Here is a 50605-nt window from a genome sequence, read left to right on the forward strand (position 1 = left end):
CATTCTCGGGGATGATGATTTCGCCCAACCCTGAGCGCGGCCCCGACGCAAGCCAGCGCACATCGTTGGCGAGCTTCATGAACGCCGCCCCAAGCTGTTTTAGCGCGCCGGAGGAGCCGACGAAGGCATCGTGCCCCGCCATCACCGCGTATTTGTTGGGCGCCGTGATGAACTGCCGGCCGGAAAGTTTGGTGATTTCCTCCGCCACCGTCACCGCATAGTCGGGGTGCGCGTTGAGGCCGGTGCCGACGGCGGTGCCGCCGAGCGCCAGTTCGCGCAGTTGCGGCAGCGTCGCCTTGATGGCGTCGATGGCGTGGTCGATCTGCGAAACCCAGCCGCTCATTTCCTGGCCGAGCGTGATCGGCGTCGCATCCTGGAGATGCGTGCGGCCGATCTTGACCACATCCATGAACTCTTCGCTCTTCTGGTGCAGCGTGTCGCGCAGCGTCTGGACGCGCGGAAAAAGGTAGCCCTCGATCGCCTCGAGCGCCGCGATGTGCATCGCCGTCGGAAACGTGTCGTTGGACGACTGGCTCATATTGACGTGGTCGTTGGGATGCACCGGCTTCTTGGAACCCATAGTGCCGCCGGCGATTTCGATGGCGCGGTTGGAGATGACTTCGTTGACGTTCATGTTGGACTGGGTGCCCGAACCGGTCTGCCATACCACCAGCGGGAAATGCTCTTCCAGCTTGCCCGAGATCACTTCATCGGCGGCCGCCACGATCAGATCGCGCGTGGCCTCGTCCATGAGGCCGAGCTTGTGATTGGCCAAAGCCGCAGCCTTCTTGAGGATGCCGAACGCCCGGATGATTTCCTTGGGCATCTTTTCGCCGCCGATATCGAAATTGGCCAGGCTCCGTGCTGTCTGCGCGCCGTAATACTTGGCGGACGGCACATTGATGGTGCCCATCGAATCCGATTCAACGCGCATGGTCATGGAAATCTCCGAATCTGAACCGGGCCGGGCTTAGGCCGACAACAGCGATATGGCAAGTCTCAGCCGCCCCCGCGGCACAGCAAAACGGCCGATCCCGAGGGGACCGGCCGTGTGCAAATCTTCAAACCGGGCGCAAACGCGCCGGCTTATTTCTTGACGTCGAGGATCTGCCGGCCGCGATACATGCCGGTCTTGAGATCGACGTGATGCGGACGACGCAGCTCGCCGCTATCCTTGTCTTCGACATAGGATGCTGGGGAAAGCGCATCGTGCGAGCGGCGGAAGCCGCGCTTCATCGGCGAGGTCTTTCGTTTTGGCACTGCCATGGTCGGTACTCCGAATTCAATATCGTTGCGCCGCCGAAAGCGGCCCAGAGACGTTAAGCTCTGTAGGGATTGGCGGTGTCTATAGATGAGAAAGGCGGGCTTGGCTAGAGCCTTTTGCAGGCTGCGTCACAGCGCCAGCCTGCCGTTTTCGCCGACGCAATCGGCCCGCTCGCCATACTGGCCGACGCGGTCCTCGATCACCGCCGCAATGCGTCGCTGATTGGCCGATGGCCGACCCGGCAGCCGCAGCATCGGATTGGGCAATGCCGTGGTCAACAGCGCCGCAGCCGACCGGCTCAGCGCATCGGGTTCGACGCCGAATGCCGCCTGTGCGCCGGCCTCGACGCCGAACTGTCCACTGGGGCCCCACTCGGCGATATTGAGGTAGATTTCCATGATCCGCCGCTTGGGCAGCACCAGGTCGACATAGAGCGCCAGCGGGATTTCGAGAGCCTTGCGGATATAGCTCTCGCCATTCCACAGGAACAGGTTGCGCGCCACCTGCATGGTGATGGTGGACGCCCCGCGCACCGGCCGTCCGGCAAACAGGTCATTGACCTCGTCGCGCAGCGCCGAAAAATCCACGCCCCAGTGTCGGCAGAACTGCCCGTCTTCCGAGAGAATGACCGAGGCCTTGAGCCGGTCGGAAACCTGCCCGATGTCGCGCCACTCACGGATGACCGGTTGGCCGGTGACATAGCGCTGCAGCATCGGCACCGAGATGGGATCGACGAACAGATAGACCGGCGTCAACACCACCGGAATGGCGACGAGCACGACGACCAGCCGCGCCAACCAGCGCACCGCTCCCCACATGCCCCCCGATTTCCGTCTCCGCGCCATGGCTTTGCAATAGCTGGCGGGTCCCACGAAATCCAGTGCTGCCACCATCTTGCCGCCGCGCATCCAACCCGCTAGCAACATGACATGTACGATTTTGCCGCCGACATTGCCGACTGCGCCCTTGCCGTCGAAACGGCGCTGGACAAATTCCTGACCGCCGAACGCCTGTCCGGCCCCGGCCCCGCCGCCGAGCGGCTGGTATCGGCCATGCGCCATGGCAGCCTCAACGGCGGCAAGCGCCTGCGCCCGCTGCTGGTGCGCCAGGCCGGCGCCATCTTCGGCATGCCCGCCAGCCAGTCGCTGCTTGCCGGGCTCGCCGTCGAGGCGGTGCATTGCTATTCGCTGATCCACGATGACCTGCCGGCGATGGACGATGACGACCTGCGCCGCGGCCAGCCGACCGTGCACAAGGCCTATGACGACGCCACCGCGATCCTGGCCGGCGACGCGCTGCTCACCCACGCCTTTGGCCTGCTCGCCAGTCCCGATTGCCACCCCGATCCGGCGATCCGCATCGCCCTGGTCACCGAACTGGTCAAGGGCAGCGGCGCCGGCGGCATGGCGGGCGGGCAGATGCGCGATATCGAAGGCGAACGCGGCGGTTTTTCCGGCGATGACATCGCCATCATGCAGGCGATGAAAACCGGCGCACTGATCCGCGCCAGCGTCCGCATGGGCGCTATTCTCGGCGGCGCCGATGCCCGCGCCCTCTCGGCGCTCACCGCCTATGCGGAAGCCGCCGGCCGCGCTTTCCAGCTCGCCGACGACCTGCTCGACGTGACCGCGACGCAAGAGGCCATGGGCAAGGCCACCGGCAAGGATGCCGCCAAGGGCAAGCAGACGCTGGTGGCGCGCATCGGCGTCGACGAAGCGCGCCAGCACTTGGCCGCCATCATCAACGACGCCGTCTCGGCGCTGCGCACTTTTGGCCCCAAGGCCGATGGCCTGCGCGCCACCGCCCGCTACTTCGCCAGCCGGGAGAACTGAGCGTGGCCAGCCTGCTCAGCGTCAATATCGGCAAGCCACAGCCCATTCCCGGTCACAAGGCGCCGACGGGCATTTTCAAGCAGCCGGTGACCGGCCCTGTCGCCATCACGGCGCTGGAGGTGGCCGGCGATGCCATCATCGACCGCCGCCACCACGGCGGCCGCGACCAGGCGGTCTATCTCTATTTTGCCGATGACTATGACTGGTGGAGCGTCCAGCTTGGCAAAATCATCGCACCCGGCACCTTCGGCGAAAACCTCACCATCGGGGGCATAACCGGCCAAGCCGTCGCCATCGGCGACCGCTTCACGCTTGGCGATGTCGTCCTTGAAGTCACCTATCACCGCACGCCCTGCATGACCCTGGCTGCGCGCATGGGCGACAACGGCTTCGTCAAACGCTTCGCCCGCGCCCTCCGCCCCGGCGCCTATTGCCGCGTCATTGCACCCGGCATGGTCGAAGCCGGAACGGCCGTCACCTACACGCCGTTTGTCGGCGAACGCGTGACCGTCACCGAGCTGATGGCGCTCGATGGCGTGCGCGAGCTGGACCCCGCCTTCATGCGCCGCGCGCTCGCCACGCCGATCCGCGAAAAAACCCGCGTCAAATACGAAGAGCGCCTCAACCAGCTGTTCTGAGAGACAATATGAGCCTTGCCAGCGTCAAAGCCGACCTCGCCGCCCGCGCCCCCGACCTGTCGGTGCTCGAAACCGACAGGTCGACCGCCACGGTGGACACGGCCGCGGCCGTGCATGGCGTCGAGCCCGGCCAGATCGCCAAAACCCTCTGCATCCGCGTGGGTGGTGAAGTGCTGCTGCTGGTGACCCGTGGCGATGCGCGGCTCGACAACCAGAAATCCAAAGCCGCCTTTGGGGGCCGTCCACGCATGCTGGGCGCCGAGGAGGTCGAGCAATTGACCAGCCACAAGGTCGGCGGCGTCTGCCCCTTCGGCCTGCCGGCGCCGCTGCCGATCTATCTCGACGTGTCGCTCAAGGTCTATGACGTGGTTATCCCGGCCGGCGGCTCCACCCACGCCTCGGTGCGGCTGACGGTCGACCGGCTGGCCGAGCTGTGCGGCGGCAAATGGGTGGATGCGTGCGTGCCGCCGACATGACCCGCCTGCCCTTCACGGAAAACCGGCTCTCGATCGAGACCTGCGAGATCATCCTTCTCGATCGTAAATTTCCGCCCAATATGAAGCACCTCGCTATCACCGTGCTGGTGGTCGCTGGTTTCGCAGCTATTGCTCGTCTGCAGCAAACCGGCGACGTAGTCGCAACGGCTTGGGTGGGCGTGGCGGTTTTGCTCTTTGGGCTCCTCGTCTCCCACCCCATCTATTACTGGTTCTCCCGTCAACTGTGGGTACCAACGACGCTGCTGGCCAATATCGACTGGTTGAAGGGATACGCACAGACCCCCTCACCATTGCTCAATTTCTTGACCGAGACACCGCTGCAATTGAATTGGAGCCAAGTTCGCCAGGTGACGATCTGCCACCGGCCATGGGTCTATGCCACTGACACGGCCGAACTTGATTTAATCCTTCGTGACGCAACCCACATCACGCTGCGCTTGCCCCGCATGGTTGGCGAGGAGAAACAGCAGCTCGCGGAGTTGTTTAGGACTATCGGCAGCCGACGCGGGTTTGACGTGGTCGTCGAACCGGCAACACAAGAGCCCAAAATCTGGTTGCGTAGCTCAGGCGGAGCTTGACGTAAGGAACGATCAGCCGGGTATGATTGGTTGGGCCGCTCGGAAACCGCAATGCTCGCTCTGCTGATCGTCGTCACACTCATCAACGTGCTGGTCGCAACGGGCTTCTCGCTGGCCGGAGTGTTCTTCCCGGTTTTCATCGTCAGGGGCGGCGAGGGCTCACATACCGCCAAAGTATTCGCGCTTTACGGCGTCGCGCGCTCGACCCCGCTGCTGCTGGTGGTGCTGTGGGCGGCATTCCGCGCCGATGGCACGGCGCTGATCTGGCTGGGCCTGCTGGCTGGCGTGATCCAGCTTGCCGATGCCGCCGTGGGCCTGCAGACCGGCGACAAGGTGAAGGTCTGGGGGCCGCTGGGACTGGGCGCAGTTCAGTTGGTTGTTGTTCTGCTGGCATTCTGGTTCGGCGCATAGCCGCATTCCAAAAAGGCCGACGGCGCGGTCCGCGTCTTCCAGGCCGAAATCACCCGCTCGACATTGTCGTTGGCGTCTAATTCGGCGGAAATCTCCAGATCGTAGCGCAGGCCACGATGGATCGTATTGAAGTCCTGCTCGGCGCTGCCGATGGGACGATCACCGCGCGCTTGCTCGCGCCGGACAAGTTCGGCCAGCGAGCACTGCACGCCCACGAAAAACACATCGAACGGCGCCAAGAGCGCGATCAAGTCCTCATGCCAGCCGGGCGTATCGAGGATGTGCTCGACGATCAGGCTGTTGCCGGCATGCGCATAGGCGGCCAGCGACTGGTGAAAACCATCGAAAAACGGGCGGCGCATGTCGCGCCATTTGAACTCGCCGCTCGTGATGCGGGCCGATGGCAACACGCCCGCATCGCGCAGGTGATCGATGGAAATATGCCAGAATGGTTGGTCAATTTTCGCCTGCACGCCGCGCGCCAGCGACGATTTCCCGCTGCTCGACGCGCCATGGATGAAAATGATGCTGGCAGGACGATCCATGCGGCTAGGCCGCCGGAACTGGGGCCGGCACGACCGGCATGCACATGGCAACGGCCTCGTCGAGATCCTCGGGGGAAGCGGTACACCGTGGCAGACTGGCGCTGATCACGAAGACAGCAACGAACGACGCCACCGCCACCAGGCCACCGGCCGTGAGCAGGGTTCTGGCGATGCGGAACCGGGGATCCTCAAAGGCGCCCTGAACGCGCGACAAAAGGTTCTTTGGCCGCCCTGCATCGGTTATTGGCTCACGCCCTGCGGAGCGAGTCGCCAGTATCGCCAGCAGCACCGCGCCGACGGCGAAGCAGACGAGGCTGGCCAGCATGACACCGTTCAGAAGATTGACAATGAGCATGCTATTCCGCCGCGACCTTGGCGCCGGCGCCAAACTTCTTCTCGATATAATCGGCGACCATCACCTTGAACTGGTCGGCCACATCGGCCCCGCGCAGGGTCGCGACCTTCTGGCCATCGACAAACACCGGGGCGGCCGGGGTCTCGCCGGTGCCGGGCAGGGAAATGCCGATATTGGCGTGCTTGCTCTCACCCGGACCGTTGACAATGCAGCCCATGACCGCCACCGACAGCGTCTCGACGCCCGGATAGCGTTCCTTCCATTCGGGCATCGAGGATGACAGGTGATCCTGGATATCCTTGGCCAGATGCTGGAACGTATCGGACGTGGTGCGCCCGCAACCGGGGCAGGCTGCGACCACAGGCAGGAACTGGCGGAAGCCCATGGTCTGCAGCAGTTCCTGCGCCACCTTGACCTCGGTAGTGCGATCGCCACCCGGCTCGGGCGTCAGCGAAATGCGGATGGTGTCGCCGATGCCCTGTTGCAGCAGAATGCCCATGGCGGCGGACGAAGCGACGACGCCCTTGGTCCCCATGCCGGCCTCGGTCAGCCCCAGATGCAGCGCGTAATCGCAACGCGCCGACAGGTCCTGATAGACCGCGATCAGGTGCTGGACGTCCGAGACTTTGGTCGAGAGGATGATCTTGTCGCGACCCATGCCGAGTTCTTCTGCCCGCTGCGCCGACAGCAGCGCCGACTGGATGATCGCCTCGCGTTGGACGGCGGCCGCCGAAATCGGCGTAGCCGAGTTGGCGTTCTCGTCCATCAGCTTTGTCAGAAGTTCCTCATCGAGCGAACCCCAGTTCACCCCGATGCGGACCGGCTTGTTGTATTTGTTGGCGATCTCGATCAGCGTCGAAAACTGCGTGTCGCGCTTGGCCTTGAAGCCGACATTGCCCGGATTGATGCGGTATTTCGCCAGTGCCTCGGCGCAGGCCGGATGATCCGTCAGCAACTTGTGGCCGATATAGTGGAAGTCCCCGACCAGCGGCACGTCATAGCCCATGAACGCCAGGCGATCGCGGATGATCGGCACGGCGGCGGCTGACTCGTCGCGATCGACCGTGATGCGCACAATTTCCGAGCCGGCCCGCGCCAGTTGCATGACCTGCTTCACCGTCGCGTCGATATCGGCCGTATCGGTATTGGTCATCGATTGCACGACAACCGGCGCTCCGCCGCCGACCATGACGCCGCCGACATCCACACCAACCGATTGCCTGCGCTCCAACGGCCCAGCCATGCGACACCTCTGCCTTCTCTGAGGGGAGAAATAGGCCTAGGACGCTATCAACGCAATGTTTCTGAATGATGTCGAACCGACGCACCGTCCCGCGTCGTGTGGTATGCAAGCTGACCACGGAGCGTTTCCATGTCCTTCCAGGCCTATCTCGACAATATCGAAAAGCAGACCGGCGTTTCCCCGGACCAGTTCATCGCCCTGGCCAAGGCCAAGGGCTTCACCAAGCCCGGCACCAAGGCGACCCCGATCACCGATTGGCTGAAGACCGATTACAGCCTGGGGCATGGCCACGCCATGGCCATCGTCAAGCTGCTGCGGGAGCGGGGCGGGCTGACCTGAATGCGTTATCTTGCCCTGATCGCCCTGCTGCTCCTCGCCCCCTTGCCGGCCTCGGCGAGCACCATCGTGGCGCAAAGCTACGCCCTGCCCGCGATGGCCGCTCCGATGGCGGTCAATGTCTATCGCCCCGACGGCAATCCGCCGCCGCAGGGCTGGCCGGTGGTCTATCTGCTGCATGGGCTGGGGGGCAATCAAGGCGATTGGCTGGTCGCCGGCAACCTGCAACCGACACTAGACGGGTTGATCGCCGACGGCACCGTGCAGCCCATGGTCGTGGTCATGCCGGCCGCGGGTAATAACTGGTACGTGGATACGCGGCCGGCGGGCGGGCAGGACGATGTCGAAACCGCCATCACCAGCCAGTTGAGCGAGAAGATCGAGGCCGAATTTCCGGTTCGCAAGGATGCCGGCGGTCGCGCCATTGCGGGCCTTTCCATGGGCGGCGCCGGCGCCTTGCGCCTGGGGATCGGCCATCCCGATCTTTATGCAGCCATCGCGGCCCTCTCCCCCGCGATCTGGGAGAATGTGCCCATCGAAGACCTCGACAAAGCGCCCGCCGACATCGACCTCATCATCGACAGCGCCTATTTTCACTGGGCCGATCCCGATACCCTGACCAGCGGCGTCGATCTACCTCCGGCCGGGCCGCATTTTTCCGGTGCGTTCGGCGATCCCTTCGATGCCCGCCGCTACAATAGCGAAAACGTGTTCACGCTGCTGGCCGGCGCCGTGCGCAACAATACGCCGCTCCCCGCCATCTTCATGCTGGTGGGGGATCACGACAGTCACAAGCTCTGGCGCGGCGCCATCGCGCTTTATGAGACGCTGCTGGCCGATAACCGGAACGTCGCCTTCCGCATCTATGACGGCGATCATTCGTGGGAACTTTGGCGCGCCCATATCGGGGAAGCCCTGACTTTCATCAATGCAAATTTCAAGCCGGCGCCGGCGGCTAGCCCATAGGGTATTCCAACTTTTGTGGCCATCGGTCTTGAACCAATCGGGCTGCGGACCATTTAAGGTGCATGATGAAAATGCTCCTTCCCCGCATCGTCCTCTTCCGCAAAGAAGTCGTCCAGCTCTGGAAGGCATTCTTCGCGCCCGAGACCCCGCTTTACCTCAAGTTCGCCACGGCATTCGTCGCGTTCTACCTGGTCAATCCGTTCGACATCATCCCCGATGTCATCCCGGTGCTTGGCTGGGTCGACGATATCGTGCTGGTGCCCCTGATGGTAAGCTGGATCGTCAGCCGCCTGCCCATCAAGGTGCGCGCCGATCACCGCGATCGCAATGATCGCAATGATCGCACCATAGATGGCCGCGCCCGCCGGCTCTAATTGATAAGGCCCGGATCGCTCCGGGCCTTTTGCTTATTCGAACCGCACCAACAAATCCTTGGCGTCGATCTGGTCACCCGGCTTGACCAGAACTTCGGCGATGACGCCGCTGGCTTCGGCGTGGATGGCGGTTTCCATTTTCATGGCTTCGATCGAGCACAACACGTCGCCGGCGGTGACGGTCTGGCCAGCCTTGACGGCAAGGCCCGAAATGACGCCCGGCATCGGCGCGCCGACCTGCTTGGGATCGCCGATCGCCGCCTTGTCACGCAGCTTGACCTCGCCGACCTTGAGCCGATCGGGCACGAGGATGGTGCGCGGCTGACCGTTGAGGTCGAAGAACACCCGCACTTCGCCCTTTTCATTGGTGGGCGCACGGCCGAGATATTGCAGGACCAGCGTCTTGCCCTTCTCGATATCGACGAACAATTCCTGGCCCTCATGCAGGCCATAGAAATAGACCGGCGTCGGCAACACTGCGGTGGGGCCGTATTTGTCCTGGGTCTTTTCGAAATCCGAAAACACTTTGGGATACATCAGGTACGAGGCGAGGCGATAATCATCGACCTCGTGGCCGACTTCCTCGGCGACCTTGGCGCGTTCGGCTTCGAGGTCCACGTCCTTGAGATAGGAACCCGGCCGTTCGGTGATTGGCTCGCGGCCCTTGAGCACCTTCTTTTGCAGCGCCTTGGGGAAGCCGCCCGGCGGCTGGCCCAGATCGCCGGCGAAGAAGCCCACGACGGAATCCGGGAAGGCGATATCGCGCGCGGGGTCTTCGACATCGGCGCGCGTCAGGCCTGCCGAAACCATGGCCAAAGCCATGTCGCCGACGACCTTGGAGCTTGGCGTTACCTTGACGATATCGCCGAACATCTGGTTGACGTCCGCATAGGTCTGGGCGACTTCGTGCCAGCGGGTTTCCAGACCCAGCGAGCGCGCCTGTTCCTTGAGATTGGTGAACTGCCCGCCCGGCATTTCATGCAGGTAGACTTCCGAAGCGCCGGAACGAAGGTCACTTTCGAAGGCGCGGTATTGCGTGCGCACCGCTTCCCAATAGAACGAAATCTGGCGGATCGCCTTGGCATCGAGGTCGGGATCGCGATCGCCATCGGTCAGCGCCGCGACGAGCGAGCCGAGCGTCGGCTGGCTCGTCGTGCCCGATAGCGCATCCATCGCCGCATCGACCGCATCGACGCCGGCATCCACGGCGGCCAAAACGGTGGCGGCAGCGGCACCCGAAGTGTCGTGCGTGTGCAGATGGATCGGCAGGCCGATTTCCTGCTTGAGCGTCTCGATCAGCTTCTTGGCGGCGGCGGGGCGAAGCAGGCCGGCCATGTCCTTGAGCCCCAGCACATGGGCGCCGGCAGCTTCCAGTTCTTTGGCCAAGGCCACATAGTATTTGAGGTCATACTTGGCCCGGTTGGGGTCGAGCACGTCGCCCGTATAGCAAATGACGCCCTCGGCGACCTTGTCGGCGTCCAGCACCGCGTCGATCGAGACGCGCATGTTCTCGACCCAGTTGAGGCAATCGAAAACACGAAAAATATCGACGCCGCCCTTGGCCGCCTGGGCGACGAAGAACTTGACCACATTATCGGGATAATTGGTGTAGCCGACGCCATTGCTGCCGCGCAGCAGCATCTGGGTCAGGATGTTGGGCGCGCCGTCGCGCACCTGCGCCAGCCGTTCCCACGGGTCCTCATTGAGGAAGCGCATCGCCACGTCGAAGGTCGCCCCGCCCCAGCATTCGAGGCTGAACAGGTTGGGCAGCCCGCGCGAATACGCCTGCGCAATGCGAGTAATGTCGTAGCTGCGCATCCGCGTCGCCAACAGGCTCTGATGCGCGTCGCGCATCGTCGTGTCGGTGAACAGCACGCGCTTTTGCGCCTTCATCCAGCTTGCGAGGCCTTTAGGCCCCTGCCGTTCCAGAATCTGCCGGCTGCCCTCGTTGACGATTAGCGGCTCGAACACCGGCACCACCGGCGCCGCGGCTTCAGCCGGCGGCATCGGCCGGTCACGCACTTCGGGGTGGCCGTTGACGGTCACGTCGGCGATATAGCTGAGCAGCTTGGTCGCGCGATCCTTGCGCGGCTTGAAGTTGAACAGCTCGGGCGTCGTATCGATGAACCGCGTCGTATAGCGATTCTGCACGAAGTCCGGATGCGTGATGATGTTTTCGAGGAACGCCAGATTGGTCGAGACGCCGCGAATACGGAACTCGCGCAGGGCGCGGTGCATGCGGGCGATCGCCTCCTCGGCGGTCGGGGCCCAGCAGGTAACCTTTTCCAGCAGCGGATCGTAGAAGCGCGTGATCACCGCGCCCGCATAGGCGGTGCCGCCATCGAGACGAACGCCAAAGCCGGTGGCGCCGCGATAGGCGGTGATGCGGCCGTAATCGGGGATGAAGTTCTGCTCGGGATCTTCGGTGGTCACCCGGCACTGGATGGCATTGCCGTTGAGGTGAATATCCTGTTGCAGCGGCACGCCCGACTCCGGCGTGCCGATCACCGCGCCATCGAGCAGATGGATCTGCGCCTTGACGATATCGATGCCGGTCACCTCTTCGGTGACGGTATGCTCAACCTGGATGCGCGGATTGACCTCGATGAAGTAGAATTTGTCGGTGTCGGCATCCATCAGGAATTCGACGGTACCGGCGCCGCGATAGCTGGCGGCACTGCCGAGGCGCACGGCTGCGTCGGTCAGTTCCTTGCGCACGGCTTCGCTGAGATACGGCGCGGGCGCCCGCTCGACGACCTTCTGGTTGCGGCGCTGCACCGAGCAGTCGCGCTCATAAAGATGCACGAGGTTGCCGTGATCGTCGCCGATGAGCTGCACTTCGACATGGCGCGCCCGCTCGACCAGCTTTTCGAGATACATCTCGTCCTTGCCGAACGCCGCCTTGGCCTCGCGCTTGCCTTCGCTGACCTCGGACAACAAGGAAGACTCGTCCATGATGCGGCGCATGCCACGGCCACCGCCGCCCCAGCTCGCCTTGAGCATCAGCGGATAGCCGACTTCGGCGGCGAGGCGCTTGATCTCGTTCGGATCGTCAGGCAGCGCTTCGGTGGCCGGCACCACCGGCACATTGCTGGCGATCGCCATGTTGCGCGCCGCGACCTTGTTGCCGAGGTCGCGCATGGTCTGGGCGCGCGGGCCGATGAAGATAATGCCCGCATCTTCGCAGGCGTCTACGAACTCCGGCGACTCCGAGAGCAGCCCATAGCCAGGATGGATCGCATCGGCGCCGGAAATCCGCGCGATGCGGATATATTCGTCGATCTGCAGATAGGCCTCGACCGGGCCCTTGCCCTTGCCGATCAGATAGGCCTCGTCGGCCTTGAAGCGGTGCAGCGCCAGCTTGTCTTCTTCGGCAAAGGCCGCGACGGTCTTGAGCCCAAGTTCATTGGCGGCCCGGAACACGCGAATGGCGATTTCGGAGCGGTTGGCGACGAGGATTTTCTTGATTGGCATCGATATAGGTCCGAGCAAGAGGGGTGCTGGGCTGGTTAAGACCCGGCTCAAATCATCTGCATCGGCGGGAACGGTTGCCCGTCCAACCGTTGCGTCATGTCTATTTCTGGTTGAGATGCCCGGCGAGATGGCTCATGTCGTAGCCGGCCGCGGCCGCTTCCGAAATGATCTCGCCCGCATCCATTTCGCCGGCCTGGGACAGAGCCCACAGCGTTGTCGAGCGGGTGCCCGAGCGGCAAAATGCGAAAACCGGGCCTTGGCTCCCCTCGAGCGCGGCCTTGGTTTTCTCGACCATATCGGGGGAAACCCCATCGCGACCCAGCGGGATCGCATAGTAGCCCAGGCCCGCAGCCTTGGCCGCAGCCTCGATTTCGGCGCCCGCCGGCTGGTCCGGCGATTCATCGTCGGGGCGATTATTGATGATGGTGGTGAAGCCGGCGGCTTTGAGCGACGCGATATCCTCGGGCAGGATCTGCCCCGATACGGTGATACGATCGTTGATCCGCTTCAAATCCAAAGTCACTGCTCCCGCTATCGCCCGCTCCTCAGCAGGCTGCCCGCCCCTTTATATCCATCGTGCGGGCGCGGAAGCAACTGTGACGATAGGATAACGCCTATGCGGCGTCCGCGACCCTGGCGAGAGCACGCCCTGCATTGAGCTTGGACAGTGGCTGCGGACGGCCCAAGAGGAACCCCTGCAGGCCCGTGCAGCCGGCGCGCTGCAACACCGCCAATTGCTCTTGCGTCTCGACGCCCTCGGCAATCACCTCGACCGGCAGCGAACGCGCGATATCGCAAATCGCCGACACGATCATCGAATCGATGCGGTTGCCCGCGATATTGCTCACATAGCTGCGGTCGATCTTGATGATGTCGAAGGCAAACCCGCGCAGATATTGCAGGCTCGCATGCCCGGCGCCGAAATCGTCGATGGCGATGCGCACACCCATCTTGCGCAAAACCTCGAGATTTTCCTGCTCCTGGCCCTTGCCGGTCATCGGCACGGTCTCGGTGACTTCCACAATCAACTGGCGCGGATCGGTGCCGGTCTCGGCCACGATGGCGACGAAGCGTTTGGCGAATTCGGCCCGCCGCAACTGTGCCGGCGAGACATTGACCGCCACCGACACGCCAAGCGCCGGCAAGTCGATACAGGCGCGCCGCAACACCCATTCGCCCAGCTTGTCGATCAGCTCGCTCTGCTCGGCAATATGGATGAACTCACCGGGCGCGATCATGCCGCGCACCTTATGCTGCCAGCGCACCAGCGCCTCATAGGATTTGATCGTAATGCCATCGGCGCTGAACACCGGCTGGTAATGCAGTTCCAGCTCGTCCATTAGCAGCGCCGCCCGCAACTCGCGTTCGACGAACCGCCGATGGCGCTCGTCGCCCAGCATGTCGGCATCGAACTCGACCACGGCGTGGCGGCCGCCGCGCTTGCCCTTGTAGAGCGCCAGGTCGGCCTTGGAGATCAGGTCGCCCGCATCGCTGGCATCGGCCGGCGCCAGCGCAATCCCGACCGTCGCCGACAGCCGCACCGGCCGTCCGCCAATCATCACCGGCTTATCCAGTTCGCGCAGCAATTGTTCGCCCAGCCGGCGCAGCGCCGGCTTGTTATCGTGGGCCGGGATGGCGATGCCGAATTCGTCGCCACCCAACCGTCCCACAATGGCGGTCGGCACCAGCGCATTGATGGTCTTGACCAGGTGGCTCAGCGCCGCGTCGCCGGCATTGTGGCCGTGGCTGTCGTTGAGCACCTTGAGCTTGTCCATGTCGAGCTGCATGTAGCCCATGGCCTCGTCGGAGCCGTGGTAGACATGTAGCCCCATCTGCTCGATGAAATAGGAGCGCGTGAAGGCGCCCGTCAGTGCATCGCGATTGACCGAGGCCAGCACCGCGCGATTGGCCTTGTCGGCGCTATCGATGCCCTGCGCCAGCGCGCGGTAACCAAGCCGCAGGCCCAGCAGCATCAGCGCCATGATGCCGATAATGCCCGCATAAACGAGGGAAACTTCGCCCGTTCGGAGCAATTTGGGGACTAGACCCACCACGCACAGCGCGATGACGGCGATGATGGCGACCGCCGCCACTATCGAGAATTGCCGGTAGCCATCGAGAATCTTGAACAGCGTGGGTATTTTGCGCATCGGGCCTACCGGAACATACAGGGCGCGCTGCCCCATGCCGCACTATGCACACCAACCCGTGAACGGGACCTAAACATCACAAAAATAATGTTATACATCAATAGTTTATGCAAACACGTCCAGGATAGCCAAAAACCCTATCGGCGCTCTGTGACGGTTTGATATCAATGCCCGATCCGCCTGAAATCAGGCTTAACGGACAGTGAATCCAAGCTTAGGGCGCGCCTGATCCAACCCAGCCTTTCCAGATATCGCTGCGTTCGATCACGAACCGATCCGCCACGCTTTCTATCGTTGCGCCGGGCTCGTTGAGCTGGGCCAGCAAGGTGTTCATTTCCTTGAGCGGCATGGTGGTGCGCCCGAAATAGGCGGCGATACTGGGAATGTCGGTATAGACCCACTCGGCCAGCGCGATCACCACGCTCTCGGGCGCAAACGAGGAGGCGACCGGCGTAGCGCAGGTCTGTTGCGCCAGGCATTGCAGCGCCTTTTCGTCATAGGCCCCCAGGTCGAGATTGACGAAGTTGAACTGCGCCAGCACCGCATTGGGCTGCCAGTAATAGAACACCACCGGCTCGTGCCGCCCCACGGCCTCGGCAATCAGCGTATCCATTTCGAAGCGATTGGCCGGCTCGACCACATCGAGCACATCGCCCAACCCCAGCGCCCGGATCAGGTTGCGGTTGATCACCGAACAGCCCCAATCGGCCGGGCAGGACACGAAACGGATTTTTGCGCCATTATTCAGCGTCGCCGCCACGTCCCTGAGTTTGGCCGCACCAGTCAGCTCGGGATGCGCCGCCGCCAGATAGTCCGGCACGAACCAGCCCTCGAACGTGGTCTCCGCGTAGGTGGGCGCCGCGGGACGGACCATCTGCGCCTTGACCGCTGGGTTCCACACCTCGGCAATGCGCGCCACCCACATTTCGGGTGCCACTGCCGGCTGCCCCGTCGTGCCCATCGAGGAGCCGGTAGCGGCCAGATCCCCTGGCGCCACCCGCGTCTGGCAACCGAACTGGGTGGTCAGCAGGCGCGCCTGGATTTCCGCCAGGATCGCCGCCGATGGCCAACTCATCCGCGCAATGCCGATCGGCTGCGTACCGCAGATCGGCGGCGGCGCAACAGGATCGGCCGGCACAGCACCATCCTGCGCCTGGTCGAGCACGGTGACTTGCCCCAGCGCCGGCTGCAGCAGGGCCAAAACGGCCAGCATGGCGATGCCCCAAATCCTGATAGTCATCGGGGCCTCCTCGCCGCACATCGCCCTTATTCTATGCGCAAACCACCCCCGTTAAGCAACTGCAAGAAGGCCTTGCAAGCCCCTTCAATTGCCCGTGACTCCGGCTTAACAAATGTGCAACAGTCTGCCCCAGCGAGGCGCATTTAGCGCCTCCTAGATCGCGTTGTTCCGCTCAGAAGACAGGACCGTTAAGGCCGCTCGGCGGAGCAACCCATAACGAGGGACATCAATGCTCAATCTGAAAACTCTTCTGACCATGGCCGTGGCGGCCACGACCCTGTCGATCGCCGCCCCTGCGCTGGCCGAGGACGTCAAGCTCGGCATTCTCGCCGACCTGACCGGCCCGATCGAAAGCCTGGCTCCCCCCATCGTCGCCGGCGCTCAGCTCGCCTTCGACGAAGTCAATGCCCAGGGCGGCATTCTGGGTGGCGGCAAGATCATTCCCGTCGTCGGCGATAGCGCCTGCGACGCGACTGCCGCTTCCGCCGCGGCCGACAAGCTGGTCAACACCGACCAGGTCACCGGCATCATGGGCGCCTTCTGCACCGGCGCCACCATCGGCGGCGCCAATTCGGCTGCCATCCCCGGCGGCGTCGTGATGATCTCCCCCGCTGCCAGCGCTCCCGCGCTGACGACCCTGGCCGATAACGATCTCGTCTATCGCACCACCCCGGCTGACTCGCTGCAGGGCGTGAAGATGGCCGACCTGCTGCTGGCGCGCGGCGTCAAGGACGTTGCCGTCACCTATGTCAACAATGACTACGGCAAAGGCCTGGCCGACGTGTTCGCCGCCACCTTCACCGCCGGCGGCGGCACCATCGCTGCCAATATCGCGCACGAAGACGGCAAGGCCGACTATCGCGCCGAGCTGGGGAACCTGGTTGGTTCGCAGAACCTGGTGATCCTGGCCTACGCTTCGGGCTCGGGCCAGACCATGCTGCGCCAGGCTGTCGAATCGGGCAACTTCACCACCTATGTTGGTGGCGATGGCATGGTCGGCGACGACCTGCTGACCGGTATCGACGCTGCGGCTGTCGAAGGCCTGACCGCAACCCGCGCCGGTGCTTATGCCGGCGAGTCCGCCACCGTCTACGCCAAGCTGGCGACCGATGCCGGCCAGGACCCGACCGCGACCTATGCCCCCCAGGCTTATGACGCCGCGTTCCTGCTTGCTCTCGCCGTCGAAAAGAATGGTTCGGCCAAGCGCGAAGGCCTTTCGGCTGCTCTGCGTGACGTCGCTTCCGCTCCCGGCGAAAAGATCCTGCCCGGCGAATGGACCAAGGCTGTCGAGCTGATCAAGGCCGGCACCGACATCGACTACGAAGGCGCCGGCGGCCCGCTGGACTTCGACGCTGCCGGTGACGTCCCCGGCACCATCGTCTATCTCGAAGTCGAAGGCGGCAAGTTCGTCGAAAAGGGCGCGATCGAATAGATCGACCGACCTTAAAAGAACACAGAGGCCCGGGAGAAATCCCGGGCCTTTTGTTTTGGAGCGATCATGCCGGACGACGAGACGCTGCGCTTTTATGCCGAGAACGCCGAAGTCTATGCCGGCCGCCAGCGGCGCTTGGACGACGAACAGTTGAGCACCTTCCTTGCCGCCCTGCCGGCTGGCGGCGACATTCTCGAACTGGGCACCGGCGGCGGCCAGGACGCGGCCTATATGCTGTCGGCTGGCTTCGCGGTGACGCCAAGCGATGCCTCAGCCGAACTGGCGGCAGCGGCCGAAATCCTACTTGGCCGTCCAGTAAAAATCATGGCCTTCAACCAGCTCGACGACGTGGCTACCTATGACGGGGTCTGGGCAAGCGCCGCCTTGCTGCATGCACCAGCCGCTGAACTGACCGAGGACATCGCCCGCATCCACACCGCCCTGCGCCCCGGCAGCCCGCTGACCGCCAGCTTCAAGGCCGGCACCGGCGAAGGCCGCGACGGCTTGGGTCGGTATTACAACTATCCCAGCGCCCAAACCCTACTCGCCCATTTCCGCGCCGCCGCCGATTGGGCCGCGCTCGAACTCACCGAAACTGACGGCGGCGGCTACGATGGCAAGCCCACCCGCTGGCTCTGGGTCCACGCAACCAAAGCCCTCGCTTGAGCGTAGCTCTTGACAAGCAGCGCGGCACGCCCATTTAGAGACCATCGGTCACTTATATGACGTCTCCCAGCGGCCGAACCCCTGCACCAAGGACGCTCCGCCATGACCGAGTTCACCACCGCCGACATCCCCAACCAGACCGGCAAGACCGCCATAGTCACCGGCGCCACCGGCGGGCTGGGCTATGAAACCGCGCGCATGCTGGCGGGCGCCGGCGCCAAAGTGATCCTTGCCGGTCGCAACGCCGAAAAAGGCGGCGATGCCCTGCGCCGTATCCGCGCGCTGCATCCCAAGGCCGATATCGCCTTCGAAAGCGTCGACCTTGGCAATCTCGCCTCTATCGCCGCGTTCGGCGTGCGCATGAACGGGCAACTCACCCAACTCGACCTGCTGGTCAACAATGCCGGCGTCATGACCCCGCCGACCCGCAAGACCACCTCCGACGGGTTCGAGCTGCAATTCGGCACCAACCATCTCGGCCATTTCGCCCTGACCGGCCAGTTGTTGCCCCTGCTCATTGCCGCGCACGGCGCCCGCGTCGTTACTATTTCCTCGGGCGCCGCCCATCTCGGCCGCATCGATTTCGACAATCTGCAGTCGGAGCAGGCCTATCGCCCAATGCGCTCCTACGGCGCATCCAAGCTGGCTAACCTGCTGTTTTCCCGCGAATTCCAGCGCCGCAGCGACGTCAACGGCTGGGGCATCGTCAACGCCAATGCCCATCCAGGCTATGCCCGCACCGACCTGATCGCCAATGGTCCCGGCACCATGACGGGCATTGCGGCGATCGGCACCAGTCTGATGGAGCGGTTTCTCTCCCAGAATGCCGCCGATGGCGCCCTGCCGACCGTCAAGGCGGCAACCGCCCCCGACGTGCGTCCACTCGACTATTTCGGCCCAGACGGGTTCATGCAGATGAAGGGCGCTCCGGCGATCGTCCAGCCACCTCGCCGCGCCAAGGACGATGCCGTGGCCAAGCGGCTGTGGGAGGCGTCCGAGCAGTTGACCGGGGTCCGCTACGGCGCCCAAGCCGTCCCCGCTTGACAGGTCGGGCGAACGGCCACACCTCTGCTGCACTCAGCGGAGACCTTGTGTGACCGGCTTCCAGCGTGCCCGCCAGCCTGAACAGAAAACACTCCGCCGCGAGGCTCTCATCGCGGCGGCCACGGCCCTGTTCGACGAAGAGGGCCCCACCGGTACCGGCCTCAACGCCATCGCGGCCCGCGCCGGCTTTACCAAATCCAATATCTACCGCTATTTCGAGAGCCGCGAAGAAGTGCTGCTAACTCTGTTGCTGCAGGAACAGGAAGCGTTCGTCGCGGCGCTCGTCACCCGGCTCGATAGCCTGACGCCTGGCTTTGTCGGCGCGGCCGCCGCCGCAATCTCCTCGGAATTCCTGGCGCGCCAGCGCTATTGCAAGCTGATCAGCATGTTTTCCAGCGTCCTGGAGCAGAACGTCTCCGAGGAGAGCATCGCCACCTACAAACGCGCCATCAACACCCAGATTGAGCCGGTCGCCCCCGCGCTGATGCGCGCACTACCCAGCCTGTCGCTATCCGATGCGCAATGGCTGTTCCGCGTCATCGCCACCCTGATCGCCGGCATGTGGCCCGCCGCCTACCCCTCCGCCGCCGCTCAACGCGTCCTCGACCGCGACGAATTCCGCGGCTTCAAACCGGTACCGGAGCAGGACTTGCCAAGGGCGATATTGGCGTTGCTAAGGGGGATTGGGGCTTAGAGCCGACAATAGATGGGGGCCAACCGTCACCCCCTCCCAGCCTCCCCCACCGAGGGGGAGGTGCCGTGCGGTAATTGATACTCGATTCAGCTCCAAGAGTGGAGAGACACCTCCCCCTTTGATGGGGGAGGCTGGGAGGGGGTGTCCGCGAGCACAATACATGCTCGCACCCACCCTAACCCTCGCGCCGCACCACTTCGGGGATCAGCCCTCGTGGCGCAAACCGCAGCGCAATCGTAATTACCGCCCCCAGCACAAAAATGCGCATCTGCGATGCCCGAGACTGGATGTCCGGAATTTCGCCCCAGCCGATCTGGCCGGACCAGTGGCTGATGGTGCCGAACAGCAATTGCGCCAGCGGGTCCGAAATGATCCAGACCAGCCAGATCAGCACCGCGCCAAACACCGCGCCCCAATTGTTGCCGGCGCCGCCGACGATCACCATCACCCAGATCAGGAAGGTGTGGTTGATCGGCTGATAGCTCGACGGATCGTTGATCTGCACGAAACTGACCAGGATCGCCCCGCCAATGCCCATCAGCACCGAGCCGAAGACGAAAATCTCGAGCTGCCGTGCGGTAACGTTCTTGCCCATCGAGGCAGCGGAAATGTGGTTGTCGCGAATGGCCCGCATCATGCGGCCCCACGGCCCCGCATAGGCCCGTGAAATCAGGAACATGGCGACGGCGAAAATCACCAGCACCAGCAGCAGGAACCCGCCACGCGCCGACAGCAATGCGGTCTGCGCGTCCATGCCGCCGGCCTGATAGTCCTGCGGCAACGGCGTCGGCCACGGGATCGGCGACACGGTCAGCGTGCCCCGCGTCAGCCAGTCCATGTTCTTGACCAGCGCCCGGATGATTTCCGAAATGCCGATGGTGGCGATGGCCAGATAATCGGTACGCAGGCCCAGGCAAATCTTGCCCACGATATAGGCCACGCCCGCCGCCAAAACGCCACCGAACAGCCAGCCCAGCACGGGATGCGCGCCCAGGCCGCCCACAAAGCCCGCATTGGCCTCGATATAGGCGGCCGCCGGATCGATCTGGCTGCGATAAACGCAATAGCCGATGAACCACGCCAAAACCGTCAGCGCCATTTTCCAGCCGCCGCGAATGCCGATGCGATGGCTCTGCCGCGCTGCGATCACCAGCAAGGCGCCGGCGCCGAAGGCGATCAGTGCCCGGCCTAGCATCCATGGGCCATCGGAACCCCAGAATTGCGGATTGACCGGGTAGGAGATGAAGGTGACGGCCACCCCGCCCAGCATCATGAAGCCCATGATGCCGAAATTGAACAGCCCGCCATAGCCCCACTGGATATTGAGACCCATGGCGATCAGCGAATAGGCCGCGGCCTCGACCAAGCGGCTGGAGGTAAACGGCACGCCCATGAACCAGCCGATCACGAGGATCAGCACGAACAGCCCGGCAAACAGGGTCAGAGAACGCCGGATCATGACGAGGCTCCCTTAAAGATACCCGTGGGCCGGACCAGCAACGTGACCACGAGGATCACAAAGGCCACGGTCAGCTTATATTCGGTGGGCACCAGCGCCAGCGTCTGTGGCAATTGCAGCCATTCGGGCAGCACGGTGTTGAGGGGTTTCAGCACCATCGACCAGTTGAACACCGCCAGCGTTTCGGCAAAACCGATCAGCAGACCGCCGGCAATTGCGCCATAAGCCTGGCCCAGGCCACCGACGATTGCCGCAGCGAAAATCGGCAGGATGATGTTGAACGCCAGGTCCGGCTTCAGCGTCACGTCCAGTGCCAGCATGGTGCCGGCCATGCAGGCGAGCGCGCCGGCGATGATCCAGGTCACGCGGACGACGAGCGCGGTATTGATGCCCGAAACCTGCGCCAGATCGGCATTGTCCGCCATGGCGCGCATCGCCTTGCCCAGCCGCGAGCGCGTCAGGAAGAAATGCAGTGCGATCACGGCAATGGCCGTCACCACGATCATCAGGATCTGCGGCTCGGTGATCACCAGCGGGCGGGTCGAGCCCAGCGCGCTCATGTCGAAACGGAACACGTCCTTGGGCTCGTTCTCGAAGAACGAATAGCTGCCCGAGCCGAAGAACAGGCGGATCAGCCCCTGGATCATCAGCGTCACGCCGATCGAGGCGATCAGCAAGGTGACCGGCTTGGCGCCGCGCTTGCGCAGCGGGGCGTAAAAGCCCTTGTCGATGCCGAGCGCAAAGATGGCGCCCAGCACCATGGCCAGCGGCAGCACCACGAACCCCATCGGGATCGGCGCATGAACGCCCCAGGCGGCGAACAGGCTGGCCAACAGAAACGCCATGAACGCCCCGCCGGTCATCAACTCGGAATGGGCGAAATGGGCAAACCGCAAAATGCCGAAAATCAGCGTGATGCCGATGGCCCCCAGGGCGTAGATCGAGCCCAGCACGGCGCCGGCGATCACCACCTGGTTGATGAAGAAAATCAGTTCGGTCACAGCCTCAACCCCCGAGGAAACTTTTGGCGACTTCGGGATCGGCGATCAGTTCGGCGCCGGTGCCGGTGAAACGGTTCTGCCCGCCTGCAAGCACAAACCCCTTGGAGGCGAAGGCCAGCGCCTGGCGGGCATTCTGCTCCACCATCAGGATGCCGACGCCTTCCTTGTTGACGCGCACGATGGTCTCGAAAATCTCGATCACATAGCGCGGCGACAGTCCCGCCGATGGCTCGTCCAGCATCAGCAGCTTGGGCTTGCTCATCAGCGCGCGACCCATCGCCACCATCTGGCGCTGCCCGCCCGACAGTTCACCGGCCGGCTGGCGCCGCTTTTCGGCCAGCACCGGGAACATTTCGTAGACCCAGGTCATGGTGTCGGAAAAATCGTCCTTGCGGGTGAACGCCCCCATTTCGAGGTTTTCCTCGACGGTCATGGAGGTAAAGACGTTCTTTTCCTGCGGCACGAAGCTGAGACCCTTGGGCACCAGCTTGTCCGGCAGGGAATTGGCGACGCTTTCGCCGTTGAACTCGATGGTCCCGCCGGTGACCTTGAGCAGCCCGAAAATGGCCTTGAGCGTGGTCGACTTGCCGGCCCCGTTCGGCCCGACGATGACGCCGATATCCGACTGCTCGATGGCGATATCGACGCCATTGAGGATCGGTGCGCCGCCATAGCCGCCCACCACGTGCTTGAGTTCGATCAAAGCCATTACGCCACCGCCACGGGTGAGCCGAAATAGGCTTCGACGATGGCCGCATTGGCGCGGATTTCGCTCATCGGGCCCTCGGCGATCTTTTCGCCCTGCGCCATCACGATCACCGGATCGCAGAGGCGCCCGATCAGATCCATGTCGTGCTCGATGACGAAGAACGTATAGCCCAATTCCTTGTTCATGCGCTCGATATTGGAGGCGAGATCCTGCAGCAGCGTTTTGTTGACGCCGGCGGCGACCTCGTCGAGCAGCACCACCTTGGCATCCACCATCATGGTGCGGCCAAGCTCGAGCAGCTTCTTCTGGCCACCCGAGAGGTTCCCCGCCAGCTCGTTGCGCACATGGCCCAGCTTGAGGAAATCGATGACGTCGAGCGCCTTTTTGCGCACGTCGCGCTCGCGCGATTTGACCAGACCCGGCCGGAACCACGCATTGGCCAGATATTCGCCCGGCTGGTCGCCCGGCACCATCATGAGATTTTCCAGCGCCGTCATGTTGGAGAATTCATGCGCGATCTGGAAGGTGCGCAACATGCCGGTGCGGAACAATTGATGGGGCTTGAGCCCCGTCACGTCCTCGCCGTCGAAAATCACCTGGCCCGAATCCGGCGCGATATTGCCGGCGACCATGTTGAACAGCGTGGATTTGCCGGCCCCGTTCGGGCCGATCAGCCCGGTGATCGAGCCGCGCCGCACCTGCAGCGAACAATCGTTGACGGCGAGAAGGCCGCCAAAGCGTTTGGAGACGTTGCGAACGTCGATAACTGCGTCGAAGGACACCAAATTCCGTCCCGATCCCTGAATGCCAAATTGGCCCTGCTTTGCTGCGGGCCATTACAGGCATCTGCACACAAGAGCGGCAAAGGGTCAATCTTTACTGATTGGTCAAACCACAGCCAGAACCGCATCGGCTGTGGGTTTATTGAAGGCGCAGAGCACATCGTAGAGGGTCGCCAGCCGGGTCAGCGCCTTCACATCCACATCGTGCGGCTGCGCCGAGAGCGGATCGATGAAGAACACCAGCATGTCCAGCCGCCCCTCGGCGATCAGCGCGCCTAGCTGCTGGTCGCCGCCCAAGGGGCCGCTTTTGAGCAAGGTAACCGGCAAGCCCGTCGCCGCCATCACCCGCCCGCCCGTCGTGCCGGTGCCCCACAATTCGTGCAGGCTCAGCTTGTCGATATTGGCAAGCGCCCAGGCGACCATTTCGTCTTTCTTGTCGTCATGTGCGACCAGGCCAATGCGCGCCATATCGGGTTCTCCGCGGGTTGTGAGAGCGTTGAACCATGGGGCGCAGGTGGGTGCAAGGGTGGCTCCGTTTCATCGACGCCCCCATGGCGCAAGAGCCTTTGGCCAGCCCCGCCATACCCACCCCCACCGCCCTTCCCGCGGTCTTGACCCGCGGGCCTCTCGCCGCTCACGCCCTGTTGAGAGGCGCCCGCGGGAAGGCAAGAGGAGAGGTGCACAGTCTCGGTGGAAGGCCTAAAACTCGCCCCACTCCTTGGCCACCGCGGAAGTCCCGACGGTGCGCAGCTGCGCGACGGGCTTACGCGATGTCCGCACCGCCGCCACGCTCCCCCGCTTATCCAGCTTGAACACATCCACAATGCCGTCCAACTCGCTGGCCTGCGCCTCGGTCTGCTCGATAGAGGCGTTGATTTCCTCGACCAGCGCCGCGTTGTGCTGGGTCATCTCGTCCATCTGCCGCACCGCAATGCTGACCTCGGACAGGGCCGAAGCCTGGGCGCTATTGGCCTGGGCGATGGAGTCGATCAGCGTCGAACTCTCCTGCGCCTCCGCCAGAATATCGCGCAGCTTGTCGGAAGCCTGCCCCACGAGCCGCGCGCCCGATCGGACTTCGTGGGCACTCGCATCGATCAGCAGTTTCACGTCCGCCGAGGCACTGGCCGCCGATTGCGCCAGGCGCCGCACTTCCACCGCAACCACCGCAAAGCCCTTGCCGGCTTCACCTGCCCGCGCGGCTTCCACGGACGCGTTGAGTGCCAACAGGTTGGTCTGGAAGGCGATATCGTCGATCAGTCCGATGATGTTGGAAATCTTGGACGACGACGAGGTAATCCGCTCCATGGCCGCATTGGCCTGATTCATCACCGCGCCACTCTGGGTGGCGCTTTGCGACATCAACTGCACCTTCTGGTTGGCATCCTCGGCCATGCGGGCATTCTCGCTGACCGTCGAGGCCAGTTGCTCCATCGCCGCCGAGGTTTCCTCGATGGTCGCCGCCTGCTTGGTGGTGCGCTCGCTCAGATCGTTGGCGCCGGACAGGATTTCGCTGGTCGCGGTCTTGAGCGCGCGCGAGGTGGCGCGCAATTGGGTCACCACATGGGTCAGCTTATCGCCCACCGCATTGGTATCCGCCTTGAGCTTGGCGAACGAGCCCGAATACTGGCCATGCATGCGCTTGGTCAGGTCGGTATCGGCCAAAGCCGCCAGCACGTCCCCGGTTTCGGCCAGCCCGCCATCGACGGTCTCAACCAGCTGGTTGATGCTACCTGCCAGCGAATTGAGCTCGGCATCGGGGAACTGGGCATGCACGCGCTTGGTGAAATCGCCCGCGATTGCCGCGTCCACCACTTCGCCGAACGCCGCCTGCAGTGCCACCATCATGTCGCCGCGCTCCTGGCGGCGGCGGATTTCGGCAACACGCTCTTCCTCGGTCATCTGACCAACCTTGATGCCGTTCTCGCGGAACACCTCGACCGCCCGCGCCATGGCGCCGACTTCATCTTTGCGGCCAGCGCCCTCGATGGTGACGTCGAGGTCACCGCCGGCGAGCAGATCCATGGTCTTGGTCAGCCGCGTGATCGGCTTGACCACCGACGAGCCGACGAACCAGAAGGCCGCGAGCCCGAGCAGCAGCAGCACGCCGCCACCGATGATCAAGATATTACGCTGCTGCACCGAGGCCGCCAGCAGCGTCGCCTCCGGCACGGCGACCATCACCGTCCACTGCTTGCCAACCTCGGTCAGGTTGAGCGGGATAGCGGTGATCCGCCAGTCGCCACCCTCGGCCGGAGCCGCTGCATAGTATTCGCCCTTGGCCGCGCCGTCGCGCGCGGCGACCGAGGAGGCATCGGTGGCCGGCGTGCCCAGCAGCGCGGGATCGGAATGGACCACCCAGTCGCCTTCCTGGTTGATGACACCGATCCAGCCTGTGCCCATCGGCTTTTCCTTGCCGATCAGGTCGGCGAAGACGCCGCCGTTGAAATCGACGCCAACCAGGCCCACGCCCTTGCCCGACGCGTCGCGAACGATGGCAGTGGAGGAGGTGTAGAGCTTCTTTTCATAGAGATAGGGGCCGATCAGGCCCGGCTTGTCGGTGGCCAGCGGATTGGTGAACCAGCCGGAAAAGCCTTCCGCCTCCGAGGTGCTCAACGAGCCAAAGGTCGATGTGCCGGTCTGCAGATCGCGGGTGATCGAGACGCCGAAATAGCCATCTGGCATGGCATATTTCGAACCCGCCAGAGCCGGATTGGCGGCAATGGGCGAGTCTTTGGTCAGCAAGGCCCAAACGCCGATGGCATTGGGCGTCACCCCGATCTGGCTTTGAAACAGATTGGTTATGGTGGCTTCGCTCGTCGCCGGATCGACCATCAGCATGCTCAGGGTCTGCGCCACCGATGCGGCTTCCGTGGCATGCTCCTTGAGCACCACGCGGATGTTCTGCGCCTGGGTTTGGGCGATGCTGACCAGCAATTGATTGGCGCTATCGATATCGCCCTTCTGGGTCGAGCTGACCACATAGCTGAGGCTGGCGACGATCGCGATGATAAAGACCAGCGCCGCAGCACCGACGATCTTTCCGCGCAGCTTGAGAGCAGGCATTTGGGCAGGTCCTTGCAGGAGTGAATACACTTGTTCGTATTCATGCCTAAGGGCCGTTAAGCATCTCTCAACGTTAACGGCGCCCGCAAAATAAAAATGGGGCCCCGCAAGCACCCCATTTTAAGAAGCGAAGTAATTCCGAAATTAGAACTCGGCCCAATCCTTGTCGACCGCCGCATTGCCATGGGTCACGTAGGTCCTGGCCGCTACCTTCAGGCGATCCTGCAGGCCACGAGCGCCGCTGACGGCGGCGGCGGGTGCCGGTGCAGCGGCCCGACGCACGGGCGCCTCATGCTCGTTGATGATGAAGATATCCACGATCCGGTCGAGTTCGCTGGCCTGGGCCTCGGTCTGCTCGATGGCCGCATTGGTCTCTTCCACCAAAGCCGCGTTGTGCTGGGTCATTTCGTCCATGGTGCGTACGGCGGTATTGACCTCGTCGATCGAGGACGCCTGCTCGCGGCTTTCGCGCGCGATCGATTCCAAGAGGCCATTATTGCCCCGCGCCGCTTCCAGCATCGCCTTGAGCTTGCCGGCCGCATCGCCAACCAGCTTGCTGCCGGATTTGACCTCATTGGCCGATTGCTCGATCAACACTTTCACATCCGCCGAAGCACTGGCCGCCGACTGCGCCAGACGACGAACCTCGACCGCCACCACCGCAAAGCCCTTGCCCGCATCGCCGGCACGGGCGGCTTCCACCGAGGCGTTCAGTGCCAGAAGGTTGGTCTGGAAGGCGATATCGTCGATCAGCCCGATAATGTTGGAGATCTTGCCCGAGCTCTGGGTAATGCGCTCCATCGCGGCGGTCGCCGCATCCATCACCTGCCCGCCCTCTTCGGCGGTCTTGGTGACGGCGCCCGCATTGACGCTGGCGTCGCGAGCGCGATCGGCATTCTGCATCACCGTGGAGGCCAGTTGCTCCATCGCGGCCGAAGTCTGCTCGATCGTCGCCGCCTGTTTGGTGGTGCGCTCGCTCAGATCATTGGCGCCCGACAGGATTTCCCCCGTCGCAGTCTTGAGCGCGCGCGAGGTGCCGCGCAGCTGGCTCACCACTTCGCTCAGCTTGTCGGCCACCGCATTGGTATCGTGCTTGAGCTTGGCGAAGGCGCCTTCGTACTCCCCCTGCATGCGTAGGGTCAGGTCGGTATCCGCCATGGCGCCCAGCACCACGCCGATTTCGCTGACGCCGCGATTGAAGGTCGCCACCAGGTTATTGACGCTGGCCGCCAGCGCATTGAGTTCGGGATCGGGGAATTCGACATCGACCTGGCGGGTGAAATCGCCGGCCACTGCGGCATCGACAACCACGCCGAAAGCGCTCTGCAATTCGCTCATCATCGCTTGGCGATTGGCCTGATCGGCGATGATGCGCGCTGCCTCGGCCTCGGTCATCTGGCTGACGCGCAAGCCGTTTTCGCGGAACACTTCGACGGTGCGGGCCATGCCGCCCACTTCATTGCCCTTTTGCGTATAGGGCACCACGGTGGCGAAATCGCCGGCCGAAATCTGCTCCATGGCCTTGGCCAGCTTGGGGATCGGCTTGGTGATGGTGCGCGACATCAGGAACCCCAGCGCACCCAGCGCCACGAACACGATGGCCCCCACCAGCACCAGCAGTCCGACCACGGCATTGGCGGCCGCATTCACGCTGGCCATCGGCACGCCCACATAGATGGCGCCCATGACCTCGCCGCTCATTTTCACCATCGGCTGGTAGGCGCCGAAATAGCTGCCCCCCAGCAATATGCTCTCGCCGATGACCTGCTGGTTGGCAACCAGCCCCTCATAGGCCGGGTCGCCCGCCGCGATCGTCATGTTCTCGGCACGCGCGCCGTCGGCGCCGACCAGGCTCGTGGTCCGGCTGGTGAACACGGCGGTGGCCGGATCATATTGGTAAATCGTCGCATCCTGCTTGGTGACACGGGTCACCGAGTCGATGACCGAGGTATCGTAGAAGGGCGGGATGGCCCAGCTCTGGAACGACGCGATGCTGCCATCCTCGGCCCAGTTGAGCACCGAGCCCGACAGGCGCCGTTCCAGGATAGTGGCGGCGACACCGATATTGGCGTTCTGCTGCACCTTGCTTGACTGTATCGATTGATCGTGAAGGTTCAGATAGATCACGGTGGAGACGACGGCGATCGATCCCAGGATCGCACATTGCACCAAGGCCGCAATGGCGACCGTCATCTTCACGTTCCCGAAGAACCGCGCCAGCACACCCATAATTTCCCCCAAGCAGTCGGGCGCACGTATCGACGCGCGCATCCGGATTTGTGCTGAGAAATTAGCGCACAGGCATTAAGCAAGTGTTGTCTATGTTTGGCCGGCGAGCCAGCCCAGAAGGGCGACCGCCGACGCCCAATCAGGGCCGCCCTAGAACTCGCTCCAGTCCTTGTCCACCGCCGCATTCCCGTGGCTCAAATACGAGCGCGTTACGCTTTTGAGCTTGTCCTGCAGGCCGCGCGCACCCTGTGCCACCGCCTTGAGCGGGCTGGCCAATGCCGGCTTGACCCGGCCGGTTTCCGACAAGGCGAAGATATCCACGATCCGGTCGAGTTCGGTGGCCTGCGCCTCGGTCTGCTCGATGGCGGCGTTGATTTCCTCGACCAGCGCCGCATTGTGCTGGGTCATTTCATCCATGGTGCGCACGGCGGTGTTGACCTCGTCGATCGAGGACGCCTGCTCGCGGCTTTCCCTGGCGATGCTGCTCATCAGCTCGTTGGACGACCGCGCCGCGCTCAGCATGGACTCAAGCTTCGTGGCCGCGTCGCTGACGAGCTTGCTGCCGCCCCGGACCTCATTGGCCGACTGCTCGATCAGAACCTTTACATCCGCCGAAGCCGAAGCCGCCGACTGCGCCAGCCGCCGCACTTCCACGGCGACCACCGCAAAGCCCTTGCCCGCATCGCCGGCCCGCGCCGCCTCCACCGAGGCGTTCAGCGCCAGAAGGTTAGTCTGGAACGCGATATCGTCGATCAGCCCGATAATGTTGGAGATCTTGCCCGAGCTTTGCGTGATGCGCTCCATCGCCTCGGTGGCCTGGTGCATCACCTGCCCGCCCTCTTCGGCGGTCCTCGTGACGGTGGAGGCCACGTCGCTGGCGCCACGCGCCCGCTCGGCATTCTGCATCACCGTGCTGGCAAGCTGCTCCATCGCCGCCGAGGTCTCCTCGATCGTCGCCGCCTGCTTGGTGGTGCGTTCGCTGAGGTCATTGGCACCGGAGAGAATTTCCCCGGTCGCGGTCTTGAGCGCGCCCGAAGTTTCGCGCAATTGCCCCACAATGTCGGTCAGCTTGTCGGCCACCGCATTGGTGTCGTGCTTGAGCTGGGCAAAGGCGCCCTGATAGTCGCCCTCCATGCGGTGCGTCAGGTCGGTATTGGCCAGCGAGGCCAGCACTTCCCCGGTTTCGCCCAGGCCGCGATCCACCGTCTCGACCAGATTGTTGACCGAGCGCGCCAGCGTATTGAGTTCATCATCGGGGAATTCGGCATCCACCCTTTTGCTGAAATCACCCGCGATCGCCGCATCCACCACCGCGCCGAACGCCCGTTGCAGGGTCTGCATCATCACGGCCCGATCGGCTTGGCTACGGATGATCTGGTCGGCTTCCGCCTCCGTCATCTGCGCCACTTTGAGCCCGTTCTCGCGGAACACTTCGACCGCCCGCGCCATGGCGCCCAGCTCGTCACGGCCATCGGCGCCGCGCACCTCGGCCGCAAGATCACCCTGCGCCAGTGCTTCCATGGTCCCCGTCAGGCGCGTGATCGGCCGGCTGACCGAGCGCGCGAACAGAAACGACAGCACCGTCGCCGCCAGCAGCAGCCCCGCGCCGATGGCCAGCATCGTATTGCGCATCTGCACCACTGGCGCCATCACCTCGGACTGGTTCTGGATCGCCGCGACCACCAGGTTCACCCCATGCACGCTGGTCGGCACCGCCATGACAGCAGTCTCGGCGCCGCGGAAGTTGGCAATGCCGCTCGCCTCGGTGCCGGCCAATGCGGTCTCGAATGTCGGATCGCCCTTGACCGAGGACACCAGCACGTCGCTTGCCATCGAGAATTTTGATTGCGTGCGCATCAGCCCGTCGGCGCCCACGATGATAACCTCGCCGGTATTGCCCAGCCCCTTGATACCGGAGACGCGCGCCGTCAGCGCCGGCGCCTGGATTTCCAGCGCCATGACGCCGACCACAGCGTCGGCCTTGTAAATCGGCATGGCCATGAAGCTGGCCGCCTTGCCGCCAATAGGGGCATATTGGGTGAAATCGACAAAGTCCGCGGTACCCAGTGGCAGCGTCTGCGCCGCGGTGACCGCCTTGGCCAGCCCGGTCGCCGCCAGCGTCGGATCGCTGACGAAATTCATCGCGAAATCGGGGTTCTTGGCCGTCGAATAGACCAGCTCCCCTGCCATGTCGAACAGGAACACGTCGCTATAGCCGCGCTCCAGCATCAGCGTGCGGAAGCCGGGATGGAAGCGCTTGTGCTGGGTGTCGTAGCTGGCGGCCAGCCCCCCCGAGGTATCGGCCAGCCAGCGTTCGGACTGGTTCGGATTGTCGGTGACATAGGCTTTTTGGAACTGCGCCGCTGCCTTGTCACCCAGCCCGCTTTTCATTTCATTGTAGGAGCGCGTCAGGTTTTCCAGCGCCGCCACCGTATCGGCGCGCTGGGTAAACAGGCTCAAATCGCCTTCGACGTCGGAAAAATACTCGTCCACCTGACTGGTGGCGCTGGCCAGCGATGCCTGCATGGCCTGTTGGCGCTGCTCCTGCACCGTCGACAGGCTGATCAGATAGCCGGCGACGCCGATGCCCACCCCCACCGCCATCGCCATGCCCACCAGAGCCAATGGCAGTTTCTGGGAAATCTTGAGGCGCGACAAAAAGGCCATGCAATAGCTCCAGCTCTTACGGCAGGTCACAACGCGTTCGAATATTTTCGATTACAGAAAACACCGCGCAATATGCGGTGCTCTGGGCGCTGCGGCCTTCCCCCTCCGAAAGTCGGTCTCGACTTGTGGAAACGATACAGGACGCTGATTAATGCCTTGTTACGGATAAATACCGACGCAGAAACGCAAAAGACCGCCCCATTGGGACGGCCTTTTTGAAGCGCGAGCGCGGAAGGATGCGTCGAGGTTCAGGTCAGGCCGAGACGAACCGAAGGTCCGCGCAAGCGAATATGGTGGGTTGGGAGCACCGGAGCGGAGCGTACGTTGGTACGTGAGCACCGGAGCGCAGCAAGCCGGCATTTGCAGGCCGGCATCACCTGAAGATCAATGCATCCTAAGAGAGAGCGCCGATCACGGCTTCGATGCGCTTCTTCATCGTCGACAGGTCGAACGGCTTGATGATGTAATTGTTGACGCCGAAGGAGATAGCTTCCTTGACCTGTTCCTTGTCGGAACGGCCGGTCGCCATGATGAACGGCATGGCCTGGGTGCGCGGGTGCTTGCGGATCACCTTGAGCAGGGTCAGCCCGTCGATATCTTCCATGTTCCAGTCGGAGATGATGAGATCGACATTGGCTTTTTCGAGCTTGCCGAGCGCGTCGCGCCCGCTCTTGGCCTCGATGATGTCCTTGAAACCCAGCTGCGTCAGGATGTACTTACAAATCCCGCGCATCGACTGCTGGTCGTCCACGATCAATACACTGACTGCGCTTGCCTTCGGCATTGCCATTCCACCTTCTAAGCCTGGGACTTCTGTCCCTTCGTCGTCACACTAGGCAACAAGCGTTACAAATCTCTCAACCCAGCCGTCGCATTGCAACGGGGTTGCGATTATGCGGCGTTCTTGAGCCGCACCAAAGCGTTAGCCAATCGTGCGGCAATCGCCTCGAGCGGCGCCTGTTCCACCACTGCACCCTCCTCGAAGGCCACGCGCGGCATGCCATAGACCAGCGAACTGGCCTGGTTCTGCCCCACCGTATAGGCGCCCGCATCGCGCATCAGCTTGAGCCCGCGCGCGCCGTCACGACCCATGCCGGTCAGGATGGCGCCGACCGCCATCGCGCCCACGGTCTTGGCGACCGACTCGAACAGCACGTCAACGCTGGGCCGGTGCCCGCTGGCCAATTCGTCATGCGTCAGGCGGCACTTGAGCTGGCCCGAACTGCGCTCGACCCGCAGATGATAATCGCCACGCGCCACATAGGCATGGCCGCGTTCCAGTGGCATGCGGTCCTCGGCTTCCACCACCTTGATCTCGCACAATTCGTCCAGCCGCGCCGCGAAGCGGCTGGTGAAGCCCGGCGGCATATGCTGGGCGATCACGATCGGCGGACAATCGGTGGGCATATTGACCAGCACCGCCCGCACGGCCTCAACGCCGCCGGTGGATGCGCCAATGGCGATCAGGGCGCCATCCGGCGCCGCCGCGGTGCGCACCGCAACCTTGGGCGCGTCGGCCCGATTGGCCCGGCCCTTGACGTCCGACCGCGCCGCGGCGCGGATCTTGTCGCGCAGGTTGGAGCCGAACGCCTCCAGCCCCCCGGTCAGATCGGCGCTCGGCTTGGCCACGAAATCCACGGCACCCAGTTCGAGCGCCAGCAGAGTTTCGCTGGCCCCCTTCTTGGTCAGCGTCGATACCATCACCACCGGTGTCGGGCGCAGGCGCATCAGCTTTTCGAGGAATTGCAGCCCGTTCATGTTGGGCATTTCGATGTCGAGCGTCACCACATCGGGGTTGAGCAGCTTGATCTTCTCGCGCGCCTCGATCGGATCAACCGCGGTGCCCACCACCACGATATCCTCGTCGCGCGTCAGCATGCGCGTCAACACTTCGCGGATAAGGGCCGAATCGTCGACGACCAGGACCTTGATACTCATGCGGCTTCTCGCTTGTTGGCTTTTAGGCGTGATTGATAAATGGTCTTGCCGACGAGCTTGAAGCCCTCGCCGCCCGAGCCAAGGTTTTCGGAGTGCCCGATATAAAGGAAGGCCTCGGGTGCCAAGAGGCTGGCGAACCGGCCGAACATCTGACCCTGGGTCGCCTTGTCGAAATAGATCGCCACGTTGCGGCAGAAAATGGCGTCGAATGGCCCCTTCATCGGCCAGGCCTGGATCAGGTTCAACGGCTTGAACGACACCAGTTCTCGCACCGCATCGGGCACCTGGATCTGGCCGTCGCCGATCTTGTCGATCAGCCGCGCCCGCTCCGGCGTCAGCCCGGACAATTCGCTTTCGGGATAAATCCCGCGCGCCGCCTTGGCGATCACGGCGGTATCGATATCGGTGCCCAGGATCTTGAAGTCCCAGCGCTTGAGCTCGGGAAACGCTGCCAGCAGGTCCATGCCCACCGTATAGGGCTCCTGCCCGGTCGAGCAGGCCGCCGACCAGATGCGCAGCCGCGTACCGCGCGGCTTATGGGCGATCAGCGAGCCCACATGCTGGCGCAAATGCTCGAAATGATGATCCTCGCGGTAGAACCGCGTCAGGTTCGTGGTCAGCGCATTGACGAAATTCTGCTCGTCCGTGGCCGAGGCGCCGCGTTCCAGGTAATCGACATAGGCGTCGAACCCCCCTAGCCCCAGCGACCGCACGATCTTGGAGAGCCGCGAGACCACCAGCGTGCGCTTGGCATCGCTCAGCGATATCCCCGCGACCTCATAGACCCGTGTCTTGATCCGCGAAAACTCGCGTTCGCTTAAGGGAATCTCTCCCGCATCCATGCCAACCACCCCATCTGCGACCCAGACGATTGGAGTGGTTCAGGCAGCGGAACTGAGCCCGCGAGGAACCGCCCGCAGGGGTCTCCCCGCCGAGGTATCGCTGACCACTTCCATCCGCCCGGTAAGGCGCTTCAGCGCCTCCCCACTTTCGTCCAGTGTCGCCACGATAGTGTCTGCTTCAGTACTTAGATTGCGTAAATGCGCGTCCGCTTCTGCAATCATTTTTTGCAAAGATTGCGCTTCATCCACGCCGGTCGCAGTTTGAGCACGTCCGCGACTGACCACGGCGCGAATATCCTTGGCGCTTTTATTGGTCATCTGCGCCAGCATACGCACTTCTTCTGCGACCACCGCGAAGCCCGCGCCCTTTTCACCTGCCCGCGCCGCTTCGACCGCCGCATTGAGCGCCAAGAGGTTGGTGCGGAACGAAACTTCCTCGATCGCCGCCATCATGGTGTCGATCTCGCGCGTCATGGCATCGATATCGCTGACCACCGCATGGGTGCGCCGCGCCGCCAGATCCGCCGCACCGACCAGATCGCGCGCCTGATGACCGCTATTGCGCATCTTGCGCGCCTGGGCATCGCCGCGTTGCAGCACCGCATTGGTGGTCGTCACATCGGCCCGGGTCTGGGCCGCGACGCTGGTCAGGTGGGCCGCCTGGTTCTGGAAGCGGTCGACCAGCTGGGCCACCGCCTTGAGCTTTTTCTCCAGCCCCTGGCGCAACTCGGCCTCCTCGTCCAATTGTCCTTCCACAGCGACCAGCAGGTCGGCGAGGCCTTTGACCTGCCGCCGGAACGGGCTATGGGCAACTTTGGCGACCGCGGCGTCCCCAGCCAGCAGCCGGTCCAGTTCCTCGGCGCCGGCGTCAACGGCCGCAATGGCAGTGTTGAGAGACGCTAATGCCGGATTGCGCTTGAGCGTTTCCTCGGTGAACCGGAACGAGGTCCGCCCGGCCACCAGCGCGCCCGCGAAGCCTTCCAGGTCGTCATCGGCAATGTAGCAACCGACGGGCTGCAATTCGAGCACGAAGCGGGTCGCCCCGATGGCCAGGCGCTGCAATTGGTAACGCGCGCCGCCCAGCATCAGCATGGCGGTTTCGGGCACCGCGCCCTCGCCCTTTGTATCGCCGATACCCGGCAGGACATCGAGGCGCGCCCCCTCGACCGCTTGCGGGGCGATGGCCACCATGCCGCGACTGGCCGCCAGGATCATGCCCGCCTCGTCGACCAGCAACACCGGCTGCTGCATGGCCACGATGCTGGTCTTGACCTGCTGGGTCCGCTCGGCCTGGGCACTTAGTTGCGACACGATCGAGCTGATGGAGAAAATTTCGCCCTTTTCGTCGCCGAGGCCCGCCGCCTGTGCGACGGAGCGCAGGATGGCCTGGTGGTCGCGGTCGAACTGCTGGCCCAGCGACAGGGTGCCGGCCACCGCCATCGCCACCACGCCGCCGATCAGGATAAGGGAGCTCCCGCTGATCCCCATTGCCAGCATCAATCCGCCGGCCAGGAACATGGCAACAAGCCATAAACTGGCGGCGATCAGCGCGAGGCGCATATGCAGCATGGCAGGCAGATTCCGCAAATCAGAAGGATACGAACACCCCGAATTCCTATCGTATCAATGGTTAACCAAATCTATAGAGCGCCCCTCCGTGCTAACACTGCGCTAACTTTGATTGACGAGGTGTTACCGAAAAACCCATGCCGGAGCCCGCGGCTGTACCGAAATGGGAAAGCTGAGGCTGACGCCTCTCTAAAGCAGCGCCCACCGGTAGGACCGATCGAAATTCGGCTCAGGCTGAGTCGAAAATGCTGGTTCGCGAGAACCGGACCGGAGCGTACTTTCGAGTACGTGAGGACCGGAAGCGCAGCGAACCGGCATTTGCAGACCAGCCTCAGCCGAATAGCGATTGGTCCTAGAAGAGTTCGATGTCGTCGTGTACGGGCACCACCACGGCGCGGCGGCTGGCGATGGCGACTTCTTCGCGTGCCACCGTTGCGCCGGCGTCGCTGTCCAGTCGCTTGACGAAGGCGCGGCCCGAATGCGGCTTGAACAGCACGCGGCGGGCATAGCTGCCCCCGAGGTCTTCGCTGGCCACCGGATAGCCCTCGGCCGCGAGGAATTCGCGCACGAACTCGATGTTCTTGGCGCCCACATCATCCAGCGACGCATTGATCTTGCCGCCGCCGAACACCTTGATTTCGAGATTGGACTTCTTGCCCGTGCCCTGGCTCAGCACCTTGTTGATGAGCTGTTCCATGGCGAAGGCGCCGTATCGGGCCGACGCGCCGTAGCGATCCTTTGACGAACCGGATTGTTCCGCCAAAAGGAAGTGGTTCATGCCGCCCACATTGGCGGCCCGGTCTCGCACGCAGGCCGAGATGCAGGACCCCAGCACGGTCGAAAAAGTCAGGTCGGCGGCATTCGAAATGTGGCAATCACCTTGATGGACCGTGGTGACGACCCCACGATCGAATTCGGGTGGCAGAGAATTGGCCGTTGCCATTTAAAACTATCGACTCCAACGCCTAAGCCCGGCCCATAAAGTGCTAGCACCTTACGTATAAACCGTTGGTTCCACCAAGAATTAGCACCCGGAGCATTCTGGCGAACCTGCCAGGCGCTAATTTCCCGATCCTACGAGCAAACTCGTTATGCAATCGCTAACCACGACGACGAAGCTTTGCGCGCAACATCGCCGCAGCAAGAAGAGCTTTAGAAATAGCGCGGTAGGGTTCTTCATCAGGGGCTAGGATTAGACTGATGTCACTTCATAAACTTGCGCGGGAATTAGACGAGACCGCGCGCCAGACCGCCGGCATGGTCGAAGGCATCACCGAGGCCCTGGATATCCTAGCCGACCCCAACCTCAATCGCGACCAGGCCGTGCGCGACGCCATCCAGATCATCGTCACGGCGCTGCAGGGCCAGGACCGTATCGAGCAGCGCTGCCACAATATGGCACTGGCGGTTCGCCAGTTTGCCCTCCTGCCCCCCACCTCCCCTGATTCGGTCTATGACGAAATCTGGTCCAGCCTGACGCTCGACGAATTGCGCGTCCCCGCTTTGTCCGGCATTGCCGCCCATTCCAGCCATGGCGAAGCCGAGCTGTTCTAAGCTTTCGCCGGCACCCCCATGTTGCCCACCCCAGCGCCGCACGGCGCTTTTGCCGTTTTCCGGCCTGAATTTTCCCGGCCGCGAGCCACGGCAATTTGCAGGGCTTACATGCGTGTGTCGCTGGCCGCGATACACCAGATATTAAGGCTAATGGCACGATAATGGCTGTGTTGGGAACGACTTACGCCACACGCTTGGGCTGACCAGGCCAAAGCCGGCGGCGGTCGTAACGTGATTTTGGTTGCGGTGTTTGGGCCGGTGACCGCCTCGCATGCCAACTCTGGCGCAAACCGGCCAGATCTACAGAAATACAAGTGCAGACACGGCTTCCTCAGGTGAATTCAGATCCACTCGCGGATGAATTCAAAAAGTGAGTTTCTAATAGAATGCGCCTAATTATTGGTATTGTTGTCATTTTGGCGAGCGTTCTGGGCGGCTATACCATGATGGGTGGCAAGGTCCTGGTGCTCTTCCAGCCCTATGAATTTCTGGTCATCCTGGGCGCGGCCGCGGGTGCTTTCGTCATCGGCAATACTGGCCCGGTGCTCAAGCAGTGCCTGGGCATTTTCAGCACCCTGTTCAAGGGTCCGAAATATAACAAGGAAGCCTATATCGAATTGCTGGGGCTGCAGTTCAGCCTGTTCAAGCTGGTGCAGGCCAAGGGCATCCTGGCGCTCGAGCCGCATATCGAAAGCCCCGAGACCTCGACGATCTTCGCGCGCTTCCCCAAATTCGCCGCCAATCACCACGCCGTCGAGTTCACCTGCGATTACCTGCGCATGGTGACGCTGGGCTCCAACAACGTCCACGAAATGGATGCCCTGATGGATGAGGAACTCGAAACCCACCATCAGGAGAACGAGCGCGTCGTCGGCGCCATCCAGGCCCTGGCCGATGGCACCCCGGCCCTCGGCATCGTGGCCGCCGTGCTGGGCGTGATCAACACCATGGGCTCGATCAGCGAGCCCCCCGCCGTGCTCGGCCACATGATCGGCGGCGCGCTCGTGGGCACGTTCTTCGGCGTGTTCATCGCCTACGGCTTCTTCGGCCCGATGGCCCAGTCGCTCAAGAATATCTACGAGTCCGAAGCCAAGTACCTGATGTCGCTGAAGGTGGGCCTGCTGGCGCACATTTCCGGCCAGGTGCCCGTCATGGCCATCGAATTCGCCCGCAAGGGCCTGATGTCGGAAGTCCGTCCGACCTTCGCCGAAATCGATCAGGCCACCGCCGATCTGACGGCAGCCAATTAAGCCACCAGGCTTCAGGAAAGCATAAGCGTCATGGCCGATTACAATCAGCCGATCATCATCAAGAAGATCAAGAAGAACCGGCACGTTCATCACGGCGGTGCCTGGAAGATCGCCTATGCGGATTTCGTGACCGCCATGATGGCCTTCTTCCTGCTGCTCTGGCTGATCAGCATGACCTCGGACGAGCAGAAAAAGGGCCTTGCCGATTATTTCGCGCCGACCAGCGTCAGCGCCTCGACCAGCGGCGCCGGTGGCATCATGGGCGGTAACTCGCTCGACGATACCGGCTCGCAACGCTCCGGCTCGGCCATCGCGGTGGGCGATCCGGCGACCTCTCCGCCCAGCACCACCACCGGCTCGCAAGAGTCCCAGATCGAATCCAAGGACGGCTTTACCGCGGGCACCAACAGCGCCGAAGGCTCCTCGCAGCCCGATCTCAAGTCCACCTATGACAAGAATTTCCACGCCGCCGCCGCCAGCATTCGCCAGGCTTGGCAGGCCATGCCCAATATCACCGATATCGCCGACAATCTCTTGATCGAGGAAACCAAGGACGGCCTGAACATCCAGATCGTCGATCAGGATGGCCACCCGATGTTCCCCGAAGGCTCGAAATATCCCTTCGAGGCCACCCGCCAGGCCATCGCCGCTATCGCCCCGGTCCTGCAGCAACTGCCCAACCAGATCAATATTTCCGGGCACACCGCCGCCGGCACCACCTATAGCAACCCCCGCTACGGCTCGTGGGAACTCTCCAGCGACCGCGCCAATACGGTGCGATCCATCCTGGGCGAATTCGGGCTGAACCAGGACCACATCCATTCGGTCATCGGCCGCTCCACCACCGACCCGTTCTTCAACAACGACCCCTACATGGCCGCCAACGAGCGCATCGAAATCACGGTGTTGTATGAGGCTCCACCGGTTCCGCCGGACATGGATCCGTAGACCAAGCCGAAATTCTCAGGTCGTTCTCTCCCGATATCGGGAGGGAGCCCAGCTCCTTGCGAGCAAAAGTTAACGCAGCGTTAGCTATCTCCCCCGGCTGCCGGCTTGAATGAGCCACAGGCTCGTGCCTGAATGCACCAGCGAAGGAGGATTTCATGCGCATCACTGCAATGATTACGGTAATCGCCGCGCTTTCTGCTGCTTCCCCGGCCTGGGCCGACGAGGTGCCGGCCGACATCGTTGGCCACTGGGCTCTTGATGGACAGTGCGACAAGGCCGACAAATCCATCCACATCGACGCCGCCACCTTGGCCTTCGGCGCCCAAAAGGGCGACGCCGTCGAGTTCATGACCAATGATAGCCCCGCCGGCAACGGCGCCATCCACTGGAGCGAAGAAGGCGTCGTCGACAATTTTGAGTTCGACACGGCCAGTGACACGCTGTTGCACAACACCGAGGGCTACGGCATGGGCCTCGCTCCAGAAGTCTACAAGCGCTGCAAGGCTTGAGCCAGCGCGTCGTCCCTCAGGCGAACGAAACCCTCCTCGCCATGACCGCCTCGTAGCCCGCCTGCAACTGGGCGCGGACCGATGGCCCCTGCCCGTCCGGCAGCGACGCCCCCAGATGTTCAGCCCGCAACTCCGACATGAACTGCTCCCACATGGCCGGGCCGCCCTCCTCGAGCAGGACGGCGCGGATGCTGAGCTCCTCGCTGACCGGCAGCCACTTGCTGCCCCAGGCGCCGAGATGGGCCATGATCGGCACCAGCTGGATGGCCATTTCACTGAGGCTGTAGATGCCCTTCTGCTTGTGCGTCGGGTCGTCGGCGCGCGTGAGCATGCCCAGCGCCGTCAGCGATTTCAGCCGGTCGGCCAGGATGTTGGACGAAATGCCCTCCGGCGATCCGAGCAGCAGCTCGCGGAAATGGCGGCGGCCGCCGAAAATCATGTCGCGCAGGATCAGCAGGCTCCATTTGTCGCCGAACACCTCCAGCGACAGATTGATCGGGCAGCCCGAGCGGTGATCGTCACGCATCCATCGACTCCAAACCGGTTGCATTATCGCATCAGTGATCCTAACCTGCAACTGGTTGCAAAACACAATCAGTTTGATGGAGGATGAAAATGAAGGCCAAGGAACCTGGCGGCACGTTCGTCGTCGCTCACGGCGCCTGGACCGGCGGCTGGTCATGGCAGCGGGTCGTCGATCGGCTGCAGGACCATGGGCATCGCATGCTGGTCCCGACCCTGACGGGCCTCTGCGAGCGATCGCACCTTGCCGGCCCGGAGGTGAACCTCGACACGCACATCGCCGACATCGTCAACGAAATCATCTGGAAGGACCTGCAGGACATTGTCCTCGTCGGCCATTCCTATGGGGGGATCGTCGCCATGGGCGTCGCCGAGCAGGTGGCGGACCGCATCGCCTCGTTCGTTTTCGTCGAGGCCCTGGTCCTCGCCGATGGCCAGTCCTTCGCCGATCTGGCGCCGGGATGGGAACTGGAGGGCGCATTGACGCAAGCGCCGCCCAGCGCGCCGGGCGAGTACAAGAACGAGGCGGATCGGCTCTGGGTGGACAGCAAGACGACACCCCAGCCGACGGCGACAATTACCCAGAAACTTCGCACGACCGGCGCCTTTCAGCGCATCCCCAGGAAGACGTTCATCGTGGCCAAGGATGGCGGCTTCACCGAGACCGCGAACCGCTTCCGCTCCGATCCGACATGGACCGTCCGGGAGGTCGTGTCCGGCCATGACATGCCGATCGACGCGCCCGATGACCTCGCCGCCATGCTCGAAGACGCAATGCCGAACTGATCAAGGAGAGAAAAATGGGCAAGCTGACATATGGAATGATGATGTCGCTCGACGGTTTCCTCGCCGATGCGTCACCCTATTTCGACGCAGGGGTGCTGGGCTTCATCAACGATGAGATGCGCAAGCTCGGCACCGAAATCTACGGCCGGCGCATGTACGAAGAAATGCTCTACTGGGAAACCTACCAGCCGCAAAAGTCGGGGTCCGAACACGCCGATGATTTCGCGCGGCTCTGGAAGGGGCTCGACAAGCTGGTGATCTCCTCAACGCTCGAACGGGTATCGAGCGACAGCACGCAGCTCACGCGCGCGTTCCAGCCGGAAGAAATTCGCCAGCTCAAGGCGGCATCGCCCAAGGACCTCTCGGTCTCGGGTCCGACGCTGGCGGCGCAATTCATCAAGGCGGGCTTGGTCGACGAATACGGGCTCTATTGCGTGCCTGTGGTCCTTGGTTCGGGCAGGCCGGTGTTCAACGACGTCGACGGCCAGCTAAATCTCGACCTCGTCGAGGAACGCCGGTTCGCCTCGGGCCTGATTTTCCTGCGCTATGTCCCCCAAAACAAAGGAACATAGGTCCGGCCCCAAAACAAAAGGGCGCCACTTGGGCGCCCTTTTGCAAAAATCCAGGGCCGTTAATGCGGCCTAATTGTCCATCCGGGCGCCGGACACCACCGCGTGCAGGTCGATCAGGCCGACCATCCGGCTGTCATGGGTGACGATGCCGTTAAGCAGTTCGGTATCGATCGAATTGCCTTCGGGAACATTGTGAATGTCGTCGCGCGACACGGTCAGAATGTCGGACACAGCATCGACCAGGATGCCGACCCATTTGTCGCCGACGCTCATCACCACGACGACGTGGTTCTTGGTGGGCGTGGTCTGGCCATCGCCGAAGCGGGCGCGCAGGTCGAAGATCGGCACGATTGTGCCGCGCAGGTTGATCACCCCGCGCACGAATTCACGGGTGTTGGGCAAGGGCGTCGCCCCATTCCAGGCGCGAATTTCGCGCACCGTGGTGATTTCCACCCCATAGGTCTGCTCGCCGATCGAAAACGCGATCAGTTGCAGCGAATTCTGGGCGGCAGCAGCCGACTTGTCGTTGAGATCGTCTCTCAAGCCGAGGGCTTCCATTGTCTTCTGGCCTTTCCGCCGCCCATTCTGGACGGCCCGTTACGCATTTACTCGCAGAAATTATGCTGCATTCTTGTGGATGATGGAGGTCTTGAGGCTCTGCACGTCCACGATCAGCGCGACATTGCCGTCGCCCAGGATCGTGCCGCCCGCAATGCCTTCGACCCGCTCGAAGTTTTCTTCCAGCGATTTGATCACCACCTGCTGCTGGCCGATGATGTCATCGACGATCAGCGCCACCTTGGCTGACCCTTCGGCCTCGCACAGCACGACAAACCGGTTTTCCGGCTCGGTCGTCGTGGTCATCGCGAAGCGCTGGGCCAGATCGATCACCTGCACATATTCGCCACGCACCTGCAGCACCTGGCCGCCGCTCGGCACGCGCTCGAAATTGGCGCGCGAACACTGAATGGTTTCCACGATCGAGCTGAGCGGCACCACGTATGGGCTGTCGCCGACCTTGACCAGCATGACGTCCAGCACCGCCAGCGTCAGCGGCAGGCGCAGCGTCATGCGCGTACCCCGGCCAGTCCAGCTTCGGACATGCACCGAGCCGCCGATTTTCTTGATATTGGACAGCACCACGTCCATGCCGACACCGCGGCCGGAAAGGTCGCTCACCGCCTCGGCGGTGGAGAAACCCGGCGCGAAGATCAACTGGTCGATCTGCTCTTCGGTCGGGGTGATATCGGGCGCCACGATGCCCTTGTCGCGCGCCACCTGCAGCACGCGATCGCGATTGATGCCGGCGCCGTCGTCCTCGACGATGATCAGAATATTGCCGCCCGCTTGCTCGGCCGAAAGCCGGATCGTGCCGGTTTCGGGCTTGCCCGCAGCCAAGCGCTTTTCCGGGCTCTCGATGCCGTGGTCGGCCGAGTTGCGGATCATGTGGGTCAGCGGATCGCTCAGCTGCTCGATCACCGTCTTGTCGATTTCGGTGTTCTCGCCCACGGTTTCCAGCTTGATCTTCTTGGCGGTCTTCAGCCCCAGCTCGCGCACCAGGCGCGGCATGCGGCTGAACACCGATTTGACCGGTTGCGCACGGATCGCCATCACGGAATCCTGCAGGCCGCGCGTCGTCTGCGCCAGCACTTCAAGCCCGCGCACCAGTTCGGTATAGCGCGTGCGCAGCGTCTCATCCATCTGCTGGGTCAGCATCGACTGGGTGATGACCAGTTCGCCCACCATGTTGACGACGCGATCGACCTTGTCGAGATCGACACGGATCGACTGCACGCCCAGGCTGCGGCGTTCGCCTTCTTCGCCGGGCGCGGTTTCAGGCGTTGCGGCCGGCGTAATCACCACCTTAGGTGCAAGCGCCACCTTGGCCACTGGCGCCGGCTTGATGCTGTCGGCGATATCGGCAAAGCTCAGGCCCGGCGCGTCGTCGGCCTTCGCCTCGACAACCGCGACTGCGGCCGGAGCGACGTCAGCCTTGGCCTTGGCGGGAGCGGCTGGCTCGATATCGAATTCAAGCAAATGGGCAACTTCGTCGTCGGCCAGTTCCAGCAGGTTGATCGGCGCCATTGCGGGCGCTGATGGCGTCGCGGGATGCACCAGCGCAGCCTTGACCTCGGCGGTCGGCGGCGTGCCGACGCCAAGCTGGGCAATCGCGATATCGCAATCGCCTTCGACAAATTCGAACACTTCGCGGATCATCGCCTCGGTCAGCGTTTCCGAGACCAGCGTGATTTCCCAGGAGCAATAGACCGCGAACGGCTCGAAATCGCTCAGCGGCGGAATCTCTTCCAGCACCGCCTTCGTGGTCATCTCGCCCAGCACTGCCAGTTCGCGGAACAGCAGCAGCGGATCGTTGGCGCGGGCATAAAGCGCCCGGTGCGGAGTGAAGTGCACTTCCCAATGCCCGCTTTCGCCGGCCATCGGCAGGGCTTCGAACGTATCGTCGATTTCGGGGAAATCGTCGTCATTGCCGCCGATATTGACCATGACGGGCACGAATTCGATGTCGAATTCCTCGTCCGGCTCGCCCGCAGTGTCGTCCTCGGCCGCGTCACCGCGCGCCAGGGCGTCGAAGCGGTTCTTCTCGTCCATGCCATAGTCGGCCGGCAGCGCCTCGCCCGAGCGGGCGGCGGCCACGTGGTCGGTGACGATATCGTTGGCGCGAATGCAGAGCGTCACGACCTCGTCGGTCAATTCGATGCGGCCGTCGCGCACGTAATCCAGCAGCGTCTCATAGGCGTGGGCGAACCCGACCAGCGCCGAGAAACCGAACGCACCGGCGCCGCCCTTGACCGAATGGATGGCGCGGAACACCGCGTTCAGCCGGTCCGCATCGCGCTCACCGGCCTCGATGGCGACGAACTGCTCCTCGAGCTCGGTCAGCAGCTCCGAGCATTCGTCGAAATAGGTAGCTTTGAAATCGTCGAGGTCGCTCATGCGAAACGCCCAACCCTTCTGGGTTTTATACTGGTTTAATGCACGACGCGATGGATGACCGAGATCAGCTTTTCCGGATCGAACGGCTTGACGATCCAGCCGGTGCCGCCGGCGGCCTTGCCCTGGTCGCGCTTGTCCTGGCTGGTTTCGGTGGTCAGGATCAGGATCGGCAGGCTCTGGTGGTTACCGGTAGCGCGCACGTTCTTGATGAATTCGATGCCATCCATGATCGGCATGTTGATGTCGGTGATCACCACATCCACGGTCTGGGTCTTGAGCACGTCCAGCCCCTGCTGTCCGTCCTCGGCCTGCAGCACCTCGAACCCGGCATTGCTCAGCGTATGGTGCAGCATCGCCAGAATGGTTCTCGAATCGTCCACGGTCAGTACGCGCAAGGCAGTCATCCTCTCATCATCCCCATGAAGCTGGATCCCAAACCCAGCCGCTCGATCGCGCCGGTCAGGGCTGCGCTCGGCTTCTCAATCGCGAATTCAAAATTGTTTTTGCGCGCGGTTTCCGCCGCGCTGATCAGCATGAAGAGCGCATTGGTCGAAATCCGTTCGACCCCGGCCCCCGAAATGGCGACCGGTCCTTCCTCAATCGCGTCGATCAGGCCGTCGCGGATGCCATCAAGCGAATCGAGATCGACGATTGCCGGCAATGCGACAGTTTTTTTCCCGGCCTTGACCATGATTGGAATGCTGCCCCCACGGAGAAATTCCCCGAGCCACAGTCTCCATTGGAACGGTTTAAGAAGTGCTAAGCATTTTGCAGAAGAAGGGCTTGCCAGCCCCTCCGCCCCAAAAGAACGGCTTGCCTGGCAACCGGGCCGGTGTTCCCATGCGCTCACGCCGGTGCTAGGGGAAGACACACCCTCGCGAGAGCCTCATCATGACCAGCCAGATCGCCCTCACCGGCATCGCCCGTGACCTTGCCGCCCGCGCCGCAACCGGCAAGCCGATCCGGGTCGGCGTCATCGGCTCGGGCGAAATGGGTACCGATCTCGTAACGCAAATGTCATTGATGACCGGCATCGAAATGGCCGCCATCGCCACCCGCCGTCCCCATACGGCGCTCGCCGCCATAACCATTGCCTATGGCGACGATAGCCACGGCCGCGAAGCCAATACACCCGCGCAGGCCACCGCCGCCATCGAGGCCAGCAAGATCGCCATCGTCAGCGCCGAAACCCTCGTCACCACGCCCAATATCGATGTGGTCATCGACGCTACCGGCAAGCCGGGCGTCGCCGCCGATTACTGCCTCACCGCCATGGAACACGGCAAGCATCTCGTCATGATGAATGTCGAGGCCGACGTCACCATCGGCCCCTATCTGAAAAAGGAAGCCGACCGCCTCGGCGTCATCTATTCGGTCGGCGCCGGGGACGAACCAAGCTCTTGCATGGAACTGATCGAGTTCGTCTCGGCCCTGGGCCTGCCCATCGTCGCCGCCGGCAAGGGCAAGAACAACCCGCTCTGGCACGACGCCACCCCCGACGACTATCGCGAGGAAGCCGCCCGCCGCAACATGAACCCGCGCATGCTGGTCGAGTTCGTCGATGGCTCAAAAACCATGGTCGAAATGTGCGCCATCGCCAATGCCACGGGCCTGGTCCCCGACGTGCCCGGCATGCACGGGCCCAAGGCCGACCGCGACGACATGGCCAAGGTTTTGATCCCCCGCGAAGACGGCGGCATCCTGCACAAAATGGGCGTCGTCGACTACACGGTGGGCAAGGGCGTCGCCCCCGGCGTCTTCGTCATCGTCAAGGCCGAGCATCCGCGCATCATCGAGCGCATGGATGACCTGCATATCGGCCACGGCCCCTATTACAGCTTCTTCCGCCCCTACCACCTGACCAGCCTTGAAGTCCCGCTGACCTGCGCGCGCATCATGCTCTACGGCCGCCCCGACATGGTGCCCCTGCCCCAGCCCGTCGCCGAAGTCTGCGCCGTCGCCAAGCGCGATCTCAAGGTTGGCGAGACCTTCGATGCCATCGGCGAAACCTGCTACCGCTCCTACACAATGACCATCGGCGACGCGCGCAAGAACCACGCCATCCCTGTCGGCCTGGTCGAAGGCGGCAAGGTCACCGCCCCCGTCGCCAAGGGCGCCCTCCTCACCACCGCCAACAGCCAACCCGATACGAGCACAAGGCTGTTCGCCCTGCGCCAGCGTCAGGACCAGATGTTCGGCCTGGTTTAGGCCTATCGCGTCACGCCAGCCTTGCATTTCACTTCGCGCCATCTTAAATCCTGACTAACACATTCAGGATTACGCCATGTCCAGCCTTACCGAAGCCCGCACGCCCCAGCGCGTCCGCCACGAAACCCGGATGCGCCTGCTCGACGTGGTCGGCGTCACCGACATCACCCCGCTGATGCGCCGCATCACGCTCTCTGGCGATCTCAATGGCTTCGTCAGCCTCGGCCATGCCGATCACATCAAATGCTTCTTCGGCGAACCGGGCGCGGCCCCCGTGGTTCCCGTGCTCGGCCCCAATGGCGCCGAATTCCCCGAAGGCCATCCCCGTCCGCAAATGCGCGACTACACCCCGCGCTCGTTCGACGCCGCCGCCAACACGCTCGACATCGATTTCGTGCTGCATGGCGATGGCCCTGCCTCGTCCTGGGCCGCCCAGGCCAAAGTCGGCCAGCAATTGCTGATCGGCGGCCCGCGCGGCTCGATGATCGTGCCGCCTGCCTTCGACTGGTACCTGCTGGTTGGCGACGAAACCGCCCTGCCCGCCATCGGCCGCCGTATCGAGGAACTGCCCGCCGGCGCAAAAGTGCTCGCCGTCATCGAAGTGGACAGCCCCGCCGAGGAACAGCGTTTTACCACCGCGACCGACCTGTCGCTGACCTATGTGCACCGCAACGGTCGCCCTGCCGGCACCACCGACCTGCTACTCACCGCCCTCTCCGCCCTCGATTTCCCCTCCGGCGACGCCCACGCCTTCATCGCCTGCGAAAGCAACACGAGCAAGGCCCTGCGCCAGCATCTAGTCGAACAGCGCGGCTTCAATCCCGAATGGGTCCGCGCCGCCGGCTACTGGCTGCTCGGCACCGCCGACGCCCACGAACCGCACTAGCGGGCGACCCTTTGAGGGCATGATGCCTGAAAGCCCCGATCCGCCTCCTCCCCCTGCCAGGGGGAGGATTGAGGTGGGGGTTCTGCGGCCGTCCTATGTCCATGCAGATTAGGGCTTCAACGCAATCTTGCCCTTCCGCCCCGGCTCGCCACTCGCCTTGACCGCGTCGGCAATCCGATCCAGCCCGAACACCGCCTCGATCGGCAGCACCAGTTCGCCCTTGGCCGCCAGCGCCACCACTTCGCCGAACATGCGCCCGATCACTTCCGGCGCCAGGTTCGGCTTCATGCCCCAAAACCCGCGCACCTTAATGCCGCGGAACAGCAATTGCGCCGCGGTGATCTTGAGGGGCCGCAGCGTCATCGCCCCGAAATTGACCAGCTCGGCCCCATCCGCCACCACATCCAGCAATTGGCCCGGCCCGTCGCCTCCCAGCGAATCCAGCGCCCTGATGATCGGCGCCCCGCCCGTCAGCGCCCGCACCCGCTCCTGCCAGCCCGCGCCCTGCGTCGATACCACATTGGCAATCCCCAGCGCCTCCAGCTCCGCCACCGTCTCGTCGCGCCGCACGAGGCTGATGACATTGATCCCCTGTTCCGCCCCGAAACGCGACACCAGCTTGCTGACCATGCCATTGCCGGCGTTCTGAATGATCCAGTCGCCCGACTTCACCTTGAGATCGGCCAAAATCATCTTGGCGCTGAGCGGCATGGAAATGAGCTGGCACGCCGTCTCGTCGCTGACGCTATCGGGCACCGGCACCACCCGCGCCGCATCGACCAGATAGAACTCCGCCCAGGTCTGCTCCGCGCCCCCGGCAACCCGCTGGCCAACGCTCAAATTACCCACGCCCTCGCCGAGCGCCTCCACCACGCCCACCGCTTCGGTCCCTGGCACCGCCGGCAGCGCCGGCTTGATGCCGTATTCCCCCGCAATGGTCATCAGGTCGTGGTTGTGGATCGGCGACAGCACCAGCCGCACCAATGCCTGTCCCGCGCCCGGCACTGGCCTTGGCCGCTCGGCCAAACCCAGCACCTGTTCGGGCACGCCAAAACTCTCGAAAACAACGCTGCGCATGGTCACAATATCCTCTGGACTCCAAGGCCCATAGATACGCCTGCGCCCCACCGATTCAAATGCCCTGCGACTATTCGGCTGGTTCGCGCAGCCGTGGATAAACCGCCCGCGGCGGCACCCGATGCATCACCATGGCCACCGCCACGAGGCACAGGCAGCCGGCCAGCAGCACTTCGAACAGGGTCTGCGGCGCGATCGGGCTGGCAAACACCGCCAGCGGCACCGCTGCGGCCGGCGGATGATTGACCCGCAGCAACAGCATGAGCAGCATCACCACCCCAACAGCGATCGCCGCGGCCCACGCCGCATGCGGCAGCAGCGCCTGCGCCCCGCTCGCCACCGTCGCGGCGATAAAGTAGCCCCCAAAGATATTAGCCGGCTGCGCCGATGGACTCTCGGGATGCGCCGACAGCGCCAGCGCCGTCGGCCCCAGCGGCGCCATCAGCAGCGGCAGCCCGGTCCACGTCGCCAGGCCCCCGATCGCCGCCAGCCCCAACACCGCTCCGCCGCTCGATTTGAGATGGCTGCGCCAATGATGCATCGGATCATGACGGGTGAGAAAACGGCGGAACTGGCGGAACATCGGACCAACACGAAAGAGACGCGTGCTCTTAGCAAGATCGCTCCCCCAGATACAGACCCACCATTGCGTGCGTCGGCGAACCCTTGGCAAATCGTTCCGTTCGCTAACGCCCATCCAATCGTGGCAATCCCGCCCTGCCTCCCCCATGGGGCCTGGCCTCGATCTGATCCCACCCACCAGCCGTCCCGCAGGCTTGACCCGCGGGCCTCTCGCCAACGCCCAAGCGCCAGTGGCTGGCCACCGTGACCCGCGGGTCAAGCCCGCGGAAGGGCCGGTGTGTGGGAGACGTTGGCTCCCAATCCCCTCCCCACGCTCACCCCATTAGAGCCATCAAGTTCACGCCACCCACCGTCATCACCGGGCTTGTCCCGGTGATCCATCTTTCTGCCGCCTGCGCCTCGCCTCGGCACAAAGCCACCCCACCCACAGTGTCATACCGGCGTAGGCCGGTACCCATCCCGAGATATCGCCCCCTGCCGCAAGGTGGTTGTCGTGCCACTCTCACTGGCGGCGTGCGTCCGCATCTCGGGATGGGCCTCGGCCTGCGCCGGGGTGACACCGAGATTGGGGACGCCTTTTGCCCCTTACCCAACTAATCCCCGCCCCCAAAGACTCCCGCATACTCCCTCCCGATATCTCCACAATGGCTGCGGGTTCGCGACGAACGGCCGTGGGGAGTTTGGTGGGAGGGGAATGCGGTCGCGCGATCCCTGGGCCAGCGCTACGTTCGTCATCCCAGACGTGAAGGGAGGCCACG

50 protein-coding genes are annotated in these 50605 nt (G+C 63.3%); 20 read left to right on the plus strand and 30 right to left on the minus strand.

Annotation, left to right across the window (positions count from 1 at the left end):
- From JWP26_RS21820 to JWP26_RS21830, 3 genes are all read right to left on the minus strand, one after another.
- Positions 1-940: lyase family protein (locus JWP26_RS21820; RefSeq protein WP_299733035.1), on the minus strand; the 940-nt coding region annotated here is incomplete at its 3' end.
- Between the two features lie 146 nt (positions 941-1086).
- Complete coding sequence (gene rpmF / locus JWP26_RS21825; protein ID WP_299733038.1) at positions 1087-1266, minus strand: 50S ribosomal protein L32; 180 nt, start codon at positions 1264-1266, stop codon at positions 1087-1089.
- Between the two features lie 126 nt (positions 1267-1392).
- Positions 1393-2190: a transglycosylase domain-containing protein gene (locus tag JWP26_RS21830; RefSeq protein WP_299733041.1), complete on the minus strand. Its 798-nt coding sequence runs from the start codon at positions 2188-2190 to the stop codon at positions 1393-1395.
- A 3-nt stretch (positions 2191-2193) separates the two neighbouring features.
- On the opposite strand from JWP26_RS21830, the gene JWP26_RS21835 reads away from it, so the two are divergent.
- From JWP26_RS21835 to JWP26_RS21855, 5 genes are read left to right on the plus strand one after another with little or no spacing between them, the layout of a single operon-like run.
- Positions 2194-3096 (plus strand): polyprenyl synthetase family protein, encoded by a 903-nt coding sequence (locus JWP26_RS21835; RefSeq protein ID WP_299733044.1) that lies wholly within the window; start codon positions 2194-2196, stop codon positions 3094-3096.
- A 2-nt stretch (positions 3097-3098) separates the two neighbouring features.
- On the plus strand, positions 3099-3734 hold the full coding sequence (locus JWP26_RS21840) for an MOSC domain-containing protein (RefSeq protein ID WP_299733047.1): 636 nt from the start codon (positions 3099-3101) through the stop codon (positions 3732-3734).
- An 8-nt stretch (positions 3735-3742) separates the two neighbouring features.
- Positions 3743-4210, plus strand: a complete 468-nt coding sequence (locus tag JWP26_RS21845; protein WP_299733050.1) for a YbaK/EbsC family protein — start codon at positions 3743-3745, stop codon at positions 4208-4210.
- Complete coding sequence (locus JWP26_RS21850) at positions 4192-4809, plus strand: hypothetical protein (protein ID WP_299733053.1); 618 nt, start codon at positions 4192-4194, stop codon at positions 4807-4809. The genes JWP26_RS21845 and JWP26_RS21850 overlap by 19 nt, the downstream gene beginning before the upstream one ends.
- Positions 4810-4860: 51 nt before the next feature.
- Positions 4861-5220, plus strand: coding sequence for a hypothetical protein (locus JWP26_RS21855; protein WP_299733058.1), 360 nt, complete (start codon positions 4861-4863; stop codon positions 5218-5220).
- On the opposite strand, the gene JWP26_RS21860 is transcribed toward JWP26_RS21855, so the two are convergent.
- The 3 genes from JWP26_RS21860 to ispG are packed head-to-tail and all read right to left on the minus strand — an operon-like array spanning position 5178 to position 7363.
- Positions 5178-5765: a chloramphenicol phosphotransferase gene (locus JWP26_RS21860; protein WP_299733061.1), complete on the minus strand. Its 588-nt coding sequence runs from the start codon at positions 5763-5765 to the stop codon at positions 5178-5180. The genes JWP26_RS21855 and JWP26_RS21860 overlap by 43 nt on opposite strands.
- Before the next feature lie 4 nt (positions 5766-5769).
- Positions 5770-6120 (minus strand): hypothetical protein, encoded by a 351-nt coding sequence (locus JWP26_RS21865; protein WP_299733064.1) that lies wholly within the window; start codon positions 6118-6120, stop codon positions 5770-5772.
- 1 nt (position 6121) lies between these two features.
- A complete protein-coding gene (ispG, locus tag JWP26_RS21870; protein WP_299733067.1) occupies positions 6122-7363 on the minus strand; it encodes a flavodoxin-dependent (E)-4-hydroxy-3-methylbut-2-enyl-diphosphate synthase in 1242 nt (413 codons plus the stop codon).
- Positions 7364-7492: 129 nt separating this feature from the next.
- On the opposite strand from ispG, the gene JWP26_RS21875 reads away from it, so the two are divergent.
- From JWP26_RS21875 to JWP26_RS21885, 3 genes are all read left to right on the plus strand, one after another.
- The gene (locus JWP26_RS21875; RefSeq protein ID WP_299733070.1) at positions 7493-7702 is read left to right on the plus strand and encodes a DUF4287 domain-containing protein; all 210 of its coding nucleotides are present in this window, start codon (positions 7493-7495) and stop codon (positions 7700-7702) included.
- Positions 7703-8665, plus strand: coding sequence for an alpha/beta hydrolase family protein (locus tag JWP26_RS21880; protein ID WP_299733073.1), 963 nt, complete (start codon positions 7703-7705; stop codon positions 8663-8665). It abuts the gene before it with no gap.
- 71 nt (positions 8666-8736) lie between these two features.
- On the plus strand, positions 8737-9039 hold the full coding sequence (locus tag JWP26_RS21885; protein ID WP_299733075.1) for a YkvA family protein: 303 nt from the start codon (positions 8737-8739) through the stop codon (positions 9037-9039).
- 33 nt (positions 9040-9072) lie between these two features.
- On the opposite strand, the gene pyc is transcribed toward JWP26_RS21885, so the two are convergent.
- The 4 genes from pyc to JWP26_RS21905 form a co-directional block, all read right to left on the minus strand.
- A complete protein-coding gene (gene pyc, locus JWP26_RS21890) occupies positions 9073-12513 on the minus strand; it encodes a pyruvate carboxylase (RefSeq protein WP_299733077.1) in 3441 nt (1146 codons plus the stop codon).
- Between the two features lie 100 nt (positions 12514-12613).
- Positions 12614-13036: a TIGR01244 family sulfur transferase gene (locus tag JWP26_RS21895; protein ID WP_299733080.1), complete on the minus strand. Its 423-nt coding sequence runs from the start codon at positions 13034-13036 to the stop codon at positions 12614-12616.
- Positions 13037-13127: 91 nt separating this feature from the next.
- On the minus strand, positions 13128-14663 hold the full coding sequence (locus JWP26_RS21900) for a bifunctional diguanylate cyclase/phosphodiesterase (RefSeq protein WP_299733083.1): 1536 nt from the start codon (positions 14661-14663) through the stop codon (positions 13128-13130).
- A gap of 214 nt (positions 14664-14877) precedes the next feature.
- The gene (locus JWP26_RS21905; RefSeq protein ID WP_299733086.1) at positions 14878-15903 is read right to left on the minus strand and encodes a glycine betaine ABC transporter substrate-binding protein; all 1026 of its coding nucleotides are present in this window, start codon (positions 15901-15903) and stop codon (positions 14878-14880) included.
- A gap of 229 nt (positions 15904-16132) precedes the next feature.
- Between JWP26_RS21905 and JWP26_RS21910 the strand changes: the two genes are divergently transcribed.
- The 4 genes from JWP26_RS21910 to JWP26_RS21925 all read left to right on the plus strand — a co-directional run bounded on the left by JWP26_RS21910 (position 16133) and on the right by JWP26_RS21925 (position 19739).
- Entirely contained in the window at positions 16133-17335 is a 1203-nt protein-coding gene (locus tag JWP26_RS21910; RefSeq protein ID WP_299733089.1) for an ABC transporter substrate-binding protein, read from the plus strand.
- Positions 17336-17401: 66 nt separating this feature from the next.
- Positions 17402-18001, plus strand: coding sequence for a bifunctional 2-polyprenyl-6-hydroxyphenol methylase/3-demethylubiquinol 3-O-methyltransferase UbiG (locus tag JWP26_RS21915; RefSeq protein WP_299733092.1), 600 nt, complete (start codon positions 17402-17404; stop codon positions 17999-18001).
- A 102-nt stretch (positions 18002-18103) separates the two neighbouring features.
- The gene (locus JWP26_RS21920) at positions 18104-19045 is read left to right on the plus strand and encodes an oxidoreductase (protein WP_299733095.1); all 942 of its coding nucleotides are present in this window, start codon (positions 18104-18106) and stop codon (positions 19043-19045) included.
- A gap of 49 nt (positions 19046-19094) precedes the next feature.
- A complete protein-coding gene (locus JWP26_RS21925; RefSeq protein WP_299733099.1) occupies positions 19095-19739 on the plus strand; it encodes a TetR/AcrR family transcriptional regulator in 645 nt (214 codons plus the stop codon).
- Between the two features lie 175 nt (positions 19740-19914).
- Here JWP26_RS21925 and JWP26_RS21930 read toward each other — a convergent pair whose 3' ends face one another.
- The 13 genes from JWP26_RS21930 to JWP26_RS21990 all read right to left on the minus strand — a co-directional run bounded on the left by JWP26_RS21930 (position 19915) and on the right by JWP26_RS21990 (position 36941).
- Positions 19915-21198, minus strand: coding sequence for a branched-chain amino acid ABC transporter permease (locus JWP26_RS21930; protein ID WP_299733102.1), 1284 nt, complete (start codon positions 21196-21198; stop codon positions 19915-19917).
- On the minus strand, positions 21195-22199 hold the full coding sequence (locus JWP26_RS21935) for a branched-chain amino acid ABC transporter permease (RefSeq protein WP_299733105.1): 1005 nt from the start codon (positions 22197-22199) through the stop codon (positions 21195-21197). Before JWP26_RS21935 ends, JWP26_RS21930 begins: the two co-directional genes overlap by 4 nt.
- 4 nt (positions 22200-22203) lie before the next feature.
- Positions 22204-22908, minus strand: a complete 705-nt coding sequence (locus JWP26_RS21940) for an ABC transporter ATP-binding protein (protein WP_299733107.1) — start codon at positions 22906-22908, stop codon at positions 22204-22206.
- Positions 22908-23690, minus strand: coding sequence for an ABC transporter ATP-binding protein (locus tag JWP26_RS21945; RefSeq protein ID WP_299733110.1), 783 nt, complete (start codon positions 23688-23690; stop codon positions 22908-22910). The genes JWP26_RS21940 and JWP26_RS21945 overlap by 1 nt, the downstream gene beginning before the upstream one ends.
- A 105-nt stretch (positions 23691-23795) precedes the next feature.
- Positions 23796-24158 (minus strand): methylglyoxal synthase, encoded by a 363-nt coding sequence (locus JWP26_RS21950; protein ID WP_299733113.1) that lies wholly within the window; start codon positions 24156-24158, stop codon positions 23796-23798.
- A gap of 231 nt (positions 24159-24389) precedes the next feature.
- A complete protein-coding gene (locus tag JWP26_RS21955; protein WP_299733115.1) occupies positions 24390-26753 on the minus strand; it encodes a methyl-accepting chemotaxis protein in 2364 nt (787 codons plus the stop codon).
- 144 nt (positions 26754-26897) lie between these two features.
- A complete protein-coding gene (locus JWP26_RS21960) occupies positions 26898-28946 on the minus strand; it encodes a methyl-accepting chemotaxis protein (protein WP_299733118.1) in 2049 nt (682 codons plus the stop codon).
- A 186-nt stretch (positions 28947-29132) separates the two neighbouring features.
- Positions 29133-31649: a methyl-accepting chemotaxis protein gene (locus tag JWP26_RS21965; protein ID WP_299733122.1), complete on the minus strand. Its 2517-nt coding sequence runs from the start codon at positions 31647-31649 to the stop codon at positions 29133-29135.
- Positions 31650-32043: 394 nt separating this feature from the next.
- A complete protein-coding gene (locus JWP26_RS21970) occupies positions 32044-32433 on the minus strand; it encodes a response regulator (RefSeq protein WP_299733125.1) in 390 nt (129 codons plus the stop codon).
- Between the two features lie 107 nt (positions 32434-32540).
- Positions 32541-33587 (minus strand): chemotaxis response regulator protein-glutamate methylesterase, encoded by a 1047-nt coding sequence (locus JWP26_RS21975; protein ID WP_299733128.1) that lies wholly within the window; start codon positions 33585-33587, stop codon positions 32541-32543.
- Positions 33584-34429 carry a protein-glutamate O-methyltransferase CheR gene (locus tag JWP26_RS21980; RefSeq protein WP_299733130.1) on the minus strand — a complete coding sequence of 282 codons (846 nt, stop codon included), beginning with the start codon at positions 34427-34429 and terminating at the stop codon, positions 33584-33586. Before JWP26_RS21980 ends, JWP26_RS21975 begins: the two co-directional genes overlap by 4 nt.
- Positions 34430-34468: 39 nt before the next feature.
- Positions 34469-35998 carry a methyl-accepting chemotaxis protein gene (locus JWP26_RS21985; RefSeq protein ID WP_299733132.1) on the minus strand — a complete coding sequence of 510 codons (1530 nt, stop codon included), beginning with the start codon at positions 35996-35998 and terminating at the stop codon, positions 34469-34471.
- 352 nt (positions 35999-36350) lie between these two features.
- Entirely contained in the window at positions 36351-36941 is a 591-nt protein-coding gene (locus JWP26_RS21990) for a hypothetical protein (protein ID WP_299733134.1), read from the minus strand.
- A 257-nt stretch (positions 36942-37198) separates the two neighbouring features.
- Here JWP26_RS21990 and JWP26_RS21995 point away from each other — a divergent pair, with 257 nt between their 5' ends.
- From JWP26_RS21995 to JWP26_RS22010, 4 genes are all read left to right on the plus strand, one after another.
- Positions 37199-37552 carry a hypothetical protein gene (locus JWP26_RS21995; protein ID WP_299733137.1) on the plus strand — a complete coding sequence of 118 codons (354 nt, stop codon included), beginning with the start codon at positions 37199-37201 and terminating at the stop codon, positions 37550-37552.
- A gap of 386 nt (positions 37553-37938) precedes the next feature.
- On the plus strand, positions 37939-38802 hold the full coding sequence (motA, locus tag JWP26_RS22000) for a flagellar motor stator protein MotA (RefSeq protein ID WP_299733140.1): 864 nt from the start codon (positions 37939-37941) through the stop codon (positions 38800-38802).
- A gap of 30 nt (positions 38803-38832) precedes the next feature.
- Entirely contained in the window at positions 38833-39750 is a 918-nt protein-coding gene (locus JWP26_RS22005; RefSeq protein ID WP_299733143.1) for a flagellar motor protein MotB, read from the plus strand.
- Positions 39751-39905: 155 nt separating this feature from the next.
- Positions 39906-40259, plus strand: coding sequence for a hypothetical protein (locus tag JWP26_RS22010; RefSeq protein ID WP_299733146.1), 354 nt, complete (start codon positions 39906-39908; stop codon positions 40257-40259).
- 16 nt (positions 40260-40275) lie between these two features.
- Here JWP26_RS22010 and JWP26_RS22015 read toward each other — a convergent pair whose 3' ends face one another.
- Positions 40276-40785 (minus strand): helix-turn-helix domain-containing protein, encoded by a 510-nt coding sequence (locus JWP26_RS22015; RefSeq protein ID WP_299733149.1) that lies wholly within the window; start codon positions 40783-40785, stop codon positions 40276-40278.
- An 89-nt stretch (positions 40786-40874) separates the two neighbouring features.
- On the opposite strand from JWP26_RS22015, the gene JWP26_RS22020 reads away from it, so the two are divergent.
- Together JWP26_RS22020 and JWP26_RS22025 are read left to right on the plus strand one after the other, a co-directional pair.
- On the plus strand, positions 40875-41567 hold the full coding sequence (locus tag JWP26_RS22020; protein ID WP_299733152.1) for an alpha/beta hydrolase: 693 nt from the start codon (positions 40875-40877) through the stop codon (positions 41565-41567).
- A 14-nt stretch (positions 41568-41581) separates the two neighbouring features.
- On the plus strand, positions 41582-42139 hold the full coding sequence (locus JWP26_RS22025; protein WP_299733155.1) for a dihydrofolate reductase family protein: 558 nt from the start codon (positions 41582-41584) through the stop codon (positions 42137-42139).
- A gap of 69 nt (positions 42140-42208) precedes the next feature.
- On the opposite strand, the gene JWP26_RS22030 is transcribed toward JWP26_RS22025, so the two are convergent.
- From JWP26_RS22030 to JWP26_RS22045, 4 genes are all read right to left on the minus strand, one after another.
- Entirely contained in the window at positions 42209-42682 is a 474-nt protein-coding gene (locus JWP26_RS22030; RefSeq protein ID WP_299733158.1) for a chemotaxis protein CheW, read from the minus strand.
- A gap of 75 nt (positions 42683-42757) precedes the next feature.
- Positions 42758-45094 carry a chemotaxis protein CheA gene (locus JWP26_RS22035; protein ID WP_299733161.1) on the minus strand — a complete coding sequence of 779 codons (2337 nt, stop codon included), beginning with the start codon at positions 45092-45094 and terminating at the stop codon, positions 42758-42760.
- Positions 45095-45129: 35 nt separating this feature from the next.
- Positions 45130-45498, minus strand: a complete 369-nt coding sequence (locus tag JWP26_RS22040; protein WP_299733164.1) for a response regulator — start codon at positions 45496-45498, stop codon at positions 45130-45132.
- Positions 45495-45785 carry an STAS domain-containing protein gene (locus tag JWP26_RS22045; protein ID WP_299733167.1) on the minus strand — a complete coding sequence of 97 codons (291 nt, stop codon included), beginning with the start codon at positions 45783-45785 and terminating at the stop codon, positions 45495-45497. Before JWP26_RS22045 ends, JWP26_RS22040 begins: the two co-directional genes overlap by 4 nt.
- 200 nt (positions 45786-45985) lie before the next feature.
- On the opposite strand from JWP26_RS22045, the gene JWP26_RS22050 reads away from it, so the two are divergent.
- On the plus strand, positions 45986-47302 hold the full coding sequence (locus tag JWP26_RS22050) for an NAD(P)H-dependent oxidoreductase (RefSeq protein WP_299733170.1): 1317 nt from the start codon (positions 45986-45988) through the stop codon (positions 47300-47302).
- A gap of 76 nt (positions 47303-47378) precedes the next feature.
- Entirely contained in the window at positions 47379-48188 is an 810-nt protein-coding gene (locus tag JWP26_RS22055) for a siderophore-interacting protein (protein ID WP_299733174.1), read from the plus strand.
- 108 nt (positions 48189-48296) lie between these two features.
- Here JWP26_RS22055 and JWP26_RS22060 read toward each other — a convergent pair whose 3' ends face one another.
- Together JWP26_RS22060 and JWP26_RS22065 are read right to left on the minus strand one after the other, a co-directional pair.
- Positions 48297-49265 carry a zinc-binding dehydrogenase gene (locus JWP26_RS22060; protein ID WP_299733177.1) on the minus strand — a complete coding sequence of 323 codons (969 nt, stop codon included), beginning with the start codon at positions 49263-49265 and terminating at the stop codon, positions 48297-48299.
- A gap of 70 nt (positions 49266-49335) precedes the next feature.
- Positions 49336-49848, minus strand: coding sequence for an HPP family protein (locus JWP26_RS22065; protein WP_299733180.1), 513 nt, complete (start codon positions 49846-49848; stop codon positions 49336-49338).
- Positions 49849-50605 lie beyond the last annotated feature (757 nt).

The sequence above is a fragment of the Devosia sp. genome (genome assembly GCF_028290435.1).
Lineage (GTDB): Bacteria > Pseudomonadota > Alphaproteobacteria > Rhizobiales > Devosiaceae > Devosia.

Coding starts and splice junctions, on each gene's coding strand:
- JWP26_RS21990 (WP_299733134.1), bottom strand. CDS start 36,941: ATGGCAACGGCCAATTCTCTGCCACCCGAATTCGATCGTGGGGTCGTC.
- JWP26_RS22065 (WP_299733180.1), bottom strand. CDS start 49,848: ATGTTCCGCCAGTTCCGCCGTTTTCTCACCCGTCATGATCCGATGCAT.
- JWP26_RS21915 (WP_299733092.1), top strand. CDS start 17,402: ATGCCGGACGACGAGACGCTGCGCTTTTATGCCGAGAACGCCGAAGTC.
- JWP26_RS22005 (WP_299733143.1), top strand. CDS start 38,833: ATGGCCGATTACAATCAGCCGATCATCATCAAGAAGATCAAGAAGAAC.
- JWP26_RS21930 (WP_299733102.1), bottom strand. CDS start 21,198: ATGATCCGGCGTTCTCTGACCCTGTTTGCCGGGCTGTTCGTGCTGATC.
- JWP26_RS22025 (WP_299733155.1), top strand. CDS start 41,582: ATGGGCAAGCTGACATATGGAATGATGATGTCGCTCGACGGTTTCCTC.
- JWP26_RS21835 (WP_299733044.1), top strand. CDS start 2,194: ATGTACGATTTTGCCGCCGACATTGCCGACTGCGCCCTTGCCGTCGAA.
- JWP26_RS22055 (WP_299733174.1), top strand. CDS start 47,379: ATGTCCAGCCTTACCGAAGCCCGCACGCCCCAGCGCGTCCGCCACGAA.
- JWP26_RS22020 (WP_299733152.1), top strand. CDS start 40,875: ATGAAGGCCAAGGAACCTGGCGGCACGTTCGTCGTCGCTCACGGCGCC.
- JWP26_RS21950 (WP_299733113.1), bottom strand. CDS start 24,158: ATGGCGCGCATTGGCCTGGTCGCACATGACGACAAGAAAGACGAAATG.
- rpmF (WP_299733038.1), bottom strand. CDS start 1,266: ATGGCAGTGCCAAAACGAAAGACCTCGCCGATGAAGCGCGGCTTCCGC.
- JWP26_RS22015 (WP_299733149.1), bottom strand. CDS start 40,785: ATGCGTGACGATCACCGCTCGGGCTGCCCGATCAATCTGTCGCTGGAG.
- JWP26_RS21905 (WP_299733086.1), bottom strand. CDS start 15,903: ATGACTATCAGGATTTGGGGCATCGCCATGCTGGCCGTTTTGGCCCTG.
- JWP26_RS22040 (WP_299733164.1), bottom strand. CDS start 45,498: ATGACTGCCTTGCGCGTACTGACCGTGGACGATTCGAGAACCATTCTG.
- JWP26_RS21845 (WP_299733050.1), top strand. CDS start 3,743: ATGAGCCTTGCCAGCGTCAAAGCCGACCTCGCCGCCCGCGCCCCCGAC.
- JWP26_RS21885 (WP_299733075.1), top strand. CDS start 8,737: ATGCTCCTTCCCCGCATCGTCCTCTTCCGCAAAGAAGTCGTCCAGCTC.
- JWP26_RS21975 (WP_299733128.1), bottom strand. CDS start 33,587: ATGAGTATCAAGGTCCTGGTCGTCGACGATTCGGCCCTTATCCGCGAA.
- JWP26_RS21970 (WP_299733125.1), bottom strand. CDS start 32,433: ATGCCGAAGGCAAGCGCAGTCAGTGTATTGATCGTGGACGACCAGCAG.
- JWP26_RS21985 (WP_299733132.1), bottom strand. CDS start 35,998: ATGCTGCATATGCGCCTCGCGCTGATCGCCGCCAGTTTATGGCTTGTT.
- pyc (WP_299733077.1), bottom strand. CDS start 12,513: ATGCCAATCAAGAAAATCCTCGTCGCCAACCGCTCCGAAATCGCCATT.
- JWP26_RS22060 (WP_299733177.1), bottom strand. CDS start 49,265: ATGCGCAGCGTTGTTTTCGAGAGTTTTGGCGTGCCCGAACAGGTGCTG.
- JWP26_RS21980 (WP_299733130.1), bottom strand. CDS start 34,429: ATGGATGCGGGAGAGATTCCCTTAAGCGAACGCGAGTTTTCGCGGATC.
- JWP26_RS21875 (WP_299733070.1), top strand. CDS start 7,493: ATGTCCTTCCAGGCCTATCTCGACAATATCGAAAAGCAGACCGGCGTT.
- JWP26_RS22010 (WP_299733146.1), top strand. CDS start 39,906: ATGCGCATCACTGCAATGATTACGGTAATCGCCGCGCTTTCTGCTGCT.
- JWP26_RS21995 (WP_299733137.1), top strand. CDS start 37,199: ATGTCACTTCATAAACTTGCGCGGGAATTAGACGAGACCGCGCGCCAG.
- JWP26_RS21865 (WP_299733064.1), bottom strand. CDS start 6,120: ATGCTCATTGTCAATCTTCTGAACGGTGTCATGCTGGCCAGCCTCGTC.
- ispG (WP_299733067.1), bottom strand. CDS start 7,363: ATGGCTGGGCCGTTGGAGCGCAGGCAATCGGTTGGTGTGGATGTCGGC.
- JWP26_RS21955 (WP_299733115.1), bottom strand. CDS start 26,753: ATGCCTGCTCTCAAGCTGCGCGGAAAGATCGTCGGTGCTGCGGCGCTG.
- JWP26_RS21940 (WP_299733107.1), bottom strand. CDS start 22,908: ATGGCTTTGATCGAACTCAAGCACGTGGTGGGCGGCTATGGCGGCGCA.
- JWP26_RS21860 (WP_299733061.1), bottom strand. CDS start 5,765: ATGGATCGTCCTGCCAGCATCATTTTCATCCATGGCGCGTCGAGCAGC.
- JWP26_RS21920 (WP_299733095.1), top strand. CDS start 18,104: ATGACCGAGTTCACCACCGCCGACATCCCCAACCAGACCGGCAAGACC.
- JWP26_RS21880 (WP_299733073.1), top strand. CDS start 7,703: ATGCGTTATCTTGCCCTGATCGCCCTGCTGCTCCTCGCCCCCTTGCCG.
- JWP26_RS21960 (WP_299733118.1), bottom strand. CDS start 28,946: ATGACGGTCGCCATTGCGGCCTTGGTGCAATGTGCGATCCTGGGATCG.
- JWP26_RS21900 (WP_299733083.1), bottom strand. CDS start 14,663: ATGCGCAAAATACCCACGCTGTTCAAGATTCTCGATGGCTACCGGCAA.
- JWP26_RS22045 (WP_299733167.1), bottom strand. CDS start 45,785: ATGGTCAAGGCCGGGAAAAAAACTGTCGCATTGCCGGCAATCGTCGAT.
- JWP26_RS22035 (WP_299733161.1), bottom strand. CDS start 45,094: ATGAGCGACCTCGACGATTTCAAAGCTACCTATTTCGACGAATGCTCG.
- JWP26_RS22050 (WP_299733170.1), top strand. CDS start 45,986: ATGACCAGCCAGATCGCCCTCACCGGCATCGCCCGTGACCTTGCCGCC.
- JWP26_RS21910 (WP_299733089.1), top strand. CDS start 16,133: ATGCTCAATCTGAAAACTCTTCTGACCATGGCCGTGGCGGCCACGACC.
- JWP26_RS21855 (WP_299733058.1), top strand. CDS start 4,861: ATGCTCGCTCTGCTGATCGTCGTCACACTCATCAACGTGCTGGTCGCA.
- JWP26_RS21965 (WP_299733122.1), bottom strand. CDS start 31,649: ATGGCCTTTTTGTCGCGCCTCAAGATTTCCCAGAAACTGCCATTGGCT.
- motA (WP_299733140.1), top strand. CDS start 37,939: ATGCGCCTAATTATTGGTATTGTTGTCATTTTGGCGAGCGTTCTGGGC.
- JWP26_RS21830 (WP_299733041.1), bottom strand. CDS start 2,190: ATGTTGCTAGCGGGTTGGATGCGCGGCGGCAAGATGGTGGCAGCACTG.